Below are 57,671 nucleotides of genomic sequence, written 5' to 3' on the forward strand. Positions count from 1 at the left end.
CGTGCTCTCCCTCAACGCGGGGCGGGCGGTAACCTTCGATGCCCTGCTGCGCCAGGTGTGGAGCGCGCAGGCGGGCAACGTCGACCTGGTGCGCAACATGGTCAAGAAGCTCCGCGCCAAGCTCGGCGAGGACGCCCAGAAGCCGACCTGGATATTCAACCTGCGCGGCGTCGGTTACCGCATGGCAAGGCCCGACGACGGCTGAGGGCCGGCCGGCAATCAGGGACCGGCCGCGCGCACGGCAAGCGGCGGGAAACCGGCGAGGGCGGCGGTGAGACCCGTTCATACCGCAAGTCGGACCCCGCGATTTCGGCCTCGCTCGTCAATCGGCTTCGTTTCGCGTTCCAGGCGTTGTTATCGTCAACAAGATTCTTGATGCAACGTCGAATCTCTTCTAGCAGGAACACGGCGCTTCCAAGAACTTCCAGCGCGTGAACATTATCAAAAAGCTAGGATACGTCTATGATGAATGCCAAGCGTGCAGTGGGCTCCGAACAAGGCGCGTTCCGAAGCGGTGGAGGGGAGGCAAAACCCGGCTGCTGAATTCCGGCCTAGGGCGCGTACTTCGCGTCGATGCCCGAGATAGGTTCGGGTTCGGTTCCGGCGGGCAGGGGTACGTCCCGGTGGGGCACGTGACTAAGAGGCGTCGAGAGCGTTCGACGCGTTCAGACTGTTGACAGAAGCATATCGCTACGGGGTTGCCGGTGAACGGGAGGAACATCGTATCGGCGTACCAATTGTCACGGGCAGTTTGTCCGCTTAGCCGGTACCAGAGATGCGTGCGTGGAGAGTTACGCCTCTGGACCAGGTCTTCGAGCAACTCCAAAGGGAGCAAATGGTGCGCATCAAGATCGAGGCGGTGTCGATAGACAGCACCATCGTCAAGGTCCATCCCGACGGGACGGGGGCGTCAAAAAAAAACGCCCCCAAGCCATCGGCAAATCCCGAGTAGGCTGGACCACCAAGATTCATATGGTTGCCGCGGATGCTCGAACGGCTATCACCTTCGCTCTCTCCCCTGGACAGGCCCACGACGCCCCAGAAGGACGGAAGCGGCTGAATCGCCTTGGTCAGCAGCATGACAGTCCCTCGCTGATCATGGACCGTGCGTACGAAGGTAACGAGACGCGCCAGTTGGCTCTGGCTCTAGGGTTCACTCCCGTGGTGCCGCCGTTGTCCACGCGACTCGACCCATGGGTGTATGATCGCCACATGTACAAGCGACGCAATGAAATCGAATGGTTGTTTCGTCGTCTGAAGGGATTCCGGCGCATCTTCTCCCGCTTCGAGAAGCTCGACGTCATCTTCCTCGGCTTCATACTCTTCTCGCTCATCATCGAGGCCCTACGATAGTGTTAACAGGCCCTAGTCGGCCGCTGGCACACCCTCCCCGGTTCCGTGCCCGACCCTCCCGTTCGAATCAAACTGTTTGCCAATAGTTTGCCGGCTGCCCACCCGCCCATCTCCCGGCATGAAAAAGCCAGGTTGAACAGCTTGCACCCGATCTCCAGCGCCCGGTTCGCCTGATACGGAATGTCGCGCAGGTCCAGATACAGCTTCGAGATGTGCTGCTGCTCCACCTCCTCCACCGCAACATGACCGTAGGGGGCAGGATGAAGCGCTCCACGACGCTCTTGTACATCTTCCGGGTGTTCGGCTTGCACCGCACCTCGACGTGCTCCTCGAGATAGCGCGCGGCCAGCTCGGCCACGGTCAGCGCACCCGGAGCCGTCTGCGTCGGCTCCCCGCCGCTCTTGATGCGGGCGATGGTCTCGGCCGCCTGACGCCGCGCCCGGTCCGCGGAGATCACTCCGTGGCGCCCGATCGTCACCCGCCGCGACCGCCCCTTCATCCGCGTCTGCACGACATAGATCTTCGACCCCGACGGATAGACCCTGACGCCAAAGCCCGGAAGCTTGTCGTCCCAGAGTGCCGCCGATGTCGACGCCGACGATGTAACGACCTCGGGAATCACTCATAACTATTTGATATACCGGAGCCCGTACGGTCCCGCGACAGGTGCTCACCGTGCACAGGGCTGAAACGATCGGTACGAATGGGCAAGTCGAGACGCACCAAGCTCTGCATCCTGCCTCCCTGGCCCATCCCGGACCCGTGTCTGACACCCCCGCAAACGGAAGTTCCCTGCTTTTATCGTCTCCCAACACGGCTGTCAAAGCAGTTTGCCGCAAAATTCGCCATTTCTTGACGGGAAACGCCGCCCGGTGCTACCACCTTGGCGGAGGCGGCACTCGGCGGCAAGAGGCGGCGTGGCCGGGACGACATCGGGGCACCGTATCCCGCACGGAAACGCGTTCAGGAGGTTCAACGTGAGAACTTTGGTGACCGGGGGCTTGGGCAAGGTCGGCGAGCACGTCGTGGACGAGTTGTTGCGCGGCGGGCACGAAGTGACGGTGCTGGACCGCCTGCCCGGGCCGCGGGACGGTGGCGGCGCCAGGTACCTGGTGGGCGAGGTGCAGGACCTGGGCCAGATGATGGAAGCGGCCGCGGGGTCCGACGCCATCATCCACTTGGCCGCGATCCACAATCCCCACGTCGCCCCCACCGGCGTGGTCTTCGAGACCAACGTGACCGGCACGTTCAACGCGCACCACGCGGCGTTCCGGCTGGGCATCCCGCGGGTGGTCTCCACCAGCAGCAACGCCGCCGTGGGATGGGCCTACAGCGAAGGGGCGTTCATGCCCGACTACCTGCCCATCGACGAGGAGCACCCGTGCCGGCCCATCGACGCCTACGGCCTGTCGAAGCAGGTAGGCGAGACCATCGCCCACTCCTACGCGCGCAAGGGCGTGGAGACGGTGGTGATCCGTCCCAGCGGCGTGGTGACCCCGGAGGCGCTGGAGGAGATCCGCCGCGCCGGCGGGCGCGAGGCCGGCGAGTGGCGCGAGTACAGCTACATCGACGTGCGCGACCTGGCCGTGGCCTTCCGGCTGGCGGTGGAGCGGCCCGTGGCCGGCGGCACGGTGATGTTCGTGGTGGCCGACGACAGCACCGTGACGGAGCCCCTGTGCAACGTTCTGCCGCGCATCAACCCCGCCATCGGCGACCGCGCGAGCGCGCTCACCGGAGCGGAGAGCGTCTTCACCAACGCCAAGGCGAAAGAGATCCTCGGATGGAAGCCGCGGCATTCGTGGCGCTGACGCGGGAGTCTCTCGGGTTCAGCAGCGGCCGCGGACCCGACGATAGAGACCCCCGTCCCTGAAAGGAGACCACATGTTCCCACACCTCACCCGCTTCAATCTCAAGCAATGGATCGACGAGAACCGGGGCGACTGGGGCCGGCGCCGGGTGATCTGGGAAGACTCGGACTTCATCATCTTCGTTACCCGCGGTCCCAATGACCGAACCGACTTCCACATCAATCCGGGCGACGAGATGTTCTACCAGCTCGAGGGCGAGCTGAACCTTCACTACCTGACCGCGGACCACCAACCCGAGGTCGCGGTGCTCCAGGAAGGCGAGATGTTCCTGCTGCCGCGCTTTGTGCCTCATTCGCCGCGCCGGCGCGACGGCTCCTGGACCCTCGTGGTGGAACGGGTGCGCCAACCCGGCGAGGACGACCACTTTATCTGGGTGTGCGGCAACTGCACCCACACCCTCTACGAGACCACCGTACACTTCAACGACCCGGCGGACTCGGTGCAACGGGCTTATGCGGCCATGGCCGCCGACGAGTCCCTGCGCCGCTGCACGCGCTGCGGCGAGACCGAGGCCGCGGTACGCAGCGAAGGGCCGGCGTTCGTTTGGAAGGGGTAGCCTTGGAGTTCCCGTCGGCGTGGGAACAACGGCAAGCGTGTCCTCGCTTCACGCCGTACGGCGTCGGGACGAGCTCTTGATGCGCCGCGGGGTTTGTTTCTTGTACTGGAGGTACCAGTCGTAGATGCGGTCGGCGACGGCGTCCTTGCTCATGAGCGGGAGCGGGGTGGCGCTGCCGTCGCGGTCGAGCAGCGTGACCACGTTGGTGTCCACGTCGAAACCGCTGCCCTCCTGGGTCACGTCGTTGGCCACCAGCAGATCGAGATTCTTCTTGTCCAGCTTGGCGCGGGCGTTGTCCATCAGGGACTCGGTCTCGGCGGCAAAACCCACTACCACTTGGTGACGCTTGCGAGCGGCCAGCTCGGCCACGATATCCGGATTGGGGACGAACTCCACGCTCAGGGAGCCGTCACCGCGCTTCATCTTCCGGGCCGATGTCGCCCGCGGCCGGTAGTCGGCCACCGCCGCCGCCATAAAGACCGCGGTGGTGGTTTCGAACTCCGCCAACACGGCCTGATGCATCTCTTCGGCCGTGACCACCGGCACGGTCTTCACGCCGGTGGGCGGAGCCAGCGCCGTGGGGCCGCTTACCAGCGTCACCTGGGCGCCGCGTCGGGCCGCGGCCCGGGCCAGCGCGTAACCCATCTTCCCCGACGAGCGGTTGGAGAGGTAGCGCACCGGGTCCAGAGGCTCCCGGCTCGGGCCCGCGGTGATCAGGATGTGCTCGCCCGAAAGGTCCTTGGGCCGGAGCAGCGCACGGATCTCCTCGACGATGGCCGGGGGCTCCGGAAGCCGGCCCTTGCCCTCGTAGCCGCACGCCAGCGAGCCGGAGGCGGACTCCAAGACATGGTAGCCTGCGTCGCGCAGCTTCGCCAGATTGGCCTGAACCAAGGGGTGCGCCAGCATGTGCACGTTCATCGACGGCACCACCAGCACGGGCGCCTGGGTGGCAAGGACCACGGTGGTGAGGAGGTCGTCGGCGATGCCCGCGGCGAGCTTGCCGACGATGTTGGCGGTGGCGGGAGCGATCACCATCAGGTCGGCGCTGTCCGCCAGGTTGATGTGGCCGATCTCGGATTCCTGGGTCAGGCTGAAGAGGTCCGTGGCCACGGGGGCGCCCGAGAGGGTCTGGAAGCTCAGCGGCGTGACGAACTCGGCGGCCCCCCGAGTCATGACGACCCGGACGGTGCAGGAATCCTGCACCAGCAGACGGACCAGTTCCAGCGCCTTGTAGCAGGCGATGCCCCCGGTAACGCCCAGCACGATGTTCGGCTTCTCCACGGTCTCGTCTTCCCCTCGTCGTGTCGCACTCAAACCAGAAAACAAGGTATCCCATCAATAGGTCGTTTACAAACCGCCGGACGTTCGTACCGCGGGTTGCTTTCAAAGGCCTCAGTGGTATTCTTGGGGAACCTCGGCGACTCCATACACTCATGCGAAAACTGCATTTCCCCCTTCTCTTGCTCCTTCTTCTCCAACTGAGCCTGGCCCAACCCGCGGCTTCTCAGGGAGGATCCGCCGCCGGCCAGGAGGACGCGCCCGCTGTCAAGGAATTGAGCACGCGCGACCAGCACTACGACCGGATCGAATGGTTCAACGAGAAGATGTTCGCGTTCAACAGCGCTTTCGACCATTTCGTGTTGAAGCCCGTTGCGCTGACCTATGGCAGCATCCTGCCCACGCCCGCACAGGACGGCGTCCGCAGGGCCATCAACAACCTCGACGTGGTTCGGAAGGTCGTCAACAATACCCTTCAAGGCAGACCGGTCAGCGCCAGCCGGGAGCTGGCCCGGTTCCTCATCAACAGCACCGTGGGCATCGCCGGCATCTTCGACATGGCCACCAAACTGGGCCTGGAACCCAGCGATCAGGACATGGGCATCACGTTGGGCGTATACGGGATCAGCCACGGCGCCTATCTCGTCTTGCCGCTTCTGCCTCCCACCACGTTCCGGGACGGCGTAGGCATGGCGGCGGACTCGTTGATGAATCCTCTGGGATATTTCGCTCCCTACTATGTGCCCCTGTCCGTCCGGGGCGTTGACATCGTGAACAATCGCGCCCTCAACAACAAGGTGTTCGAGGAGCTGGAACGCAGCATCGACCCCTACAGCTCGGCGCGGAACGCATACCTGCAAATCCGGCAGGGCAAGCTCCAGGCAGCGCGCGAAGCGGGGTACTAGTGTCGTGTCCCGTAGGGTGCCGTCACGGCGGCACGACCGAGCTGACGAAAACTCTGCGATGAAGCCATGAGCAAGCCATCCCTCCTTTCGGGGCGGAAGATCGACCCCAAGCCCATCGACGCCGGCACGAGCATCGTCGATCTCATCGACGACAACTTCGTCTCCTACAACAGCGGGCGTCTGCGAGAGGCCTGTCAGCTCTTCACCGAGAAGATCCTCGCGGACGACGTGACCGTGGGACTCAGCATCACCGGGGCGCTGACGCCGGCGGGGCTCGGCATGACCGCCTTCATCCCGCTCATCGAGCACGGCTTCGTCGACTGGATCGTCAGCACCGGCGCGAACCTCTATCACGACACCCACTTCGCCATCGGCCTGTCCATGCACCGGGGCACCTTCGAGGCCGACGACGTGGACCTGCGGGAACAAGGCGTCGTGCGCATCTACGACATCTTCTTCGACTACGACGTGCTCATCTCCACCGACGACTTCTTCCGCGAGATCCTCAAGGCGCCCGAGTTCCAGAAGGAGATGGGGACCGCGGAGATGCATTACCGCGTGGGCCGCTATCTCGACGAGCGCGAGAAGATCCTGGGGCTGGAGCGGCGCTCGCTCTTGGCCGCCGCCTACCGGAGCGGCGTGCCGGTATACACCTCCTCGCCCGGGGACAGCTCCATCGGCATGAACGTCGCCGCCCTCGCACTCAAGGGCAACGGCCTGCGCTTCGACGTGTCGCGCGACGTCAACGAATCCGCCGCCCTGGTGCTCGAGGCCAAGCGGCGCGGCGGACGCAGCGCCGCGGTCATCCTCGGCGGCGGCTCGCCCAAGAACTTCCTGCTCCAGACCGAGCCGCACATCCAGGAGGTGTTGGGGCTGGAGGAAAAGGGCTTCGACTACTTCATCCAGGTCACCGACGCGCGCGTCGACACCGGCGGCCTCTCCGGGGCGACGCCGGCCGAGGCGGTGAGCTGGGGCAAGGTGGACCCGGACCAACTGCCGGACTCCGTGGTCTGCTACGTCGACAGCACCATCGCCGTCCCGCTGATGACCGCCTACGCCATCAACAAGCACGCGCCGCGCAAGCTGAAGCGCCTCTACGACACACGGGAGGAGGCGCTGGAGCACATCGCCGGCGAGATCCGCGAGAAGTTCGGCAACGTGCCGCTGGCGCAGCGCTGATTCATGGCGCGCAACTCGCCATGAGCATGCCTCAGGCCTCGGGGCCCGAGGCAGCCCCGCCGAGTTTGGAAAAATGACCACGACAAATGCTCACAAGGCATTTTTCAGGGTGGTGACGCCGGCGGAGGCGTTGGCGGCATTGTGCCAGGTCGACCCCGTCGAAGCGGAGGCTGTCCCCACCACCGAGGCGCGCGGCCGCGTGCTGGCCGAAGACCTCTACTCGCAAGTGGATCTCCCCCACTTCAACCGGGCCGGCATGGACGGCTACGCGGTCATGGCGCGGGATACCTTCGGCGCCAGTCCCGCCCTGCCCGCCTACCTCAGGCTCGCGGGAACCGTGGAGATGGGAGAGGAGGCCACGCGCCGCCTGGGCGCGCGCGCGGCCGTGCGCATCTCCACCGGCGGCATGCTTCCACCCGGGAGCGACGCCGTAGTCATGGTGGAGCACACCGAGGAGACCGGCGACGGGTCCGTGGAGATCCACAGGGCCGCCTCCCCCTGGCTCAACGTCATCCAGGTGGGCGACGACATCCGCAAGGGCGATCCCGTGTTCGCGCGCGGAAGGCGGCTGCGCGCCCATGACCTCGGGGCGCTCACCGGCATCGGCATCGCGTCGGTGCCGGTGTACCGCAAACCGCGGGTGACCCTCATCTCCACGGGCGACGAGATCGTCGGGGTGGACCGGGAGCCCCGGCCCGGACAGGTGCGCAACATCAACCAGCACTCGCTGGCCGGCCTCATCGCGGAGTGCGGCGCCACGATGAACGATCTCGGCGTGGTGCCCGACGAACCGGCGGCGTTGCGGGCCGCGCTGACCGAAGGCCTTGGCTGGGGCGACCTGGTGCTGCTCTCGGGCGGCAGTTCCATGGGCACGCGGGACATGGCGGTGGAGGTCATTCAATCGTTGCCGGATTCGCTGATCTTCTTTCACGGCATCTCCGTAAGCCCGGGCAAACCCACCATCTATGCCCACGCCGCGGGGAAGTCCGTACTGGGACTTCCCGGCTACCCGGTGTCCGCGCTGGTGATATTCGACCTGTTCGCCGCGCCGCTGATCCGCGCGCTGTCCGGCGAGAGCACGCCCGCCGCGCACACGGGACGGAACACGGTTCGGGCGGTGATGGACACCAACGTTTCGTCGCAGACCGGCCGCGAGGATTACGTACGCGTCACCCTCGCGAGCCGCGGCGAAACGGTGTACGCCCTACCGCTGCCCAGCAAGTCCGGCGCCATCTTCACCCTGGTCAAGGCCGACGGCATGGTGCGCATCGACCTCAACCGCGAGGGACTGGAGCAGGGCGAGGAGGTGGAGGTACTGCTTTTCTGATACGATAAGAAGCGTTGGCAACCGATGGCGCGAAAACGGTACCTCAAGAAGACCCCGCTGGAGGAGGCGCGCTCTCTCTTCCTGAGCCGCGTCGACCCAACCCTGCTGGAGGCCGAGACGGTGGCGGTGGCCGACGCCCTCCACCGGGTCACCGCCGAGCCGGTTTTCGCGAAGATGTCCTCGCCGCACTACCACGGCTCGGCCATGGACGGCATCTGCGTGCGCGCGGAAGACACCTTCGGAGCCACGGAGTTCACGCCGCGGGAGTTGCGGCTGCTCGCGGACGAGGGAGACCCGCAAGGCCGGTTCGCCTACCTGGACACCGGCCAGCCGTTGCCGTCCTGGGCCAACGCGGTGATCATGATCGAGAACGTGCGCGAGACCGACGTCGCCGCCGTGTCCATCGATCAGGCGGCGACCCCGTGGCAGAACGTACGCCTGGTGGGTGAGGACGTCGTGGCCACCGAGCTGCTGCTGCCGCGCAACCACCGGCTGCGGCCCTACGACCTTGGCGCCATCCTGGCGGCGGGCCATACCACGGTGCGGGTCAAGGCGCGCCCGCGGGTGGCCCTCATCCCCACGGGCGACGAGATCACGCAACCGGGAGATTCGGCGCGGCCGGGCGAGATCATCGATTTCAACTCCACGGTCCTGGGAGCCATGGTGACGGAGTCCGGCGGCACCCCGGTGACCCTTCCCCCTGTCGCGGACGACCCCGCGCTCCTGAAACACGCCCTGGACGAAGCGTTGAAGGATCATCACCTCGTAGCGCTCATCGCCGGCTCCTCCGCCGGCGCGCACGACTTCACCGCGGAGGTCATCGACGACGCGGGCGAGCTTCTGGTGCACGGCATCGAAGTCATGCCCGGAAAGCCGGCCGTGCTGGGGGTCGCCGCGGGCAAGCCCGTCATCGGCATTCCCGGTTATCCTGTATCGGCCATCGTCATCGCGCGAGAGATCCTCCAGCCCGCGCTCGCACGGCTGCTGGCCGCGGGCGCCTCATCCCCTCCGAAGGTCCGCGCCGTGGCGCCGCGCAAGATTCCGTCGCGGCTGGGCCTGGAGGAGTTCGTCCGCGTGACCCTGGGCCGGGTGGAGGAACGCCTCGTGGCCGTGCCGCTGGCGCGCGGCGCCGGGGTCATCAGCACCATGGTGCGCGCCGACGGATTCCTGCGCATACCGGGAATGGTGGAAGGGATCAACGCCGGCGAGGAAGTCGACGTGGAGTTGCTGCGCTCGCCGGACGAGGTGGAGCACACCATCCTGTGCACCGGCAGCCACGACCTCTCCATCAGCGTGCTGGAGGACCAGCTCAAGCGCCGGGACCCGCGCCTCAAGATCGCCGACGCCAACGTCGGCAGCCTGGGCGGCCTGCACGCGATTCGCCGCGGCGAGACCCACATGGCCGGCACCCACCTGCTGGACCCCGACACCGGTGCCTACAACGTCCCGGACATACGGCGGGTGTTGCCCAAGGCGCCCGTCGTGCTCGTGCACTGCGTCAAGCGGCGTCAGGGACTGCTCGTGCCGCGCGGCAATCCCAATGGACTGTCGGGCATCGCCGACCTGGGTCGACGGGACCTCCACTTCGTCAACCGCCAGCCCGGCTCGGGCACCCGAGTGCTGCTGGATTTCGAACTGGCGCGGCTCGGCGTGGACCCGGCCGCGGTCCAGGGGTACGAGCACGAAGAGTTCACACACATGGCGGTGGCGGTGGCCGTGGCCAGCGGCCTCGCGGACACCGGCCTGGGAATCCTCTCCGCGGCCGAGGCCCTCGGGCTGGACTTCATCCCGGTGGGCGACGAGCAGTACGATCTGCTGCTACTGCGGTCATTCCACGAATCCCAGGCGGGGGCCACGCTGCTGGCGGTGCTTGGATCGCAGGAGTTCAGGGAAGCGATGGAGTCCCTCGGCGGCTACGACTGCTCCGCCACGGGGGAGATCCTCTACCAGCAGCGGTAGTGCCGGGAGCCGGACTTGAACCGGCACGGGCTTGCGCCCGCGGAATTTTAAGTCCCGCGTGTCTACCCATTCCACCATCCCGGCGCAAGCCGTTTCCATAACTTAGCGCCCTTTTTTCGTCAACCAAACCCTGCCCGACCCGACGCCTACGACTCCTGCCGCCGATGAACGCCGGAAGCACCAGCGGGAGCACGGACCGGGGCGTGGCGCTGGAAAGGGGGGTACTACTGTTCGATGCCCTTCCGGACGCGGAACTTCACGTCTTCAACCACTGCGGCCACTGGGCCTTTTGGGACCAGGCGGACCGGTTCAACCGGCTCGTCGGCGACTTCCTGGGAGAATAGCCGTACGGCTGCCGCCGCGGCCCCGGCAGGTGATGCTCGCGGTAGTTGAACTCACGGACCTTGTCCGCCTCCCCTCCGCGGAGCCGCCTCAGCGCTCGCCACCGAAGCTTGCCGTGAGGTCATTGCGTTCAATCACCCCGGCCACACCCTCGTGGGAGTCGCCGAAGAAACCGGCGGTGATCCGGCCGGCGTCGCCGCCGGCGCGAACGAGGCTGTTTCCTCGTAGGACGACATCGTAAACCAGGTCGCCCTCGCCCCAGTGCGTACCGCTACCCATTGGCCCGGGCGGCTGCCCGCCGGACCAGGACTCCATCGCCGTCAGCCGGAGCGTACCGGCGCGCGTGTCGAATCGAATCGTGAGGTCGGCCACACCGGCGACAGTCGCGCCGTCCGGCGTGAACCCAAGGACGCGACCGGACCAAGCGAGACTCCCCGATCGGGATGGGGCTCTCGCCAGGTCGGCGCGCGCCGCGGGACCGCGAACCCATGGCCGGGCCAAGCCGTTCCGGAGCCCGACGCCGAATGCCACCATCGCGCCCGCCGCGTCGAACTCGCCCAGGACGTGCGTCGAGGTGTCCTCCCAGGACTCCAGGGCGCGGGCGATGTCGCCGGGCGTCGCGCCGGGCGCGAGCCTTCCGTGGACGGCGAGAAGGACCTCGCGGTCCAGCGGATCGAGTATCTCGCCCGGCCTCACCGGTCCGTACACCGGACGCATGACCGATCGGGGGAACCGATCCGGGTCGGCGTGCTGGCGCCCGAGCACGTGCAGCATCTCGTGCACCAGGACGTGAAGACGGCCTTCGCCGGTGGCGCGCGCGGGGTCCACCCACACTTGGCCCGTCCAATGGGAGCGACGCGGCTCACCCGTGGCGCGTCTCAAGACCCAGCCGTCGAACTCGCCCTGTCCCGAAACATGCGGGGTCTTCGCCGCGCGTTCGGCCCCCAACCATACTTCCGCGGGCGCGAATCGGACGAAGATCTCCCCGTTGGGTACGGCAGGCCGTTCGCACGGGACACTCTCGCACTCCAACGTGCCGAAGCCTTCGGCCGCCTCCATCGGGACGAGAACGTCGTCGAACCGCAACCGGTGTTCCCGCGGCAGTGCCGCGTTGATCCACTGCACCGCGCGTACCGTCTGATCGACCAACTCGGAGGTCGCTCCTTCGACCACCCGGACGGTCATCCTCGCTCGGCGCGGCTTGCGGATGCCGGAAGTCTCCTCGGCTTCGATCGATAGATATTCGATCAGCTTGCGCGCGCCCACGCCGTCGGCGACACGGCCGTACGCCAGCCGGACGTTTCCATGCTCGCCCACGACGGCCAGGGATCCCGGCGCGGGTACAACGCCCGGGTTCACGTGCAATGACACGCCATCATGGATGGTGGGAGGGTTCAGCGCATCCGACGGGCGTTGCAGCGGCAACGCGGGAACGCGTCTCGGCGGGACGGCGGACGGGGCCGTGGGCCCTGTCGGAGTCGGCGGCGATTCACCTCCCGCGGCGCGTGGCCCCAAGCCCTCGCCAACAGACAGGACCGCAACGAACCCGGCGACCACGGCCATGGATATGGTCCGGCGCCGCTTCATGGTTTTGCGCGGCAAACCCTTCCTTCCAACAAAACGGCGACTCAATGCGGACCCCGGCCTCATTGCCACGGACACACGCCGCGACCTCAAAGGGGTTTCCCTTATAGGGCGACGATCAAGACGTGTCAAAACGCGCCGGACGCGCTCTTGCGCGGCGTACCCCTCTTCGCTACCGTGAGCCGTGAGGCCCAGTCAGCCAATGGGTCAATGGCAAGGAGGCGAACATGAAGCGCGTGGCACACGTCGTGAACCAGTTCTTCGCCGGTATCGGCGGGGAGGAGAAGGCGGACGTCGCCGCCGGCACCCTCGACACCCTCGCGGGGCCGTCGCGCGGCCTGCAGCGGCTGCTGGAGGGTCGGGCGGAGGTGGCGCCCACCATCTACTTCGGCGACAACCACTTCCACGAACAGCCGGAGGAGGCGCGGGCGGCGCTTCTGCGGGAGATCGCGGCGGCCGAGGCGGACGTCGTGGTGCTCGGACCCGCGTTCAACGCCGGGCGCTATGGCCTCGCCTGCGTCGAGATCGGCCACATGGTCGCGGCCGAACTGGAGCGCGTGTGCGTGACGGCCATGCACGAGGACAACCCGGCGGTGGACGCATACCGCGAGTACCACGACGCGCGGCTGTTCCTGTTGCCCACCACGGAGACGGCGGCGGGCATGGGCAAGGCGCTGGAGGAACTCGCCCGTTTCGTTCTCCGGCGGCTCCAGGACGAACCCGTGGGCGCTGCCGAGGACGAGGGCTACCTGTCGCGGGGGATCCGCTTCCAGGAGCGCAGCGGGCGGACCGGCGCGGACCGGGCGCTGGACATGCTGTTGGACAAGATCGAAGGGAAGCCCTTCGCCACCGAGATCCCCATGCAGACATGGGACCGGGTGACGCCGGCCGCCGCGATCAAGCAGGTGGGCAAGGCCAAGATCGCGCTGGTCACCACCAGCGGCGTGGTGCCGTGGGGCAACCCGGACGGCTTCAAGACCTTCCGCAACACGTTCTGGCGCAAGTATCCGGTGGCGGAGCTGAAGACCATGGAGCCGGGCACGTGGGAAGCGGTGCACGGCGGCTACAACGTGGCCAACATGAACGCCAACCCGCTCTACGGCGTTCCCCTGGACGCCCTGCGGGAGCTCCAGCAGGAGGGCAAGTACGAGGACCTCTACCCCGCCTACTACGTCGTCCCCGGCAACCAGGGCTCACCCGCAGCCATGCAGCGGATGGGCGAGGAGATCGCCGCGGAGCTCAAGGCCAACAGCGTGGATGCCGCGCTGTTGGTGAGCACGTGAGGAACCTGCAGTCGCAGCGGAGCTGTGATCAGTAAAGAATTGGACCGTGCCGGAGTTCCCGTGTCGATGATCAGCGCCATGTTCCCGCTGGCGGAGCAGGTGGGCGCCAGCCGCATCGTCAAGGGCGTCAAGATCCCCCATCCGTGCGGCGACCCGACCCTGCCGCCCGAGGTCGACGAGAAGCTGCGCAAGTCCATCGTCGAGACCGCGCTCAAGGCCCTCGAGGAAGAGGTGGAGGAGAGCACCGTGTTCACGCCGGAAACCGCCTCATGAGCGGCGCCCGGCACGCCACACCGCTGGAGCTGGCGGAGTTCCCGGTTCGGGATCTCCGCTTCGGCGGGACCCTGCAATACGCCGGCGGCACGCTGGAGGTGGCGGAAGCGGAGCTGGTGGAACTGGCTTCGCGGGATCCCCGGATCCTCGAGGTCGGGCTCGACATCGTGCGTCCGGGCGAGCGGATACGGGTCACCGGCATCCGCGACGTGGTGGAACCCAGGGTCAAGGTGGGCGGCGACGCGCAGGTGTTTCCGGGCATCACCAGTCCGGTGGTGCCTGTGGGGCGCGGCCGCACCCATCGGCTCTCGGGCATGACCCTCATCACCACCGCCGCCTACGAGGGCACCATCCGCACCGGCACCACCGCGCAGCGAAGCGCCATCCTGGACATGTGGGGGCCTGGGGCCGACCTCTCGGGCTTCAGCGGTGTTCCGAGTCTGGTGCTGAACCTGCGGCTGCCGCCGGACCTGATCGAGGCCGAGGCGCACCAGGTGATCCAGGCCGCCGAGTACCGGGTGGCGCAGAGGCTCGCAGAGGCCACGGCCGCGGCCGAACCCGCCACCGTCGAAACGTTCGGCGCGGCGCACGGCCATGCAAACTTGCCCAAGGCCGTGGTGATCGTGGGCTGCATCACCGAGTCGGAGCATCTGCCGTCCGGCCTCGGGTACTACGGGCTGCCGGTGCGCGAGTCCCTGGCCACCGTGGTGCACCCCAACGAGATGATGGACGGCGCGGTCACCGGCAACACGCTGAAGACCATCGCCTACTACCCCACCACCTGGGACTGGCAGAACCAGCCGCTGGCCATGCGCCTGTCCCGGGAACACGGCAAGCGGGTCGATTTCGCCGGCGTGATCCTGCAGCGCATCCGCTTCGAGGCCTTCCGCGAGAAGGAAGTGGCGGCACACAACGCATCGCAGGTGGCGCGCGCGCTGGGAGCGGAAGCCGCCCTCATCACCTGGCTCGGTTCGGGCAACGCCTTCCTGGAAGTGATGCTGACGGTACGCGCGTGCGAGGAGCAAGGCGTCCGGACGGTGCTGGTCACGTATGAATACGGTGGCCAGGAGGGCACGGACTCACCGCTGCTCTTCTACGACACCCACGCCGACGCGGTGGTGAGCACCGGCAGCCGCGACCGCATCCTGGAGCTGCCGCCCGCCGACCGGGTGGCCGGCGCGTACCAGGAACTCCAGGTGCTCAACTATCCCGGCGCCCCCGTGGTTTCGGCCCTGGACACCATCACGCTGGACGCCACCGACGCCATCATCGGCGCCACCGACCTGTGGGGCGGCCGCGACTGGACGTGCCGGGCGCACTGAGCGGAAACGTCGGGACGTCATTTCGGCGGAACGGGCTGTATCGAGACTCGGCTCGGATGAGAGATGGCGCGACCACCCCGACTCGTCATTCCCGCGGAACAGGCTGTATCAAAACGTCGCCCAGGCAAGAACTGGCGCCAACCCCTCGGGTCGTCATTCCCGCGGAAGCTTGCCCTCGACCCCGATCGGGGGCGGGAATCCATGCGAGGGTGGTGGGGGAACGCCCCTGTAGTGCCCCGCCACCCCTGGATTCCCGCTTCCGCGGGAATGACGACTTGGGGTCGTGGTGCCGTTTCGTAGCCCAGCGGAGTCTCGACACACCCTGTGCCGCGGGTATGACGTAGGGAACGCACGAGGGAAATACCATGCCCGTTGAAGTCATCTGTATCGACCACATCTTCATCCCTGTTCGGGATCTGGCCGCGGCCGAGGCGTTCTACGACAAGGTCATGCCGGTTCTGGGCTTCCGCAAGGGCAGAGCTTCCGACAAGGTGTCGCCGCGGGCGCGCTACGACAACCGGCACCTGACGTACTGGATCGTGGCGCGGGACAGCGCTTCGGTGGAGCCGGGCGCGAGTCAGGGCGCACCGTCACACCTGTGCTTCCGCGTGGTGGACGAAGAGGCCGTGGACCGGGCTTGCCAAGAGCTCCGCGCGGTCGGCATCGACGCCACCGAGCCGCAAGCCTACACGCAGTACTCACCAGACTACTACGCAACCTTCTTCTCCGACCCCGACGGCCTTCTGTTGGAGGTAATCAACTTCAACGGGCGCCGGCAGCGGCGCATGTTCGATTGGGACACTCATCAAGCTTGAGGGGGCGCGTCGCCGAGATAGTCATCGACGAAGCGCGACGGAGAGAGAAGCGCACCATCACCTCAACGCGCCGCGAATGAACGAACAGCCAGCATCGAATTGAAGAAAAAGCTGACAGTTGTGACCGGCGAGCTCCTCGACGACGTTCTGATCGTCGAAGTCCGTGGCGTTTCGGTTCAGGAAGCAATTCTCCGATGCATGAACTCGCTTGAGGTGAGTAAGAACGGATGAGTAGACTATCGCATCCTGCGCCGACAAGCCATGCGTACGCTGATACTGCGTTGCGGCAGCCAACACGGATGTACCAAGCGGCACAACCTCGGCCACGTCAATGAGCCGAGAGCGCACGCTCTCAAGACGCTGGGATTCTTGCTGCGCAGCGCTGATCAGTAGCGTTGTGAGATCCCTGAACCCGGCGAGCTGTTCTGAGAGTGATGCAGTCCGAGAAAGCTGACGGAATTCGGCATCCAGCTCTTGCTTCATTCGTCGCCGTTGTTTGTGGCGCCGAGTAAGTGTTTCGTAGGGTTCCGCCAGAGAATAGGCCGGTATGACAAGCCGTATGCGACTCGCTTCGCAAAGCTGCAGAATTTCCTCACAACTAGCGTATTGCTCCTGTATCAGGGCGAGTTCAAGCACAAAGTTGGACTCGACGTAGACGTTCACGCCACCGCTTCATACTCGACGCGACCACCCTGTATGGCGGTGCGAAACCCCGACTCGGCGAGCCAGCCATGGTCGTCGGGATATCTGTCAGTGTTCCTTACTGGCCGAATGATATCACCTAGCCATGCCGCTACGAGCAATTCGAAGGCGTGACTGGTCACTTGCAGGGGGTCCACCTTGGCGCTCTCGAAATAGGGAGCAAGTTCTTGCCGCGTGTCCGTTTCAAGGGTCGGCAGAACCACTTGACCCGTGTCCGCCTCAGTGCCCTTCCAAAGATACAGACGGTCTGGCGTGATGAGCAAAAAGAAATCAGCGTTGTATGGGCCGCCGTGCGCGAGGATGTTTCGTCGCGTTTGGGCTGCCCATTCCCGTGAAGTTCCGAGCTTGTTCTTCAACTCCACGACCGCAGCCAACCGGCCACTATGGTCGTATAATGCGAAATCCGCGGTAGTGAACATAAGCCTGCACCGATCAATGAGTGTTGCATGAAAGTATGGTCCCGGATGCGCGGAGTTGTCAACACGCCTCGGCTGATGGTCGGCATCCGGGGTTCGCCATCGGAGCTGACGGTCTGCCGGCGCCGTCCTCCCAGGCAAACACGCTGCACTCACCCCCTCGCGTTGGCAAAGCCGAGCCCCCTGAGCTAGTGAGATCGTATGAAAGCCGTACGGATACATGAGTTTGGGGGGCTCGACAGCCTGCGGGTCGAGGCCGCACCGCGGCCGGAGCCCGGGGCCGGGGAGGTGCTCGTACGAATACACGCCGCGGGCATCAACCCGGTGGACTGGAAGACCTGCGCGGGCGAGGGCGTGGCGTCGCGGCTCGACGACCCGTTCCCGTTTATTCCGGGGTGGGACGTCTCGGGTGTGGTGGAGGCGCTGGGGGCGGACATCGCGGACTTCCGGGTCGGAGACGCGGTGTGCGGCATGGTGCGCTGGCCCTGGCGTGGCGGCGGCTACGCCGAATACGTGGCCGCGCCGAGCGCGGAACTGGTCGCCAAGCCCGACACAATGGACGATGCGCAGGCGGCGGGGTTGCCGCTGGCGGCGCTGACCGCGTGGCAGGCGCTATTCGACATAGCGGACGTCCAGGCCGGACAGAAAGTGCTGATTCACGCGGCGGCGGGTGGCGTCGGCCACATCGCGATCCAGTTGGCCATGTGGAAGGGCGCGCACGTGGTCGGCACGGCGTCGGCGCGCAACGAGGCATTCCTGCGTGAGTTGGGCGTGGATGACGTCATCGACTACAACGCGACGCGCTTCGAGGAGGCGGTGTCCGGCGTGGACGTCGTGCTGGACGGTGTCGGCGGTGAGGTCCAGGAGCGCTCTTGGCCGGTTATCCGGCGTGGCGGCGTGCTCGCTTCGATTCGCGGGCGTCCCCGCGCGGAGGAAGCCGCGGCCCGCGGCGTGCGTGCGCAGCACGTGTCGGTCCACGCCGATGCGGCACAGCTCCTGGCCATCGCCGCCTTGGCGGCGGAGGGGCGACTCCAGGTGCACGTCGATGCGGCGTTCGCGCTGGACGAGGTGCGCAAGGCGCACGAGGTAAGCAAGACCGGGCACGCGCGGGGCAAACTGGTCCTGCGGACGGGGTGACGCGATTCGGACGTGATCATTGCCGCACGAGGCCATTGGGTCCGTTTTGGGGTGGCTTCGCGGCTCTCGCCTCGCCCTTGCGTGCGCCGGGGCTTTGGTGCATGGTCGCATTTTGGTGCCTGCATCGCACAACGGCAGAACAGTAATTTCGCCAAAGGGAGGGACGTCGTCATGGCGACACGAATCAAGCATCTGGCCATCGTGAGCGAGAACTACGCCATCGAGGAGAAGTTCTACCAAGCGGTGTTCGGCATGAAGACCGCCGAGCGCGCACGCATCGAGAGCGCATCGGTGGTGAGCGACGGCTACGTGGGCATCAACATCAACCCGCGCCGGCCCGGACGCCAGGGCGGCTTCGACCACTTCGGCTTCGAGGTGGACGACGTCGAGGGGGTAGCCGCGCGCATGGGCGAGAAGTATCCGGAGGTGCACATTCTCAAGCGGCCGAGCAACCGCCCGTTCGCCGGCCTGAGCACGCATGACCCCGCGGGGAACGTGTTCGACCTTTCCCAGGAAGGGATGGAGAACCGCACCGACGTGTACGTCGACGGCCAGCACGAGGCCGACCGCTACGTCAAGCACTTCGTGCTGCGCGCGGTGGAACCGGAGCGGGTGGCGCAGTTCTACCGGGACATTTTCGACCTGGTGGAAACCGAGAAGCCCGCGGACGATCCCAACTGCTACCTGACGGACGGACGGGTCACGCTGATCATCTCGCCGTGGAAGATCTCCGACTACGCCGGCGCCGGCATCGAGCGCCCGGCGCTGGACCACATCGGCTTCAAGGTGGAGAGCGTGCAGGCGGTCAAGGACCGGCTTGAGGCACTGTCCAAGCGCAACCCCTACCTGAGCCCCGGCCCGGTGGGCGCGGGACCGGAGGCGGAAGCGCGGCTCGCGCTGTTCGCCAAGTGCAAGTTCGGCGAGTATCAGCTCGCGGATCCCGACGGCGTGATGATCGACATCAGCGAGCACTGACGCGAACCAGGTATCAGCCATCGTTCCTCATACAAGAACCTACCCATCTTCCCATTGCTGCTGAAGGACAAGAAGATCAGCAAGCTCGCCATGGCGGCGTACCAATCGCAGATGGGGCCTTCCACTATCGACAAGTGGCATTGCGCATCGAGCCTGCGCAAAATATACAAGGTGCCCGAACGCTGAATCACGGAAAGAGGCGCCAGCGCCATTTCGCGTTCAAGCGGTGGCTTCCACGTCACCCTGCCGCTCTTCACCGCGGGCTACGCCTTCGCCTACGGCGCCCGCTGGCGCGTCGCGCTTCTCCTGGGCGCGTTGGCCGAAGGCTACCTCTATCTGGTATTCGATGAGTTATTGCACGTGTTGTGGCCCGAGCCGCTGCTGATTTCGAGCTGGAGTTGAGGGACGCGGACGACCCGTTCGCAGGCCCTCGCGCTTGGTAACCGCAACGGTTGCAGGTCACGGACCCGGAAGGAACGTCCGCCGGATGGCTAAAGCGAACAGAAAACGACCGCCCACGCGCAAGCGGAAGCCCCAGGGACGGCGCGGATGGCTGCTGATCCCGGTGATCATCCTGGCGGTGATGCTGGGATGGCTCTACCGGCACGAGATCGTCAATCTCGTGAGTTTCCGGTTCGAGGGGATCGACTTCTCACGCCGGCCGGCGGAAAACGCTCGGAGCGGCCAGGGCGGAGACGGGATAACGGAGGGGGAACGGAAGGAGTTGGAGAAGATTCTCCAGAGTCAATGAACCCGGGAATCCCCTCCCCTCCCGATCCGTGCGGCGCGAGTGTCCTGTCGGATTGCTAGAGCCCCGACGGCAGGTTGTAGAAGCGTTCCGCGTTGCGCGCCAACACCGCGGCCTTGTCATCCTCGCTCAACTCATCGCTGTCCATCACCTCGCCCAGCTCTTCCTTGCAGAACTCGTTGTTGACCTCGTGGGGGAAGTCCGAGGAGTAGACCCACGGCTTGTTCCCAATCGTGCGGATGGCATGGGCCAGGTCGGGCTCGTGGCCCTCGCAGCCTACGAAGATCCGGCCCTCGTCGATGTGCCGCTTCACGTAATCGCTCACCGCCTCGCCGTCCCGAAGCTGCAGGAACTCGCTCCGGGGATCGTGCTGGATGTGGGTCTCGTAGGAACGGTCGAAGCGTTCCAGGCACATCAGCAGCCACGCCACGCCGCCTTCCAGGAAGCCGATGCGCACGTTGGGGTAGCGGTCGAAGATGCCGTTGAAGACGATGCCGCCCATGGAGATCATCTGCCCGAACGGATGGCCGAGGGCGTGCACCGGAGCGTACGGATGCAGGTCGTCCATGCCGAGGTTCTCGTGCGCGCCGCCGTGGATGCCGAGGCAGCAGCCGAGGCGGTTCGCCTCCTCGTAGATGGGCCAGTAGTACTTGTGGCCGAGGTGCAACTGGATGCCGGTCGACGGCAGCATGGCGCCGCACATGCCCAGCTCCTCCACCGCCCGGCGCAGTTCCTTCACCGCCTCCGCCGGCTCCTGCAGCGGTATCAGGGCCACCGCCTGGAAGCGCGGGCTCTTCTGTACGTAGTTCTCGGCGATCCAGTCGTTGTAGGCGCGCGCCAAGTCGATGGCCCAGTCCTGGGCCACCACCTTGCCGTAGGAAAGTCCCACCGTGGGATAGAGCACGGTCCGGTCAATGCCCACGTCCTCCAGGAACTCCACCCAGCCGTCGTAACCCACCTGCTGAAACGAGCCCTCCGGGAGCTTGTGCGCGTTGGCCGAATGCAAGTGGTCCAGCGGCGGGAACGGGTTGGACCAGCGCATCTGCTCCTGCACTTCCCGAGGAAAGCGGCTGGTGATGGCCTCCATGTCCTCCACCACGTGCCCGTCGCCGTCGATGATCTGATATTTGTTCGCCATGGGAACCTCCTGGTCGGCTCTTGTGTAAGGTTGTGCGCAAGGAACGCGGCGCCGATCTGTTGAACCGTGTCGCGCCGGATGATTCGGGTATTAACCCGCCCCATGGGAGCTTGTCAACAAACGTCATGCGGATCGCGTCTCACGTCGCGTGGTCCGAATCTTGCGCGCCCGGTCACGTCGCGCTAAACGGTTGAAGCCATGAGCTGGCTCAACCTCGGCTCCCTCGGGGGCCTGATCGCATTGGCCTTCCTGGCCTGGGCGGCGGGCGGCTTCCGGAGACCCCTCCCCTGGCGTACGGTGCTCACGGCCGGCGGCCTGATGCTGGTGCTGGGCGCGGCGGTCTTCTGGATCCCGTGGACCCACACGGCCCTCATATGGATCAACGACACCGTCATCACGATTCTGCGGGCGGGCAACGAGGGCGCGCGCTTCCTCTTCGGCCCGCTGGCGCTCAACCCGGGCGAGACCACCGCGGGCGGGTCGGCGTCCATCGGCTTCATCCTGGCGGCGCAGGTGTTCCCGGCGGTGGTGTTCTTCGCCTCGCTCATGGCGGCGCTCTATCACCTGCGCATCCTGCAACCGGTGGTGAAGCTTTTCGCAATCCTCTTTCACCGCACCATGGGGCTCTCCGGCGCGGAGTCGCTGGCGGGCTCCTCCAACATCTTCATCGGCGTCGAGTCGGCCATGACGGTGCGCCCCTATCTCGACCGCATGACCCGCTCCGAGCTGCTCACGCTCGTCACCTGCGGCATGGCCACGGTGGCGTCCACCACCCTGGCGCTCTACGTGCTGTTCCTGAAGGACAGCTTCCCGCTCATCGCCGGACACCTCGTGTCCGCCTCGCTCATGTCCATCCCGGCCGCGGCGCTGGTGTCCAAGCTGATCTTGCCCGAAACGGAGACACCGGACACGCTCGGAGGCGTGCCGCCCATGGCCGAGAGCGGGCGCAAGCAGAACACCATGGCCGCGCTGATGGACGGCTCCTGGGAAGGCCTCAAGCTGGCGGCGGGCATCGGCACCCTGCTCGTGGCCATCCTGGGCTTCGTCGCCCTCGTCGACTACGGCCTGCTCAAGGTGACCGCGCCGTTGAGCGACATCCTCGCCGGACCCGTGGACCTGCGGCGCATCCTCGGCTGGATCTTCACGCCGCTGGCGTGGCTCCTGGGCCTTGCGGAGAGCGATCTCACGGCCGCCGGCCGCCTGCTCGGCGGGCGCGCCATCCTCACCGAGGTCGTCGCCTACCAGGAACTGGGCAGGCTCGGAGCCGAGGGCGCGATCTCGCCCCGCGGCATCCTGGTCCTGTCGTATACCCTGTGCGGCTTCGCCCACGTCGCCTCGCTTGGCATTTTCATCGGCGGCATCGGCGCCCTGGCGCCGGCGCGCCGCGGCGACCTGTCCGCCGTGGGCATCCGCGCCCTGGTGGGCGCCACCCTCGCGACCCTCATGACCGGCGCGGTCGCGGGCTTCTACTACTACGGGCAGCAAGGGCTGCTGGGCGTATGAAACGGAGGCAAACGTATGAGTGCTGAAAACGGCGCATGGGCGCCCCCCGACTCCATCCCCCGTCCCGAAGTGGTCAAGCTCTCCCGCGAGACCCTCGACCTGCCCGACATCCCGGTGGGGAACCGCGAGGACATCTTTCGCATCCGCGCCCTGGACATGGACTGGGACATCGGCACCATGACCTACGCGCCGGAGGACCCCGCCCGTATCCCCAAGGCCCCGGACGGCAGGCGCGCCGGCATCTTCCTGCTGCACGGCGGCACCTCGGACTACAAGTCGCTGGAGCCGGTGGCGCGCATGCTGGCGACGAAGTTCGGCTTCAAGGTCACGCTCATGACCTTTCCCGGGCGGCTCTACCTGCTGGACCCCTCCAGGGACTGGCCCGGCGATACCATCGAACCCGACGGCACCGGCCGGACGCCGCTCTGGACCAAGGAAACGCGCATCACCCGCGACCAATACGACGTGGCGCGCGACGATGCCCGGCGCGAGAGCTACGGCACGGTCATCTCGCTGGTGGCGCGGGAAGGCACCGAGTTCTACCACCGCATGGCGGCGTGGCCCGTGGCCTTCGAGGAGGCCCTGCGCGAGAGCTGCCGGCGCGAGTTCGACCCGTCCGAGTACGCCCTCTACGTCCACGGCCACTCCACCGGCGGACCGTTCGCCATGATCGCCGCCCAACGGGTGGCCAACGTCGACGGCGTGCTCGGCTACGGCTCCTCCACCTTCGCCTACATCTACACGGCCACCACCGGCGACCGCTGGGAGTTCCCCTTCAACCACCTGCGCCTGCGCACTTGGCGCGACACGGCGCGCTACCTCTACGAAGGCCTCAAGGACAAGGGCTACAGCCTGCCCATGCTCATGGAGCTCACCATGGAGAAGTGGGAGATGGGGAAGAAACGCACCAACTTCAAGGCCGAGGACTTCGTCCACAAGAACGGCGCCGGCGCGCTGGACCAGGCCGCCCGGGTCACCGCCCGGCGCCTGAAGATGAGCGGCACGGACGAGGAGCGCCTCGTCGCCCGCTACCTCGGCTACCTGCGGGAACTGTCCGGCCCCGATGCCAAGCCGGTGCCGCCCGTGCTCTCCCTTCACGGCCTGGACGACGACACCGTCACCCTCCGGCGCTGCTGCGACGCCCTGCCGCTCTACGCCGCCATGGACCCCGCCCCCAAGGTAGCCTGCGTCTCCCTGGGCGCCGGCATCCACACCTGGGGCCTCACCTACGACGATCTCCCGCGCGGCATCATCCCCCCGGTGTGCCGGCTGTGGCACGACGCCATCGTCGGCGGGTTCTTCGCGCGCTGAAGACACAGGCAGGCTGTGTCAAGACTCCGCTCGGATGAGGATTGGCATCCACGCCCCGATTCGTCATTCCCGCGAAACAGGCTGTGTCAAAACTGGTGAGGCACCGCCCCCTGATTAGAGGCAACAACCCCCGATTCGTCATTCCCGCGGAAGCGGGAATCCATGGGCGGTGGTGGGGCACTACAAAGGCGTTTCCCCGCCTCGCCGCCCCTGGATTCCCGCTTCCGCGGGAATGACGAATCGGGGGGCGGCGCCTCACCAGTTTTGACACAGCCTGTTTCGCGGGAATGACGGTTCCCAGGTACGGTAGTCATTTCGCGGTCGGTGAGTTAGGCTGGAAGCACAATGATCGGCGCGCGTACAGAGGCAGTGCACAAGCCGCCCTGGCTCAAGGTCCGGATCCCGTCCGGCGCCGAGTACAACCGCCTCAAGGACAACTTCCGTGGGCTCAAGCTGCACACGGTGTGCGAGGAGGCGCGCTGTCCCAACCTGGCCGAGTGCTGGCGTGCGGGAACGGCGACCATCATGATCCTCGGGGACGTGTGCACGCGCGGGTGCCGGTTCTGCGCAGTCAAAACGGCCAAGAACGGCGCGCCCGTGGACCCGGACGAGCCCAGGCGGGTGGCAGAGGCATTGGCACGCATGGAGTTGCGCTACGTGGTCCTCACCTCCGTGGACCGGGACGACCTCGATGATGGGGGCGCCGGCGTGTTCGCCGACACCATCCGGGAGACCCGGCAGCGGTGCCCGGAGCTGATCATCGAGGCGTTGATCCCGGATTTTCGCGGCGACGTCCGCGCGCTCGGGAAGGTCGTCGACGCCGCCCCCCAGGTCATCGGTCAGAACATCGAGACCGTCCAGCGCCTCACGCGCTACGCCCGGGACCGGCGCTGCGGCTACGAACAGACCCTGGACGTGCTCACGAACGTCAAGGCCCTGGACCGGCGCGTCTACACCAAGAGCGCCATCCTTCTCGGCATGGGCGAGACCCGCGACGAGGTCCTCGCCACCATGCGCGACCTACGCGCCCGCGGCGTCGACATCCTCACCTTGGGCCAGTACCTCCAGCCCACCCGCAAGCACCTGCCCGTGGCGGAGTTCGTGCACCCCGACCGTTTCCGGCACTACGAAGAGCAGGGGTTGGCGTTAGGTTTCCGCTACGTCGCCGCCGGCCCGATGGTACGCAGCTCCTACAAGGCCGCGGAGTTCTTCGTCGAGAAGATGCTCACCGCTGGACATTGAGGCGCCGGTGCGCCCCTCCCACGCTAGTTTCGCGGACGGATGGCCGGGCTCGGCGGAGCGCGACGACGGGGATCTCGCGCCGCGTGCCGGCGCGGTAGGTGCCGAAGCGAGGATTCGCCGCGACCACCCTGTCGTACAGCGTGTCGCGCTCATGTCCCCGGATCACATGGGCCTCGGCGGCGAAGCGCTCGCCGCCGGTCTCGACGACGACCCTCGGGTCGGCGGCGAGGTTCAGGTACCACGTGGGATGCCGGTCCTGGCCGTAGTTCGAAGCGACGACGACGAGGTCGCCGGTCTCATCGAAGCGGAAGTACAGTAGGGGCGACAAGCGCCGCTTGCCGCTCTTGCGCCCCATCGTGACGAGAATGAGGACTCCCGTGCCTTCCAGGCGACCCAGCACGCGGCCGCCCGAGAGGCGGAACAGGAAGGCGTGAACCGGGACGAACAACCACGCGATGAGGAGACGCTTCCAAGCTGGCATCGCCGGCTCTCCCGAAATGGGTTGGCTCATTGTATACGCCGAGCATGTAAACCACCCGCCAGTCTCACGTGACGGCCACCATGTGAGCCTTGAGCAGGGAGTGGCACGACGGGCAGTATAGCTTCTCGAACAGGTAACGGCCGTGAAGGTCGCTCATTAGCGGACCCGCTTCAGTGGGCGGACACGTGCATCTCTCGACAGCGCGGTCCGCTTTGTATGCGATCGGGACGCCGGCGGAGCCGCAACGCGAACATGGGCCGACACGGTTTCCGTCGGTACTGCCCGACTCCGGACCTGGCGCACTGGATGCGCTGTCCGGTGTTTGGTCTTGTTCGCGCGACGCGCCGTTCCCACCGCCCAAACGTCGGCGTAGCGCCTCGGTTGCCGCGTCATCCACTTCCCGTGTCTCGGGCTTGAACGCCACCCCGTAGATGTCCCGCGCCGCGTCTTCGGAGACCGCCCCGTCCACCACGTCCGCGCGTACCCGGTCCGGCTCGCGCGTCAGCGGATCGCCGTAGCCGCCGCCGCTGGCCACGCGCATGTAGAGCACGTCGCCGTCGTTAAAGTCGAAGTTGCAGTACGGGAGGACGCGTTCGGTTCCGCCCACCTCGTCCAGTTCCACGGCGTTCCGGTCGCGGTTCATGACCTCGCGCACGCGCGTGTTCTCCCGCAGGACGATGACGCTGGGCGCGCCGGGGTAGCCGCCGTACATGCCGTGGCCGGAGTTCCTGAGTCCGGCCACGCCGTAGGCCACGCCGCCGAGCCGCCCCTCGGGGGCGTCGTGCGGCGTGTGCGCGGTCTCCACCGCCAGGCCGCCGCGGAAGCGGCCCGGGCCGGCCGAATCGGTCGCGTGGCGGCGGAACAGGTACAGCACCGGGAAGTTCAGCTCGAACCATTCCGCGTTGGGGCAGTTCATGTAGTTGCCGCCGGAGTCGATGCCGTCGGCGTGGGCGCGGGCGCCGTTGCCGTCCATGGCGCCGTGGGCAAGATTGAAGACGCAGTAGCGGCCGGACTGGTTCAACCCCGAGTGCTTGCCGTTTCGGTGGCTGGCGTTGGGAGTGACGATCTCATCGCGCCAGTGTTCGTGGGTGCCGAGCATCTGCATCAGCACCGAACTGGCCAGGAACCCGACGCTGAAGCCACAGGAGGTGGTGTTGAGGGACACCGGACCCGGATAGGTGACGTTCACCAGCGTCCCTTCGGGAGCGATGACTTCCAGCGGCCGAATCACCCCGTGGTTCTTGGGAAGGTCGTGTACCAGCGTGGTCAGCACCGCGGCAAAGCAGAACCCGGCGGTGCCGTGGAACGGCAGGTTGACGCCGGTCACGGCCTGCGGGTCGGTGCCGGTGAAATCGAAGATGAGCCGGTCTTCGCGTTTGCGTAGCGCCACCTTCATGCGCCAAGTGTCCTGGGCCTCCAGCGCCAGCTCCTCCGTCCACTCGCCGTCCTCGAACGACGCGATGCGCTCCCGGAAGATCGCCTCGGTGTAGCGGATCATCTCGCCGGCCACCGCGTCGAGCAACGCGGCGCCGTAATGCGCGTACATCTCCCGCAGCCGCGCCTTTGCCACGTTGTTGGCGGCGATCTCGCACTTGAGGTCCAGCCCCACCATGCCCGGCTGGCGCGTCATGTTGGTGAGGGTGTCGAAGACATCCTGGCGCAGCACGCCGCGCTCCACCAGCTTGATGCCGGGCACGCGCAGCCCCTCGTGAAAGATCTCGGTGGCGTCGGGCGAGTCCCCGCCGGGAGACAGCGCGCCCACGTCGTTCACGTGCACGAAGGTGGCGCTCCAGGCCACCAGCCGCCCGCCATGGTGGATCGGCGAGACCACGTAGATGTCCGACTGGTGGATGGCGGCGAGATAGGGATCGTTCAGCAGGAAGACGTCGTCCTCGAAGATCTCGTCCGGCGGAAAGCGCTCGATGATGCGTCTCACCGCGTAGCTGGCGCACACCACGTGCTGTCCCAGGGTGGCCCCCGCCGAGAGGATGTCGCCGTCCGGACGGTAGAGGGATGCCATGTAGTCCCGTTGCTGGGTGGTGTTGACGGTACCGCCGGTGCGTTCCAGTGTAATGCCCATCTCGCGCGTGACCTGGTGAAGGCGGTGCGAGAGGATCTCGAAGGTGACGGGGTCGACGCCGTGTATGCGCGTGTCCATGGGAGTCCCTTCCTTCCTCATCCGCCGACAAGGAGCCGGATGTTGCGGTAGGCGTCCATCACCGCCCGGTCCGCCGGATTCACCACGATGGTGGTCACCGGGGTCTCGATAATGGCGGGGCCGGCCATCTCGTTTCCCGGCAGCAACGCGTCGAAGTCGTACACCGGGGTGTCCCGGGGTGCGTCGAACTCCTCGAAACAGACCTTGCGGCGGCCCTTGAGCGCACCGTCCGCGGCGGCCGACGACAGAGGGTACGACTGGACCCGCGGCTTGTCCAGCACGCCGGTTGCGGTGAGGCGGAAGTTCATGATCTCCTTCCCCGCCTCGCGGTAGCCGGAACCGGGGCCGTAGGTTCGTTCGTACAGGTCGTCGAAACGTTCGTACACCCCGTTCAACTCCTCCTCCGAAAGGGGCAGCGTGCCCTCGGGCATGACCACGTTCAATTCGTGCACCTGGTAGCGATAGCGCATGTCGAAGCTGCGCTCGATGCGCACGCCACCGCCCTCGAAACCGGCGCCGGCCAGATCGGCGCGGGCGCGTTGCACCAGTTCGTCGAAGGTTCGGTTGACGCGCTCGGGCTCCGCCGGCACCTGCATCCGGTCCGACTTGCCGTACTGGTAAACGACGTCCGAGCCGACCAACCCCGTGGCGCTGTGCACCGACGCCGTGAGCGGCACCACCACCTGCCTGATGCCCAGCTCCGCGGCGTAACGCGCCGCGTGCACCGGCCCGGCGCCGCCGAAGGCGAACAGCGTGAAGTCGCGCGGGTCGTAGCCCCGCTCCACCGTGGCACGGCGGATCAAGTCGCTCATGTGCGCGTTGATGATGCGGTAGATGCCGCCGGCCGCCGCCTCCACCGAGAGGCCCAGGGGTTGGGCGACCTTTTCCTCCACGGCGCGGCGCGCGCGTCCGGCGTCCAGCGACAGGCGCCCGCCCAGGAAGTAGTCGGGATTGAGGTAGCCCAGCACCAGGTCGGCGTCGGACACCGTGGGCTCGGCGCCGCCCAGGCCGTAACACGCGGGTCCCGGTTGGGCGCCGGCGCTCTCCGGCCCGACCTTGAGTAGTCCCGTCTTGGGATCGGTCCACGCGATGCTGCCGCCGCCCGCGCCGATGGACTCGACCCAGATCTTGGTGGCGTAGATCTGGTGGCGCAGCAGCACCGGCTTGTAGTCCTTCTCGATGACCCCGTCCCGGATGACGCTCACCTTGAACGTGGTGCCGCCCATGTCCGTGGCCAGGATGTCGGGCAGGTCCATGAGCCGGCCGAGCCAGGCGCTCCCCGTGACCCCGGCCGAGGGACCCGACTCGATGGTGCCGATGGCGTTCCGGGCGGTGGCTTCCACCCCCAGCACGCCGCCGTAGGACTGCATGATCAGAGGTTCGCCCGCCAGCCCGTGCTCCCGCAGCCGTCCGCCCAGGCGGTTGATGTAGGTGGAGATGCGCGGCCCTATGGAGGCGTTGAAGACTGTGGTGGCGGTGCGTTCGTACTCCCCCAGATAAGGCGCCACCTCGCTGGAGAGGCTGAGAAATATATCGGGGTGGCTCGCCCCGACGATGCCGGCGATGCCACGCTCGTGGAGGTCGTTGGCGACCGACCAGATGAGGCTCACCGCCACCGCCTCCACCCCGCTCGAAACCAGCTCGGCCACCACCTTCTCCACCTGCCTCGGATCCAGCCGCACCAACACCGCGCCCTTGTAGTCCACCCGCTCGTCCACCTCCTTGACCAGCGGCCCCGGCACCATGGGCGCGGGCTTGTCGAGCCTGGACAGATGAAAGATCTCCGACTCCGGGACCCCGTCCGTGAAACGCCCGCGCATGATGCGAAGAGTGTCGCCAAACCCCTTGGTGGTGATCAGGCCGGTACGCGCCCCGGATCCAGTGAGAAGCGCATTATCGCCGATGGTGCAGGCGTGGAAGAAAAGGCGGGCGGAGGCGAGCAGTTCGTCTTCGTCCTTGAACCCGAGGTTCCCGGCCGCATCGCGCACCGCGGCCAGCGCCCCCACCGAGTAGTCGTCCGGCGTGGAAAGCGCTTTCCCCACCGTCATGGTGCCGCCGGCATCCATGGCGACGCAGTCGGTGAAGGTGCCGCCGATGTCCACGCCGACCATGTAGCGACCTTGGGAATCACTCATAACTATAGGATATTATTGTTGTTTACACGGCCACAAACTGTGGATCGCTGAGGAGTCCCGATCCTCGTCGTAAGCATACTGTAAGCGGATTCATTCCAGTCTGCGCGCGTTCCAGCGCGGCTCTGTCGCCCAAGGCATCCAACACCGAACTACCCGCACGCCTTTGTGCCATCCCCCTTCCGTTCGACTACAACGCCCGAAGACCACACGCAAGCCCTTACGAACTGACACCTATAGAGTTTGCAGCCTGCTCCGGAGCGGATATACGGAAATATCGCTAACTTGTGAGTGAGAACGAATTGGGGGGCAGGTCAGGGGTAGCGACCCCGAGCGCCGACGGGCGCAGTTTGCTAAGTTCAGATTGGCGAGGGGGCCGTCAACTTCTTAAAGATACCGGCCCCCAAGAACAATCCCGCAGAGGGTGGTGACGTCGACCAACAGTCCCAGACAGCCACCGTGACGTCAAGGCCCTCTCCTTCCGTGGAGGTCTGATGAACTATGGCTGCTCGAAAGCATCTGTTGCTGGAATCGATAGAACTGACCCACATCAATAACCGACCACTACCTCAACCGGCCCTAGGCAAGGCCGTAGTTCGTTTACATCCGAGGCTGGGGTTCTCCCTTGATTTCGGTGCCTTGCCGACTCACGCTTTACCCTGGGGGAAGCTGTGCCGTATTAGGACAGCCGCGGGAGTCGAGGCGGAAGGATACTTCCAGTATAGTCTGAACGCTCCCTTCTATGCCCCGGCATCATTCGTTCTCAGAAAGGCTCCGCATATCGTGATGCCATCCGACGCGGAGATCAAAAAGCTGGAGTTCCGAATTGTCAATTTTCCCAGCTTCTTTGGCAGGGGAGCCAAGCATTCAACTCGTAAGGGGACAACGCATTTCTTCGGTGCGGCAACTGGAAGGTTCCGGGGTTTCCGATTCGACATCACGGAACGTTTTGGGTCCACTGGTGTCCGGTATCGACCTGCCCATGGTCATGCGCTGACTCACAACGGAGTGCTCCGACGGGATGACCGGAAGCCATTTTCTATTGAGGAGGCCAAGGAGAACATGCGGAGGCTACGAGCTTTCCTGTCATTCGCACGTGGAATGGCTTGCGACTTGATTCCGGTTCACGCGGTTACGGGAGAGGGCACGGCAGCATTCTCGTGGGGAACGAATTTCGTGGAGCCGGCAAAGCCTGCGGCAACGAGATGGTTCCCGATGAACAACGGCGGAGACGTGATTGCCGATTTGCTTGGCCCGTTCGACAACCTTTGGCAGCAATGGGGGGAGACGCTGCCCACCGTTGTCGACTGGTACACCAACGCCGCCACCAGCCCGGCACACGTGGGGGTGGTACTAACGCAAGCGGCTTGGGAAGCCATGGGGTATCAGATACTGGGAAAGAAAACCAAGGGATCCTCGGTGCTTCCCCTCACCCTCAAGAAACTCGGCATTGACGCGAGCATCCCGGCCACATGCGGGACTCTCCAACAGGCATTTCCCGGGAAGGACGGACCGACGGCCATTACTCAGCTCAGAAATGAACTGGTACACGCCAAAGCGAATCTCCCCAACATTCCCACATGGGCACACTTTGACGCGAGGAACCTCAGCCTTTGGTACGTCGAAATGATTCTGTTGAAGCATCTCCGGTTTTCCGGCCGATACTTCGACAGAATGCAGAACAATTACTTGGTATTGCCTTAGCCCACCTGAAAGCAGTACCGGTTTGACGACGACACACCGGTCCCGACGCGAGCGGAGAAAACAGCGGCGAAACCACTGCCTCGAGCCCCGTCGGCTTTCGCGGATGGCCGTGAAGCGGCGCGGACATCGAGCCGTGGGTGATAACCCTCCACCACGCATCGGGACTGGTGAGCCGTCATGGCCTACCGGTCGTTGTCTACATCCCGGGCGCTAAACATCTTCGAAAACGTACTTCCGGTTACCGTATAGCGCTCACCGTTCGACGATACCAGCACAATGACATCGCCCTGCGCATTGAACACAGCCTCTGGTGACGGAGTGGAAACGTCATCCTCGTCAGTCTCCCTCGCGTCTGCGTAGTTGCCGTCGACAGCCTCGCCGTTCCCGGTAATGAGCACAAAGCTCCGGGTATCCTGAAGCTGCTTGATGACAATCCGCCTCGGGAGTCGGTGTTTGTCGGTGAACTCAGAGGAAATGATCGAGACCTCGGGACGCAGTCTGCTGGGCCAATTCCGTACCGGTACTCGTGTCTGAACCGTGGTGGCTGACTTTCAGGACATCGATATCGTTGCCGCGTGGGATGGCACCCGAGGCTACGACAGCTTCTTCCGCAGTCGGTTTCTTCCGCTTCTTCTTTCATCTGCCAGAAGTTTGGTCGCCGGTAGTGTAGAACACGAACTCGCCCAGCCGGATGAGCAGCGCGATGCTGCCCGGATTCTCATCGAAGGACTCCGTCTTGCCTGCCGGGTCGAGGTCAAGGTCGTGCGCGGTCCCATCCGTGTCGCCGCGTACTGTGAGGTGGTCCCGGAAATCGAACGTGTTGCTAAGATTCAACACCGCCGGTTCTACGGGCCCGGCTTCGGGTCGCAACACATACTCAACGTCACTCATACGCTGGTCTCCCTAAAGCGTTTGTTCCTCGGATGATGCAGACTTCCCAGATGTAGATCCGGGACCCCTAATGTGGGTGGGGAACCCCCCAAGTAGCGCCCGAACGCGGTCTCCGTGCGCCCTGCCGCGAAAAGCCTCGTAAGGACGAGCGCCCCCATACGCCCGGTCCAAGTCCGCTGACGAATCCTACGGTGGCTATGAGCGGAGATGTGTCGCCGGATCGCCAGAAATAGAAGCAGGTAATACTTCCATGCACGCCTCGACGCCGAGCTTTGCGCAAGGTTGTGAGCATTCCGTCATCAAGAGAGGCACGGTCTGCGAGCCTTGCCGCGAGTAGCGTCCAGCCGTTCAGCGGTCCGCCTGTACCAAACCAACGGTCAGCCGCGTACCCGTCGCCTCCGCGTAGCGGCGCAAGGTAGTAAAGGACGGTGACACGCCGCCACCCTCCAGCCGCGCGATGGCGGACTGGGTCGTTCCGAGGCGCCGGGCGAGTTCTGCCTGCGTCAGCTTCGCCGCTATGCGCGCGCGAATCAATGCCTCGATCAGCTTGAACTCGTCATCGGCCCGCGCGTACTCTTCCCGGAATTCCGGATCTTCCATGAAGCGCTTCTTCAGGTCCTTCAATCTCGTCATGGCGTCACCTGCTTCATCCGTTCCCCGGCCGTCGCGAGCGCTTGCCGCGGTGTCCTCTGCGACTTCTTTGCGAAGACATGCAGGACCACTACCCGCCGCCGCACCGCCGTCACGTAGATCCCCCTAGCGATCCCTCCTTGAGCCTTGACCCGTAGTTCCCAAAGCTTGCCGTCTAGACGGCTTGACATGCGGCTCACCAAGTGTCTCCAGGCCGACGTTCTCTATCGTCTCCAGCAGCCGCACTAGCCGGGCACGCAACTTCACAGGCAGGGCTTCGATTTCGGCATCAACACCGGAGACGGTTTCGACCCTCCACGCCACCCCACCAATATAGCGCATTCGCTATGTTCTTTCAAGGGAGGATCGCCTCTCGGAAAACGTGTCAGACCTCATGGGTAGGCATCGTTCAGGAGCATCGCGGGCGGCCGCCAAGGCGGTCCCGCATCCTATTCAAACATGAGCCGTCCGGCCATAGCGGCTGCCGCTATCGCGCCCGCGCTACCTCGCAGAACGCCTCGTTGCAGCACGCGCCGTCCTCGATGTCGGTGCGGATATCGGCGTCGAGAAGCGCGTTGACGGTCTGGTCGGTCGGGCTGCCCGACAACCAGACGCCCTTCGGGGAGTAAAGGACACCCGGCAACACAGCATCGGTGATCTTCGCGACGAGACGGGTCTCGCCCCGTTCGTTGTAGACCCGCAGCATGTCGCCGTCCGCGATACCGCGGGGCTCGGCGTCCGAGGGGTTGATCTCGACTTCCTCCGGTCCGTCCGACTGCGCGCAGTGGCCGAACGTCGCGTTGGTCCGCTTTGCCGACGAGGGCGAGATGAGGGCGAGCGGCCAGTGGCGCGGGGGCGGCTGGTAGCGCGGCAGGCCGCAGCCGAACCGGTCATCGAGGTCGCGGCTGAACAGCTCGATTCGGCCCGAAGGGGTCGCTGGCCGCACGGTGGCGCACATGATCGGCTCGGAGCCTTCGGGGGTGGTCATGGCGAGCGCCGAATCCACCGGCAGCCGGCTCGGCCGGTATCCGCCGAGCCTCGGGTCGCCGTCCACGAACGCCGCATCCATCAACTCCTCGTCGGACTCGCGGAACATCGGGTCGTCGAAGCCGAACCGGGCGGCGAGGCGACGGAAGATCTCCGTGTTCGGTACGGATTCCCCCACCGGGGGAATGACCGCTTCCGCCCGCTGAAGATGCCGATGTCCGTAGGAGCCGTAGACGTCGGCGAACTCGAAGTGGCTCGAAGCCGGCAGGACCACGTCGCAGTATCGCATCGAGTCCGTCATCACCACGTCGGCGCCCGCGACGAACACGTCTTCGCGGGCAAGCGCCCGGCGCATGCGGTTCTGATCCGGATGGGTGGCGACCGGGTTGTGGTTGTAGACAAACAGCGCCCGGATCGGCGGGTCCAGGGCGTCGTCGAGCAGCAGGCGCGACACGTCCACGATGTTGATGGTCCGCGTGCCCTCGGGCACCAGGTCGGGGCGCTGCAAGCGGTCGGCGGCCCTCGGGTAGATGTGACCCGGCTTGGCGAACACGCCGGCGCCGAGCCGGCCGTGATTGCCGGTCAGCGCCTGTAGCGCCATGGCGGCGCGCAGACCGGAGCCGCCGCTCCGGCCGCGCTCGATGCCGTTGCCGACGGAGACCCCGACCGTCTTCGCTTCGCCGTACCAGTCCGCGAACACGTCGAAGACGTCGCGATCGACACCACAGATTTCAGCCACCATCTCCGGCGTATGCGCCCGGGCGTTGGCCATGTACGCGTCGTACCCGTCGACCCACCGGTCGATGAACGCGCGGTCGTGGGCACCCCGCCGTGCGAGCTCCGCCGCCAGCGCGAGGGCCAGCACCACGTCGGTGCCGGGGCGAACCTGGATGAACAGATCGGCCTGCTCGGCTATGCGCGTACGCTTCGGGTCGACGACGATCAGGCGGGCGCCGCCTCGCCTGCGAGCCGCCTGGATCTCCCTCGCGAGGTGCAGGTTGGACACCGTGACGTTGTTGCCCCACACCACGACGAGATCGGCGTGGCGGATCTGCTCGGGCGGCATCCCCGGCGCGCTACCGTAAAGGCTCGCGTAAGCGGAGCTGCGCACGATGCCGCAGAGCGGCCCGCGCGCGAGCAGGGACGCCCCGAGCCGGTGGAAGAACCGGCGGTCCATCGAACCGCCGGCAATCTCGCCATGAGGACCCGCATAGCTGAACGGCAACACCGTTTGCGGGCCGTGCCGTGCGATGGCCCGTGAGATCCCCGCGTGAATCAGGTCGAGAGCTTCCTGCCACGAGACGCGCGCGAATGCCCCTCCGCCACGTGGACCCTGGCGCTTCAGCGGGTGCGTGAGCCGCCCCGGGCCATGCACGAACTCGGGGTAGGAGCGCGCGACCTTGTTGCAGATCACCCCGGCCGTGTACGGATTGGCGTCCGAGCCGCGCACATCGAGGATGCGGATGCCGTCAGTGGTGACCGAGAGGCTGCAGGTGTCCGGGCAGTCGAGCGGACAGACGCTGGGCCGCTGGTGGCTGGCCTCAGTGGTGCTCACCTCGTGCCACCAAAGCCCGCGCCGAGGTCTTCCCGTACCAGTACGCCGCCCATTCCTTCGTGACCCGCGCCCAAGAACGCGCCGGTCACGGTGCCGTCATCACCGCCCGTGTCGATGAACGTGTTGCCGCGTACCTGGATGGCGTAACTCAGGTCGCCATCGTGCCACGTGCTGCCGGAACCCACTGCTCCGGGTGGCTGTCCGGCCGCCCAATGCTCAAGGGCCGTGAAGTCCGCCGTCCCGGACAGCGTGGCCAGATCGACGGTCAAATGGGCGGCGCCCGCCACGGCCTCAGCCGCCGGGGTGAGCCCCAGCAAACGCCCGCTCCAGGCAACACTGCCGGACAGCGCACGGTTGTCCGCCAGGTTCGAAGACGGAAGCGGGCCCATTGCCCACGGCTGCGACAAGCCGTTCCTCAAGGCGGCGCCGAAGGTGATCTCGTCGCCGGAAAGGTCGATGGCGCCGTGCACGTGGAGCGAGGTATCCAACCACGGCCCCAATGCATCCGCGAGGCGGTCCGGCGTGACGCCCGATTCCAGCCGGCCGTAGACCGCGAGCAGCGCCTCGCGATCGAGCGGATGGAGGATGTGCTCGGACAACTCCGCGCTGCCTCCCGCCACCATGAGCGTCATCGGAAACCGTTCGGGGTCCACGTGGCCGCGACCGAGGAGGTGGATAATCTCGTGAGCCAGCACACCCAGCCGCTCCAGGCCCGTGGTCCGCGCGGGGTCCACCCAGACCTGGCCGTCGACGATCTCAATCTTGAACGGCGCCATAGGGTCGCCGGTGGGTACTGTGGTGTAACTGGCCACGGCCAACCCGATGTCCTCGCCCCCGGGAGGGGCCACATCCGGTGGCCAGTCGCTCTCGGCCGCGAACGTGACGCGAATCTCGCCTTCCGGGGGATCGACGATGTCACCGAGCGCCGGCTCCGTATCGAATCCCAACTGCCAGTCCCGCGGCAGGGCGGCGTTGATGGCCTGCACCACGCGCACCGTCTCGTCCACCAGTTCCGGCGGGGTGTCCTCCGCCACGCGGACGGTGGGAGGCGTCGTCCCGAAACGGAAGACGAGACCATCGGGGAAGAGCGAATCCTCCATGCCATCGCCGTCAGCGCCGTCGTAGGAAGCCGCGTCGGCTTGAAGATAGGCAATCACTTCGGCGGCGCCGACCCCGTCGTGCACCGTCCCATGGGAAACCCGGGCTTCCCCGTGCGCGCCGGCCGCCCGTAGCGCGCCGGCCGGCGGGCCGACATCCGCGCCGACATGCAGCCGGCCATGCAGTTCGACGGTGGGGGCCTGGGATGCGTGACCGGGCGTTTGCAGCGGAAGCGTGGGAGGTTCCGGAACCTGCGGGGTTCCTCCTTCACCTCCGCATCCGACGAGTATCAAAACCGCAACGATGCCGAAGCAGATGCGCAGTGGCTTCCTAAAGCCTCTCCCATCGGAACCCATCCTCACCGCCTTCACCACGCTTTTTCCAAGACCGCCAGCACCTCCTCCGGATCCGTGACCGGTTTCGGATTGTAGATTATGTTCGGCGACACGATGACCTTCCGGGCAATCTCGGGGAGGTCCTCGCGCGGGATGCCCACGTCGCGCAGCCGGGACGGCAACTCCAGATCCCGCACCAGCCCGGCCACGGCGGCCTGGGCGTTCTCCGCCGCCTCTTCGTCCGTGGCGCCTTCTCCCCCCAGGGCCCGCCCGAGAGCCGCCTGGGCGGAGAGGCTGATGGAACGGTTGAACTCCATCACGTGGGGCAGGATGACGCAGGAGGTGTGGCCGTGGGAGACGCCGTAGGCGCCGAGCTGCCAGCCGATGACCTGCGACAGCCCCTTGTGCACGCCGCGTCCGTGGAAACCCACACCCACCAGCGCCACCTGGCACTGGGTGAAGGCCTCCAGGTCCTCGGGGTTGTCCTTGCAGCGCGGCAGGTAGCGGTGCAGCAGTTCGCCGGCCTTGAGGCACATGTTGTCCACCACGGGGTTGCGGTCCACGGTGTAGAGCTTCTCCACCACGTGCTCCATGGCCTTGATTCCGGTGGCGCACCACACGCCGGCCGGGGTGGACGAGGCGATGGCGGCGTCCAGGATCACCGCCTTGGGCACCAGGTCGGGATGGCGCACGTGGTCCTTGAACTTGCGCTCGGGCCGGTTGATGGTCACCGACCACGTGGCCTCCGAGGCCGACAGGGTGGTGGCGATGGCCACCTGGGGGATCGGCGCCCGCGGCAGCGCGGCCAGCCGCTGGTTGTCCGGCGAGGCGACGTAGTCGTCCAGTTCCTCGACCGTTTCCAGGCCCTGAGCGAGGATGAAGGCCACGGCCTTGCCCCAGTCCGCCACGCTGCCGCCGCCCGCGGTGATGATGACGTCGGGCTGAACTTCCCGGGCCTGCCGCGCCGTGTCGAAGCACAGCCAGTCGGGGGTGAACTCGCGGCTGTCGCTCCGGACCGCCACCAGGAGATTCCCCAACGCCTCCACGATCCGGTCCACCCAGGGGGTGCGCCTCTTGAGCGAACCGCTGGTCAGTAGCAGCGCCCTGCCGCAGCCCATCTCCTCCAGCAGACTTCGCAGGCGCTCATAAGACCCGGGACCCCAGATCACGTGGTCCGGTACCGCGGCGCGGTCGCGCCACTCTCCCTGGAGATCGTGTGCGGCGGTCGTCATGGATGTTTCTCCTCTCGGGGTTGGGATGGTGGCACGCCGAATTAACGGCGTCAAATCGGGGCAATCGTTCACGCGCTCGCTCCCCTTAACGCCTGGATTCCCGCCCCCGATCAGGGTCGCGGGCTTGCCATGTCCGGAACACATGTGAGAGAACGAGGGCCGGAGGAAACGATCATGAGCGACCGCATCATCTCGGCCGACGGCCATATGGACCTCTTCTACCTCGACGAGGACACGTTCCGGTCGCGCGCGCCGGCCAACATGAAGGACCGGGTGCCCAACGTGCGCATGGTGGAGGACAAGCCCACCTGGGTCGGCGACGGCGCCCACATGGGCGGGCACCGGGCGTGGATGGGACGGCAACCCATGACCAACCATCGGGGACGGAGGATGCGCGAGGCCGGCTGGGAACCCACGCACCCGTCGGACCCGAAGCTGCGGGCCAAAGACCTGGACATCGACCAGATCGCGGCCGAGGTCATCTACGGCATCCGCTTCGTCGAGGACAGCATCAAGGACCCGGACGTCATCACCGCCACCTACCGGGCCTACAACGACTTCATCGCCGAGTTCTGCGAGTACGACCCGAACCGCTTCATCGGCATCGCCGACATTCCCGCCCATTCCGCCGACGCCGCGGCCGCGGAGATCCGCCGCATCGGCAAGAATGGGCTCGGGCTCAAGGGCGCTCTGTTCGACTTTTTCAACGGCCCCGCGCCCATCTGGCACGAGATGTGGGAGCCCATGTGGGCCGCCGCCGAGGAGGAGGAAGTGGCGCTGTCCTTCCATATCGGCGCGGGCCACGGCACGACCACGGTGGGGCCCCAAAGCGCGGAGGAGAAGCTCAGGGGGGACATCCCGAAGGTTTCCCGGGAGGCGCATGTCGCGGTGGTGGCGATGCAGGCCGACGAATGTCTCGTGTCGATCCTCCTGTGCGGCACCCTCGAGCGCCATCCCGCCCTCAAGGTGGTGATGGCCGAGAGCCACATCGGCTGGATCCCCTACGTGCTGGAGCGGCTGGACACCAAGTTCCGCGAAGGCGAATACGAAGGGATGATCAACACACCGCCCAGCGCGCTGTTCCGACGCCAGATGTGGGCGACCTTCCAGGACGACAAGGTCGGCGCGCAACTGGCGGAGGAATACGCCCCGGAAAACTTCTGCTGGGCTTCGGACTACCCCCACCGGGACGGGATCTGGCCCGACTCCCAGGAGTTCATCCAGCAAACCATGGGCGGGTTGAGCGACAAGATGCGCCAGCGCCTTACCGCCGACAACGTGACGCGGCTGTACAACATCCAGTAGGCGACGGGTTGCGTCAGTCCCGCGGAACAGACTGGGTCAACACGTTGCCGGGACAAGAAGAGCCACCAACGCCCCGAATCGTCATTCCCGCGGAAGCGGGAAGGTGGATTCCCGCTTCCGCGGGAATGACGATTCGGGGCGTTGGTGGCTCTTCCATGGTCGGGCGGGGTTTTGACACAGCCTGGGAAGGCGGAATCCAGGGGTGGTGGAGTGGCGGCTACAGGATCCTGATTTTGCCGCGGTTGTAGACCGCCACGGACGCGCTTGACGCGTGGCTGTCGGGGTACTCCTCGGCGTCGAGACTCCACACCATGGTGTCCCGCAGGCGCCCCTCGGCGTCTGTCTTGTTGCCGTAGAGCGTGGCGCGGTGGACGTAGCCGAGCTTGTCGGCCACTCGCGCGCTGGGCCTGTTGCGCGGGTCGCAGCGGATCTCGAGCCGCTCGACACGGTTGACCTCGAAGGCCACCCGCGTGAGCGCGGCGGCGGACTCGGTGGCCAGCCCCTTGTTGGCGTGGGCGCGGCCGATCCAGTAGCCGATCTCGCGCGCGTCCTTGCTCTCGCGGGTGTGCAGGCCGGTGCCGCCGATGATGCGCAGGCCGTCCGGGGCGAAGATGCCGTAGACGAATTCCCGCCGCGAGAGGAAGTCGTCCCGGAAGTGCCGCAGCCGTTCCGTCTTCATCTCCAGCGACTCCGGTTCCTGCTGCGCCCAGTCCATCCACGGGCGCAGGTATTCCAGGTTTTCGTTGATCTCCCGCTGCAACAGGTTGGCGTCCGTCGGATGCCAGCAGCGGAGGATCAGACGCGGCGTGTGGATGCTGTATGCCAGTCCCGGAGAATGAGCCATGGGCCGAGTCGCCGCCGGGTGGAGGCGCCCCGACCCGAAGCTCTTCCCCTCGTTCCCGGAGCGCGGAGTCCCGCTACTTCTTGGGCGCAAAGGTCTTCTTGATGGTAGCCAGCAGCTCGGGCTGCAGACCGGCGACGCCGGCCACGAGCTTGTCCACGTCCTCCCCGGAGACCGGAGTGATGGGGAACCTGGACTTCTTGGCTTCCGCCAGAAGCTCGGGATCCTTCATGGCCGCGTCGAACGCGCGCCGCAGCACCATCAGCCGGTCCTTGGGAGTTCCCGGAGGCAGCGAGTACGGCCGGTTGAGAGCGCCGCCGATGTCGCGGATCACGATGTTCATCACCTGCCGTCCCACGTCGGACTTGATCACGTCGTTGGTGACGGGAATGCCGGCGAGCTCCGAGTGGGGCTCGTCCACGAACTGTGCCAGCACGCGCACGTCACCGCTGGCGAGCTGCGAGGCCCAAGGGTTCTTGAGCCCTTCCCAGCTCGCGCACACGCCCGCGACCTCGCCCTTCTCCGCGGCCACCCGCACCGGCGCCGTGCCGCCGTAGCCCTCGATGAGCCTCATGGGCAGGTCCGTGTGGGCGATGAGGATGCGCGGGATGTCCCACAAGGTAGAGCCCGGCTGGCTGCCGCCGAACTTGACCGGCTGTTTGGCGGCGCGCCACGTGGCCATGTCGGTCACGCCGCTCGTCTTGTGCGTCATGCATACGTTGGTGATCCGTACGGGCGCGCCGACCCAGCCCATCTTGGCCGCGTCGAATCGAACCTTCTTGTTGCCCAGGTACTGCTGCAGGATCAGCCCGCCGACCCAATGACCGATGGTAAGACCGTCGGGCTTGGCCTTGGCGTACATGAAGTTGGCGGTGATGAGGCCGCCGGCCCCCGGCCGGTTCTGCACGACGACCGTGGGATTGCCCGGAATGTGCCGCGGCAAGTGGCGCGCCAGAAGGCGCGAGTACGCGTCGAAGCCGCCGCCGGGCGAATAGCCGACCATGATGCGCACGGTCTTGCCCGCGTAGAAATTGTCCGCGGCATGGGCCGCGATCCCGGACAGGGCCAGAGCCAAGAGCACGGCGAACGTTGAGAGCACGATCTTCCTGGTCATGAGGGCCTCCCGTGTCGTCTGGTGGTTGAACGGATGGGGCTACGCTTTTTCCCTTATAACACTTCAAACCCGCGCCGCCACCCAGTCGTGCATGAACGGGAAGATCTCGGCGTGGTTGTCGTAGGAGCAGTGGACGGCGCCGGGCTCGCCCGTGCGGAGGAAGCGCAGCTCCTTCTCGCACCGGGCCTCCTCGTAGGTCTGATGGGCGCAGCGGGGGTCGGTGATGATGTCGTCCTCGCCGTGGAGGATGAGCAGCGGGCATTCGACCTTCTCGATGCTGCCGGCGAGGGTGAACCGGCTCAGGCGGCGGCGCACCTCGTCTTCGCTGTCCGATCCGGTGATCCAGCGGAACTGTCCCCGCAGCGGCTCGTAGTACTCGTAGATGTCGCGGTAGCAGTCGTAGGGGCCGAAGTGGGAAACGCAGCACCGGACGCGCTTCTCGTAGGCGGCGGCGCGGGTGACGTAGTAGCCGCCCATGCTCATGCCCATGAGGGCGACGCGGTTCATGTCGACGTCGCCGCGGACTTCGAGGTAGTCCACCATGGCCGTGATCGGCCGCTCGAAGTCGGGGATGGCCAGGCTGTTGCGCAGCCGGAGCATGCCGCCGCGTCCGGGACCGTCGACGATGAGCAGGGCGAGGCCGCGCTTGGCCGCCTCTGGGCCGCCGACGAAGTAGACCTCCTCGGCGGTGGAGTCGGCGCCGCCGGTGAAGATCAGCACGGGGGGCTTCTCACCGGCCGAGGCCGGGGCGTGGAAGAAGTAGCCGGGCATGGCGGTGTCCTCGTAGGGCACCTCCACGCGCTCGATGCCGGGCGACAGCGCCGCGGCCGCCTGGAAGCTGTCGGCGGACTTGCGGTAGGTGGGGACCTTTCGGTCGTCGGTGAAGGGCAGCAGGAATTCGGCCACCCGGTAGTAGTTGGAGGCCCGGAGGAAGGCCTTGATGGCGCTCTCGGGATGGCCGGCGGCTTGTTGTTCGCGGCCGTGGGCGGCGACCCGTTCAGCGGTCTCGAGCCACTCGGCGTGCCAGCTCTCGACGTCGCCCGGCTTGATGCGCTGCGTGGTGCGGTGGATATCGTTGAACTCGCCGCCGCCGTAGTAGCTCTCGGCCAGCAGCCGGATGCACGCGAAGGACCAGCTTCGGTTCCCCGGGAAGAATTCGAACATGGCCCCTCGCGTCGTTCCGGCGCCGCGGTTTCAGACTAGCGGCAAACGCCTATTGATAAAGCTTCTGAATGCGCGCCTTCCACTGCGCACCGTTCTTGCTCACCTCGCGCGCGATGATCTGCGGCGCCGGGTCGAAGAACTTGACGCCCGTCAATTCCTTCTTGAGGGCGTCCAGCGGCTCCACGGTCTTGTCGGCGACGAGCAGGCCTTCATCCCTGAAGATGTTCTGGCCCTCGGTGCTCACCAGGAAATCGACGAACAGCTTGGCCGCGTTGGGATGGGGCGCGTTCTTGTGGATCGCCGCCATGTTGGGCCACCAGATGGCCGGCTCCCGGAAGGTGGAGTAACCGAGGTCGGGATAACTCCGCCCGAACGTGTAAGGCGTGTAGGGCAACGTGAAGATACCCAGCGAGAACTCCTTGAGTCCTACCGCCGCGTGGAGCTGGCCCCACTTGGGCTCGTACCGTGCGACGTTGGCCTTGAACTTGGTCCAGTAGTCGGCCCACTTTTCCTCGTTCTCGCCGAACCAAGCGTAGAAGGAAGCGATGTGCACGAGATAGTTGGAGCCCAGCCATGGCGTTCGGGAGATGATCTTCCCCTTGTACTCGGGCTTGATCAGATCCTGGATGCTCCGTGGCGCCTTGTCCGGCGGCACCAGGCTCTTGTTGTAGGAGGCTCCCACCACGTGGTTGAAGAGCGGGATCTGGTTCCACTCCTTCGGGAGCGGCTCCATGACGTGGGCCACTCTCTCGTACCCCGCGGGCTTGTAGGGCTGGGTCCAGTGGTTGAGCCCGCTCAGCGGACCGGGCGAGGTGGCGAAGACGTCGATGGCGAATATGCCCGCTTGCGATTCCTGGCTCACCTTGCGGAGAATGTCCGGCGCGCCGACGTAGGTCCCCTCCACCGTGATGCCGTACTTCTTCTCGAAGGTTTGGGCGGCCTTCTTGTAGCTGGAGAAGATGATGACCCGCAGCTTGCCTTCCTTCTTGGCCGCGGCCACCAGTTCGGCGCTTGAAGCCAGCGCCATGCCGGAAAAGCACAGGGCCGCGCCTAATGAGAATGCCAACGCCTTTGCAATCAAGCTTCGCATGGAAACCTCCCTTTGCTCGGTCGGGGACCGTGTTGTGCGGCTCACCCTATAGAGCTATGGATTGAGCGTCAAGACCTTGACACTCACGACACAAACGCCGTCGACAGGTCCACCCTCCCCTCCAGGCGCCCGGTCTCGACGAGCATCTCCATGGTGGCTTCGGCCTCCTTGCGCTCGGTGTCGGTGAAGGTGAACTCGATCTTGGGGTAGCCGGCGGAGGCGAGAATGTCCTGCTTGTCGCCGCCGTATTTGGCGATGAACTTGTCGGCGACCTCTTCGAGGTGGGCGTCGCTGTAGGCGATGGACTTGCGGCAGGCGTCGAGGATCTGGCCGGCGAACTCGGGGTGCTCCCGCAGCAGGTCCTCGCGGGTGGCGAGCATGTGCTTGATGATCTCCGGCAGGCCGTGGAGACCGCGCCAAGCGTCGCCGTCGGTGTAGAGGCAGCGCACGTCGGGGTCCTTCTCGCCGTGCCAGAAGACCTGGTCGATGAGAGTCACGGCGTCGGCCTTGCGCTCCTTGAGGATGTCCAGGAGCTCCTCCTGGGGATGGGACTCCCAGCGGATGGTGGAGTCGTCCACCTTGTAGTGCTTGCGCAGGAGGAAGCAGTGCATGGCGTGGGGGTCGGAGTGGTGGCTGGCGATAAGCCGGCCTTCCAGGTCCTTGGGTGTCTGCACGGGGCCGTCCTTGAGCACGAAGACGCCGTTGCCCTTGGCGGTGGACTTCCACTCGGTGGACAGCCCGACGATGGGGGCGCCGCCGAGCTTGCGCTTCAAGAAGTTGGGAAGATAGACGTTGGCGAACGCCACCTCGCCCCGGATCAGCACCTCTTCCAGCTCGTGGCTCGGCGGGTCGGCCACCTCGATGACCTTCAGGTCGAAGCCCTCGGGCCTCACGATGCCCTCCGCCAGGGCATAGTAGGTGCGGAACATGCAAAAGCGGTTGCGGTAGTGTGCGAGTGTCAACTCCATGGGAACTCCCCCGCCGGGGCGCGCTCACGCGCATCCGGCTTCAACGGAAGCGGGCGGCCCGCGCATGACGCGCGGCCGCCCGCCCCTGCCTTGTGCGCCGCGGATCAGTCCAGGCCGAGCTCCGCGCGAGTCTTGCTGCAGATGTCCAGCGCCGCCAGCGCGTAAACGCTGCTGCAACGCTCCATGTTCCTGATGCCGACGCCGCGCCGGGTGCCGGATGGCCGGTCCCATTCGGCGCCGGTCTCCTGCTCGTCCGGGTCCACCAGGTGGGTGCCGAAGCCGGCGCCGTAGGTGATCACCGACACGCCGTACTGGTTGATGCGCGAGCCGTCGCTGGTGATGCCGTAGCGCACCGGCTCCGAGAACTCCATGGCGCTGCCGTTGACCTCCTGGTGGGCGCCGCCCATGGCCTGGACCACGTAGTCGGTCTCGGGAATCTCGTAGCCGCCGGTGGTGAGGTAGAGCTTCACCCGGGTGTCGATGTCCCCCTCTTTCGCCGCGACGGCGCCGGCGACCTTCTCCAGCTCCCGCTGGATCTTCATGGTGCCCACGTCGGGCAGTGTCTTGACGATGACGTAGATCTTGCACACCGGGTTGGTGCCGGGCTTGAACGGGTTGCCGCCATCGATGGCGCCGATCTGCACGGTGGGCAGCATGAACGGGTGTGGGAACATCTTCTGGTAGTCCTTCTCCCACTCCTGGATCGCCTTGCACACCTCGAACGCCTTCATGACGAAGGTCTTGGCCGGCCCCTCCACGGTCACCTCGGCCCACACCAAGCCTGCGTTGCCGATCTGCATGCGCAGGCCGGTGGGCTCGCCGATGATGCACATGTCGGCGGTGACGCCGTGGTCCATGAGATAGCGCGCGCCCACGCCCGCGCCGCGGTAGCTCTTGCCGTAGTAGCGGTTGACCTGCGCCTTCTCGATCTCGCCCACCACGCCCGAGATGACGACGTCGCCCTTGAGCTCCACACCGGCCTTGACGAGCATGTCCACCGCGGTGATGTAGCAGGGGAACGCGCACTTCATGTTGACAAGGCCGCGGCCGTAGACCCGGTCCTCGGTCACCCGGGTGGGCTCGGGGTTGTCGAAGTGGTCCATGTGGCCGTTGAACATCAGCGTCGGCCCGCCACCCGACCCGCGCAGCGTGCCGATGACGTTTTTCCGTCCCTCCTCCACCTCCTGGTACTCCACCTCCATGCCCAAGCGCTCGAACTCGCGTCCCAGGTATTCCGCCACCGGCGTTTCCTCGCCGGTGATGGTGACGATGTCGGCGAGATCCCGTGTCATCTCCACCAAGTGTGCGCGGTCGAGCTGTGCTAGAACTTGCTTGCTATCCATGTAATCGAACCTCCTCAGTCTTTCTCGTGTTTTAAGGACGCCGAATTGATGCAATACCTTAGGTACGTCGGCGCCGGACCATCATCGAAAACATGCCCCAGATGGGCATCACAAACGCCACACAAGACCTCCACCCGGCGCATGCCGAAGGAACGGTCTTCGTTCGTGGCGACGTTCTCCTCGTTCACCGGCGCCCAGAAGCTCGGCCACCCGGTGCCCGAGTCGAACTTGGCAGCGGCATCGAACAGGTCCGTGCCGCAGCACACGCAACGGTACATGCCGGGCTCCTTGGAGCCGTTATACTTGCCGGTGAACGGCCTCTCGGTGGCCTGCTTGCGCGTCACCAGGAACTCCTCATCGCTGAGCTGCTGGCGCCACTCCTCGTCGGTCTTGACGACTTTGTCTTTCATGGAACGGGGTCCTCCGGGGATATCCTTACCGCGGTCTAAGCTTCCTGTGGTCTAAACATATAGGGAAACTCTGATCAACTGGAACCGCCCTTCGACCTCGTTTCGCCACGCCTGTTCCGAGCCGGTCGAACGGCTCAGAGCGAACGGACCGCTCGCGGCCCGGTACTCATCCGCCATGGGCGCAACGAGGTGAAGTCGAAGAGCGCCATCGCTCCGGGCAATGATCCCAGGTTCCCGATCAGCGCACGAAGAACAGCGCCGTGCCTACCACGATGCCCAATGCGCCGACGGTCACCTTCCAGTTGACCGACTCATGGGCCTGGAGGAAGAGCCAGGAAATCAGCAGCACGAACAGCGGCCGCGACTGCGCGACCGGCTGCACCACCACCACGGGCGCATACTTGAGCGCGAAATAGCCGCAGGTGGTGCCGATGGCGGACACCAGCCCCACGAGCCAGATGTAGCGCCAGTGCCGCGGCGTCCAGTCCGCCACGCTGCGCAGCGGCCGGTTGGAGATGGCGGGCAGGAAGCTCGGCAACGCGATCAGGCTGGCGTAGAAGTTGGCCCCCAGGGGCGACGAGAACTCGTGCACCACCAGCCGGGTGAGGGCCGCGGACAGCGCCATGGCGAGCGCGCTGCCCAGGGCGAAGGCCATGCCGCCGATGTAACGGGTCCAAGCTTGGGAGACGCCGCCCTGGGCGCGGCTCATGGCCACCACCACGCACCCGGCCACCACCAGCAGCGCGCCGGCCGTCAAGAAATACGTCAGATTCTCCCCCAGGAAGACCACGCCCAGGAACATGGCGAAGAACACGTTGGTGGCGCTGAAGCTGCTGGAACGCGCGGCGCCGATGTACTTGATGGCGGTGAACAGCGTGGTGCGCCCGATGGTGATGCGCAGGATCCCGGCCAAGCCGATGACGAACAGCGGCCAGCCCCACCCCGGGAACCCCGCGTGCAGGTCGCCGTTCAGGAGCGCGGCGCCGGTCAACACAACCAGACCGGTAAACGCGGTGGCCGCCGTCCCCAGCACGGGATCGATGCCGTGGGTAGCCATGCGGCCGAAGACGTCCCGCAACGCCAGGAAGAACGCGGTACCCAACGCATAGACGAGGGCGATGTCCATGGACGTTAGATGTAGCACGCCGGATGAGATTCGTAACCAACCCTTCCGTCATGCCCGTCTCCCCCCTCTCCGTCATTCCCGTCTCCCCTTTCCGTCGTTCCGGCTTCTCCCTTTCCGTCATTCCCGCGAAAGCGGGAATCCAGGCGGGGCGAGGAGGGGAGCACGCCTGTTCGCCCCGCCCCACCCCTGGATTCCCGCTTTCGCGGGAATGACGGAGAGGGGGGAAGCGGGCATGACGGACAGGGGAAGCGGGAATGACGGAGAGGAGAGGGGGACCCGGGAACGACGGAAAGGGGGAAGCGGGAACGACGATAGTGTGTTATACCGCACCCAACTTCAACGGGGCGACGGGACGGGAGCGCACATGAACTTCGAGGGCACCATTACGGTAGAACATCCCAGGGACGCGGTGTGGGACTTCGTGCTGGACATCGATAAATTCTCGGGCTGCATGCCGGGCCTGGACTCCATCGACAAGGTCAACGACACCACCTTCGACGGCGTCATCAGCGCCAAGGTAGGGCCCATGTCGGGCAAGTTCAGCTTCCGCTCCACCATTACCGACAGCAACCCCAAGGAATCCCTCACCGTGCGCATCGACGGCAACGACTCCGTGACCAAGAGCACGGTGGTGGCCGGGGTGGACGCGAGCATGGAGGAGCCGCGGGAGAACTGCACCGAGCTCCGGTACAAGGCACGGGTGGACATCAATGGACGCTTGGCCATCGTCGGCGACATGATTTTGCGCGCCACCACCTCGCTCATCCTGGAAGAGTTCCGCAAGCGTCTGACCAAGGCGCTGGACGATGAGGCCGCCAAGGCCTGACACACACACACGCCGCGCAAGGAAAGGGTTGATCTCATGGCCGAACACTACGACGTCATCATCATCGGCGGCGGCTCCGCGGGCTGTGCGGCGGCCAGCCGCCTGTCCGAGGACTCCGGGCGCAAGGTGCTGCTGCTGGAGGCGGGGCCGGACCCGCGTCCCATCCCGGAGATGGTGGCCGAGTCCAAGAACCAGGTACGGCTCCTGATGGAGACCGACTACCTCGCCATGTACCCGAGCCCGCGGGACCTGGACGGCAGCATCTGCTACAAGCTCGCCGGCCGGATCATGGGCGGCGGCTCGTCGGTTAACGTCATGGCCGCGCCCCGGCCCATGAAGGCCGACATGGACAACTGGGCGGCCGCCGGCAACCCGGACTGGTCGTGGGACAAGGTGCTGCCGGTGCTGAAGCGCCTGGAGTCCGACCAGGACTTCCCGGACAGCCCGATCCACGGCAACTCCGGCCCCCTGTACGTGAAGCGCCCCTTCACCTTCGACACCACGGACGCCGCCGATCCGGTGCAGGCGTTCATTGAGGCCGGCCAGCAAAAGGGGCTGGCGCGCCTGGAGGACACCAACATCCCCGACCCCGAGGGCATCGGCCACCCGCCGTTCAGCATCAAGGACGGCAAGCGGCAGTCCACGGTGGTGGCCTACCTCGACCCGGCCCGCGGCCGCGCCAACCTCATCATCGAAGCCGAGGCCGAAGTGATGGGTCTGGACATTTCCGGCAACCGGGTCACGGGCGTGCGCTACGAAAAGGACGGCCGCCAGGAGACCGCCACCGGCAACCACGTGGTGGTGAGCGCGGGGGTCTACCACTCGGCCCCGCTGCTGATGCTGTCGGGAGTCGGACGCGCCGCGGACCTGCAAAAGCTCGGCATCCAGGTGGTCAAGGACCTGCCCGGCGTGGGCCAAAATTACCAGGACCACGCGGTGGTCTACATGACCTTCGCGTGCAAGGAGAATTTCGACGCGGACTGGATCATCCCGCGCATCCGCTACATCTACAAGAGCCACGCCGACCGCGACTGCGCCAACTTTCACATCGCGCTGCGGCCGCCCACGCAGGTGGAAGGCATCCAGACCACCATCCCGCTTTCAGCGGCGTTGCTGGAGCAGATGAACCGCGGCCAGATGTACCTCCAGAGCGCCAACCCCAAGGACCTGCCCGTCATCGAGTCCAAGATGCTCGAAGACCAGCGCGACATCGACGCCATGACCACGGCCATGGGATTCATCAAGGAGATCGCCGAGACCCCGGCCATGCGGGAGATCTACGGCGAGCTGGTAACCCCCACCCCCAGCGAGGACTGGGCGCAATTCGCCCGCGCCACCTACGACAGCTACCACCACGGCGTCGGCACCTGCCTCATGGGCCCGGCGTCCAACAGCGAGACGGTGGTGGGTGAGAACCTCCAGGTGCACGGCATGGACAACCTGTGGGTGGCCGACGCCTCCATCATGCCCACGGTGGTGCACGCCAACACCAACGTCACCTCCATCATGATCGGCGAGCGGCTGTCGGATTTCGTGAAGGCCGCCGGAGGGTGACAGAGGGCGACCGCCGGTCGCCCCTACGGGAAACTGCGGCGGGACCGCAGCGGATTCCGGTGCTGCGGCGAAACAGCGGCGGGATGGCAGACCGCAACGGATTCCGGTGTAGGGGCGACCCGCCGTCACCCCGCGCGAAACTGCGGCGGAACGGCAGACCGCAACGGATTCCGGTGTAGGGGCGACCCGCGGTCGCCCCTGCCGGGAACCCCGCGCCGCACGGCTTCTGTCAGTCCCGCGTAAGCCTGCGGTAGCGCACCCGGTGGGGCTGGTCGGCTTCCTTGCCGAGACGTCTGCGCCGGTCCTCCTCGTAGTCGCTGTAGTTGCCCTCGAACCAGACCACCTGACTGTCACCCTCGAAGGCGAGGATGTGGGTGGCGATGCGGTCCAGGAACCAGCGGTCGTGGCTCACCACGACGCAGGAGCCGGCGAACTCCACGAGTCCGTCCTCCAGGGCGCGCATGGTGTTGACGTCGAGGTCGTTGGTGGGCTCGTCCAGCAGGAGCAGGTTGGCCTCTTCCTTGAGCATCCGCGCCAGGTGAACACGGTTGCGCTCACCGCCCGACAGGTCCCGGACCTTCTTCTGCTGGTCCTGGCCCGAGAAGTTGAACCGCCCCACGTAGGCGCGGGAATTGACCTCGCGTTTTCCCAGCAGGATCTGGTCCTGCCCGTCCGAGATCGCCTCCCACACCGTGTGCTCGTCGTTCAGGGTGCGGCTCTGGTCCACGTAGCCCACCCGGACGGTCTCGCCCATGCGGAACGAGCCCGACTGGCACTCGACGCCGCCGGTGACGATGCGCAGCAGCGTGGTCTTGCCCGAGCCGTTGGGGCCGATGACGCCGACGATGGCGCCCGGCGGCATGATGAGACTCAGGTCCTCGAACAGGAGCCGGTCCCCGAACCCGTGGGTGAGCCCCTCCGCCTGAAGCACCATGTCCCCCAGGCGCGGCCCCGGCGGGATGTAGATCTCCAGGTCTTCCTGCGCGCTCTCCTGCTCCTGCCCGAGAAGCTGCTCGTAGCGCGTGAGCCGGGCCCTGCCCTTGGCCTGCCGCGCGCGGGGCGACATGCGGATCCACTCCAGCTCCCGCTCCAGGGTCTTGCGGTGCCGCGACAGCGACCTCTCCGCCTGCGCGAGCCGGGCCTGTTTCTGCTCCAGCCACGAAGAGTAGTTGCCCTCGAAGGGAATGCCGTGGCCCCGGTCGAGTTCCAGAATCCAGCCGGCGACGTTGTCCAGGAAGTAGCGGTCGTGGGTCACGGCGATGACCGTGCCCTTGTAGCGCGCCAGATGCTGCTCCAGCCACTGCACCGATTCCGCGTCCAGGTGGTTGGTGGGCTCGTCCAGCAACAGGATGTCCGGCTCCTGAATCAGCAGGCGGCACAGGGCGACACGCCGGCGCTCGCCGCCGGAGAGCACGTCGACCTTCGCCTCGGGCGGCGGGCAGCGGAGCGCGTCCATGGCCACTTCCAACTGGCTCTCCAGCTCCCAGCCGTTGCCCGCCTCGATCTCGTCCTGTAGCTTGGCCTGCTGCTCGAGCAGGGCATCCATCTCGTCCGCGCCCAGGTCCTCCCCGAACCGTGCGCTGACGGTCTCGTATTCCGCCATAAGCTCCAGCATCCGGGAGCAGCCCTCTTCCACCACCTCCTTGACCGTCTTGTCCGCATCCATCCGCGGCTCCTGCTCCAGAAGACCGACGGAGTATCCCTTGGAAAACGTGATCTCCCCAAGATACTCCTGTTCGACCCCCGCGATGATCCGCAGCAGCGTACTCTTGCCCGCGCCGTTGAGGCCGAGGACCCCGATCTTGGCGCCGTAGAAGAACGACAGGTAGATGTCCTTGAGCACCTGCCGCTTGGGCGGATGGACCTTGCCCACCCCGATCAGCGAGAAAATCACCTGACGATCATCGTTGCTCATGAGCCCTCCGTTGCCGGTTTGTAAACCACGCCCGTCAACCCTACTATACAAATCGTCCCCGCGGGTCGGAACCCTCTGTGCTCCGTCATTCCCCGCGGACTCCCCGAATCGTCATCCCCGGGGAAGCGGCCGTGTCAAAACCACGCTGAAACGGGGAATGGCGCTGACGCTCCGAAGAGTCATTCCCGCGAAGGCGAGTGTGTCAAAACACCAGTTGGATGAGAACGGGCACCCAACGCCCCGAAGAGTCATTCCCGCGGAAGCGGGAATCCAGGCGGGGTGAGGCGGGGAATACGCCCGGATTGCTCCTCCCCACCCATGGATTCCCGCTTCCGCGGGAATGACGGGAAGGGGCGTCGGCACCATTTCGTATCCACGCGAAGTCTTGACACAGACTGGGAAGCGGCAATAACGTTCGGTGCCGAGCCGCAACATGATCACCCACCCGCTACCGCCGCAAGCGTTCGCGCGCATGGACGAGTCACCGGACGAGGAGTTCTACGAAGAACCCCGGCTGGTGACCCACATCGACGACCGCGCCATCGCCGCGGTCACCCGGCTCTACCGGGAAACGCTGCCCGCAGGCGGCGCGGTCCTCGACCTCATGAGCAGTTGGATCAGCCACCTGCCCCCGGAGATGACCTTTGGTAGAGTCGTGGGGCTGGGGATGAACGAGCGGGAGCTTCAGGCCAATCCCCGCCTCACCGCCTACACCCTGCACAACCTCAACGACCGCCCCACCCTGCCCTACGCCGACGGCGAGTTCGACGCCGCGTGCATCTGCGTGTCCGTGGACTATCTGGTCAAACCGGTCGCGGTAATCCGCGACATCGGACGCGTGGTGACCCCCGGCGGGCCGCTCGTCATCACCTTCTCCAACCGCTGCTTCCCCACCAAGGCCGTCGCCATATGGCACCATCTCAGCGGACAGGGACAACAGCAGCTCGTGGAGTCCTACCTCACCGAGGCCGGCAACTGGGAGCACGTGCGGTCGGCCACGCCCATCGCAGAGGGCGCCGGCGCAGACCCGCTGTACGCCGTCCTGGGAAACCGCGCATGAACCCGCCGGTTGAGCGGAAGCAGGACCGAACCCACGGGAAGCCCGCCCTTCGACTTCGCTTGTCCTGAGCCTTGTCGAAGGACTGAGGACGAACGGTTGGGGCTATTTCGCTGCCATTCGTTCGTAGCGTCTTTTCACCGTTCGTCCTGAGCGTAGCGGAACGCCAGCGGAGCGAAATCGAAGGGCGCTCAAGTCACGCCGCGTCCAGATGGAAGAAGCGCACGGCGTTGCCGGCGAGCATCAACTCCCGCTCGTCGTCGGGCACGCCGGCGAGCTGTTGCTCCATGATCTCCAGGGAACGGGGCCAGTGGGTGACGATGTGGGGGAAGTCCGTGGACCACATGATCTTGTCCACGCCCACGTGGTGGCGCAGGTCCACGCCGATGGGGTCGTCGAAGAAGCCCCACAGGGCGTGCTCCTTGAGGTACTCGCTGGGGAGCCGGTCCAGGCGTTTGAGCCCCAGCAGCCGTTCGGCCCATGGGGCGCTGACCTTATAGGCCTGGTCCATCTGCTGGTAGAAGTACGGGATCCAGCCGATGTTGTTCTCCGCCCAGTAGATGCGCAGCTTGGGGAAGCGGTCGAAGACGCCGGCGAGCACGAGCTGCGCGGCCTCCACGGCGCCGCAGTGATAGATGCCGTGACGGGCAATACGCTGGAGGAAGTCGGGCGGACGTTCCTCCCCTTGCGGCTCTCTCGGGTACTTCAGGTGATAGACGTCGCGCCCGCGCGTCCGTTGCGGGAACGAGGTGTGGATGGTGAGGGGCATGTCCAGGTCCAGCGCCGCCGCCCAGAAGCGGTCATCCTCGGGCGTGGGATGGCCCTTGCCGCTGGGATAGGTATGCAGCCGCACCGTTTTGAAGCCCTTCTCGGCGCAGCGTGTCATCTCGGCGATGTCCTCGTCGACCCCGATGTTGGGCAGCACGGCCACGCCGAGAAGCCGGTCCGGCGCCGCCGCGCAGAAATCCTCGATGAAGTAGTCGTTGAAGGCGCGCACGATGGCCAGAAACGCGTCCTTGTCCCGGATGGCGGTGTTGCGCGCCTCGGTGGCGTAGAGCACCTCGGCATCGATGCCGTCGGCGTCCTGCTCCTTGAGCCGCTCCTCGCCCGTGCCCGCGCCACGGGCGCCGTCGAAGTCGAGGCCCACGGGACTGAACTCTTCGGGCGACTTGCCCGCGAACTGGTTGGTGCCGCTGTACTCGATGGGCTTGCCTTCCTCGACGATGGCGTCCATGCCGTTGGACAGCTTGATGCGCCGAGGAGCCCGGTCACGGTATTTCGCCGGAACCCGGGGGGTCCACATGTCCGGGGGCGATTCGAAGTGGCTGTCCGCCGAAATGTAACGATACTGCCGCGCCATGAACGATCCTCCGCGTCGATTGAAGCCGTCAGCGCGGCGTCTGCAACCACCGCTCCGGTTCCAGCCCCGGCCGGTCGGGATACTTGGCGGCGATCTCCCGCACCTTCGGATGGCTGGCGGCGGCCGGGCGCCCGTCCTTGTAGATGTAGTTGTCCCCTACCCTGAGAGTGCCGCCGCGCATCTCGCCGGAGATGTGCATGAGGTACGGGAAGGTCTTGGTGGTGCGGCTGTTGCCCATGTGGAAGTGGAAGCTGCTCCAGTGGTGGTGCTCGACGAAGTGCCGGTAGGGCGTGTTCGGACACTGGTGCGGCTCCAGGATGGCGGACGGATGCACGCCGCCGTGGAAGCCGCGCACCTCGTACGCCTTCTCCCCCAGGTACTTGGACATGAACTTGTAGAAGCGGGTGAGGGTATCGGCTTCTTCCCCGCCCTCGAACTTGCGCATGTAGCCGCCTTCGATGTGCACCCGCACCGGCTCCTTGAAGGGACAGGGCACACCGATGTGCCGGCCCCAGATGACGCCGATCTCGTCGATGATGCCGAGGCCCTCGGCCGCGCTCGACCGGATGGAGGGGAAGACCCCTTCGGGGAACGGGCGGTACAGGCCCACGGTGCGGTAGTCGGCGTAGTGCTCCGCGCCCAAGGGCTTCTCGACAATGCCCTCGATGTAGGAGCCGTTGGGATGCTCCATCACCCACTTGGCGCCGGGGGTCACCAGGGCCGCGGTCTGGATGCGGATCTCGGAGACCAGCTCGTACGGGGTGAGCCCCCAGTTGCTGGCCAGCAGCGGCGCCGTGGTGGCCATGTTGCGCGCCAGCGGGATGTCGCGCTCCTCCAGGATCTCCGGGATCTCCCGCAGCTCTTCCTCGTAGGTGAAGTCGACGCCGTAGCTGATGAGCACGTCGGCTCCCTGGATGGCGTTGCGCACCACCTTGGGCACGCGCCACGCCTTGCCCGGGTCGGCGCCGTCGCCCCAGAGCACGGTGGGCCGCACGGGCGTGTCGGTCCACAGCACGTAGGGGTCGGCACCGCGCTGCTGCACCGCGGCCTGCACCCACGCCACCGCGTCCTCGTCCACGAGGTTGAGGCCGCCGTAGTTGCCGTCGTGCACGGCGAGGATCAGCACCTGCATGCCGGGCTGCACGTTGGCGCAGTTGTCCACGAGATCGTTGACCGCGATGGCGGCCTGTCTGGGAATCAATGAAGCCATGAGAAGGACCTCCCGGCGAGAGTGAGTTGCGTGAACATCCGAAGCTTCAGCACGTATACATCCGGCCGCGAAACCCTGTCAACGCGGCCTCGTGGCACCCCCTCCCTCGGCCCGCGGGCTCGTATTGACACCCCCAGGGCGAGTTGATAGCGTGGCGGCCGAGCGAGACGGTTTTCGCCCCGGCCTTCGCCGGTGACCCGCTCGCATCCCCCGCCCGCCCCAAGAAGGGAGAAACCATGATCCAAGCAAGCGACATCCACGGCGTGATGGCCATGATGCCGTCCTTCACAACCGACGACGCCGACTCGCCGCGCGCGAAGGACACGATCAACGTGCCGGAGCTGGAGCGCAGCGTCGACCAGGCGGTGCGCGACGGCATCAACGTGCTCACCACCACCGGCACCTTCGGCGAGTGCCACACTCTCCTGTGGGACGAGTTCGCGACCCTCACCGAGGCCACCGTCGCCACCGTGAACAGGCGCATTCCCGTGGTCATCGGCTGCACGAGCCTGAACACGCGCGAAGTGCTGATCAAGATGGACCATGCCGCCAAGGCCGGGGCTGACGCGGTGCTCGTGGGCGTGCCCTTCTACTTCAAGTCGAGCGTGCCCAACGCCGTGCAGTTCTACTTCGACCTGGCGGACGAGCATCCCGAGCTGGGCATCTTCATCTACCACAACCCGCGCAACCACCACATCCACATTCCGGTGCCGGCGTTCAAGGAGCTGGTCAGCCGGCCCAACATCGTCGGCATGAAGGACAGCCACCGCACCCCCATGCAGTTCATGCAGCTCATGGACATCGTGCGCGGCAAGATCAGCGTCATGACCAACCAGAACCAGATGTTCCCCTACATGACCATGGGGGCCGCCGGATGCTGGTCCATCAACGCGTGGATGGGCCCTTCGCCGGTGATCCGGGCCTACCAGGCAGGCCGCGAGGGCCGCTGGGACGAGGTCAAGGAGATCTGCATGGCCATGGCGCGGGTGGGCGGAAAGGATCCGAGCCTGACCGATCCAGTGGAAGGCAAGATCTCCATCAACGAAGCCGGTTACTGCTACGCCGGGCCGGGCAGACCGCCCTTCCGGGTCACCACGGACGAGACCCGGGCGGAGGCCAAGGCCATCGCCCAGCGCTGGCGCAAGCTGTGCGAGACCTACCCGCTGCAAGCCGAGGCCGCGGCCTGAGGCGCGCGGGACGAGTTCGTCGGGATCACGCGCACGGGGGCCGGCAAATCGGACCGAAAAGGATACTGGAATGGCCAAGGTCGCATCCGACAACCAGAAGAGACGTGACGAGTTGCACGCAAGGTTCGCCGATCTCGGCTTGGTGGGCTACTGGCAGCGCCAGCGCGAGCACCACAATGTCGAGCCCAGGCTCTGGCGCTGGGACGACGTCCATCCCGCGCTGATGCAAGCCGCCGACGTGATCACCCTCGGCTCGGAGGCTTTCCGGCGCAACGTCGGCCTGGAGACCGCAAGCCGCACCATCATCATGGGCTACCAGATCGTCATGCCCGGCGAAGCCGCACCCGCCCACCGCCACACCAACACCGCGCTCCGGTTCGTGGTGCAGGGTGGCGGCGCCTACACCACATCCAACGGCGAGCCCATGACCATGCAGCCGGGGGACCTGCTGATCCAGCCCAACTGGGTGTGGCACGACCATGTGAACGACTCCAAGGAACCCATCATCTGGATCGACGCCCTCGACGTCGGCGTGGTCAACTTCCTCGGCGCCTCCCGGTTTCGGGAAGAGTGGTCGGAAGGGGTCCAGCAGCCTCTGACCCGCAAGGAAGGCGCGTCGCGCCGCCTCTTCGGCCCCATCCGGCAACCCGAAGTGCATTACGAGGGCGCCGCCGGCGTGCCCTACCACTACAAGTGGGACGAAACCCTGGAGGCCTTGAACACGGTGGCGGACGCTGGCGGCGGCGACCCCCACGACGGCGTCCTCCTCGAATACAAGAACC

At 66.1% G+C, this 57,671-nt stretch carries 50 protein-coding genes, 1 tRNA gene and 2 pseudogenes (1 of these 53 running past the window's edge); 26 read left to right on the forward strand and 27 right to left on the reverse strand.

The features are described 5' to 3' along the window. The coding region (locus tag OXF11_06385) for a helix-turn-helix domain-containing protein (protein ID MCY4486732.1) at positions 1–205 on the forward strand (205 nt) is incomplete at its 5' end. A gap of 594 nt (positions 206–799) precedes the next feature. Next, positions 800–1,353: pseudogene (locus OXF11_06390) on the forward strand (IS5 family transposase). A gap of 67 nt (positions 1,354–1,420) precedes the next feature. Here the strand turns inward: OXF11_06390 and OXF11_06395 are convergent. Next, entirely contained in the window at positions 1,421–1,975 is a 555-nt protein-coding gene (locus OXF11_06395) for an Arm DNA-binding domain-containing protein (protein MCY4486733.1), read from the reverse strand. A gap of 355 nt (positions 1,976–2,330) precedes the next feature. Between OXF11_06395 and OXF11_06400 the strand changes: the two genes are divergently transcribed. Next, entirely contained in the window at positions 2,331–3,161 is an 831-nt protein-coding gene (locus OXF11_06400) for an NAD(P)-dependent oxidoreductase (GenBank protein MCY4486734.1), read from the forward strand. 73 nt (positions 3,162–3,234) lie between these two features. Then, entirely contained in the window at positions 3,235–3,777 is a 543-nt protein-coding gene (nbaC, locus tag OXF11_06405) for a 3-hydroxyanthranilate 3,4-dioxygenase (protein ID MCY4486735.1), read from the forward strand. A 48-nt stretch (positions 3,778–3,825) separates the two neighbouring features. Here the strand turns inward: nbaC and coaBC are convergent, their stop codons facing one another. Then, positions 3,826–5,058, reverse strand: a complete 1,233-nt coding sequence (gene coaBC, locus OXF11_06410) for a bifunctional phosphopantothenoylcysteine decarboxylase/phosphopantothenate--cysteine ligase CoaBC (protein MCY4486736.1) — start codon at positions 5,056–5,058, stop codon at positions 3,826–3,828. Between the two features lie 152 nt (positions 5,059–5,210). Here coaBC and OXF11_06415 point away from each other — a divergent pair, with 152 nt between their 5' ends. From OXF11_06415 to OXF11_06430, 4 genes are all read left to right on the forward strand, one after another. Continuing rightward, complete coding sequence (locus tag OXF11_06415; protein MCY4486737.1) at positions 5,211–5,960, forward strand: VacJ family lipoprotein; 750 nt, start codon at positions 5,211–5,213, stop codon at positions 5,958–5,960. A gap of 66 nt (positions 5,961–6,026) precedes the next feature. Then, entirely contained in the window at positions 6,027–7,139 is a 1,113-nt protein-coding gene (gene speY, locus OXF11_06420; protein ID MCY4486738.1) for a deoxyhypusine synthase, read from the forward strand. Between the two features lie 73 nt (positions 7,140–7,212). After that, on the forward strand, positions 7,213–8,466 hold the full coding sequence (locus tag OXF11_06425) for a molybdopterin-binding protein (GenBank protein ID MCY4486739.1): 1,254 nt from the start codon (positions 7,213–7,215) through the stop codon (positions 8,464–8,466). A gap of 24 nt (positions 8,467–8,490) precedes the next feature. Continuing rightward, on the forward strand, positions 8,491–10,425 hold the full coding sequence (locus OXF11_06430) for a molybdopterin biosynthesis protein (GenBank protein ID MCY4486740.1): 1,935 nt from the start codon (positions 8,491–8,493) through the stop codon (positions 10,423–10,425). On the opposite strand, the gene OXF11_06435 is transcribed toward OXF11_06430, so the two are convergent. Continuing rightward, a tRNA-Leu gene (locus OXF11_06435) sits at positions 10,426–10,509 on the reverse strand. An 80-nt stretch (positions 10,510–10,589) separates the two neighbouring features. Here OXF11_06435 and OXF11_06440 point away from each other — a divergent pair. After that, positions 10,590–10,769, forward strand: coding sequence for a hypothetical protein (locus tag OXF11_06440; GenBank protein ID MCY4486741.1), 180 nt, complete (start codon positions 10,590–10,592; stop codon positions 10,767–10,769). Between the two features lie 88 nt (positions 10,770–10,857). Here OXF11_06440 and OXF11_06445 read toward each other — a convergent pair whose 3' ends face one another. After that, positions 10,858–12,084, reverse strand: coding sequence for a hypothetical protein (locus tag OXF11_06445; GenBank protein ID MCY4486742.1), 1,227 nt, complete (start codon positions 12,082–12,084; stop codon positions 10,858–10,860). A 494-nt stretch (positions 12,085–12,578) separates the two neighbouring features. On the opposite strand from OXF11_06445, the gene OXF11_06450 reads away from it, so the two are divergent. From OXF11_06450 to OXF11_06460, 3 genes are all read left to right on the forward strand, one after another. Then, positions 12,579–13,907, forward strand: coding sequence for a glycine/betaine/sarcosine/D-proline family reductase selenoprotein B (locus tag OXF11_06450; protein ID MCY4486743.1), 1,329 nt, complete (start codon positions 12,579–12,581; stop codon positions 13,905–13,907). Beyond that, entirely contained in the window at positions 13,904–15,229 is a 1,326-nt protein-coding gene (locus OXF11_06455; protein ID MCY4486744.1) for a hypothetical protein, read from the forward strand. Before OXF11_06450 ends, OXF11_06455 begins: the two co-directional genes overlap by 4 nt. A gap of 365 nt (positions 15,230–15,594) precedes the next feature. Further along, entirely contained in the window at positions 15,595–16,044 is a 450-nt protein-coding gene (locus OXF11_06460) for a VOC family protein (GenBank protein ID MCY4486745.1), read from the forward strand. A gap of 57 nt (positions 16,045–16,101) precedes the next feature. On the opposite strand, the gene OXF11_06465 is transcribed toward OXF11_06460, so the two are convergent. Next, the gene (locus tag OXF11_06465; GenBank protein MCY4486746.1) at positions 16,102–16,707 is read right to left on the reverse strand and encodes a PIN domain-containing protein; all 606 of its coding nucleotides are present in this window, start codon (positions 16,705–16,707) and stop codon (positions 16,102–16,104) included. Then, complete coding sequence (locus OXF11_06470; GenBank protein ID MCY4486747.1) at positions 16,704–17,108, reverse strand: hypothetical protein; 405 nt, start codon at positions 17,106–17,108, stop codon at positions 16,704–16,706. The genes OXF11_06465 and OXF11_06470 overlap by 4 nt, the downstream gene beginning before the upstream one ends. Positions 17,109–17,363: 255 nt before the next feature. On the opposite strand from OXF11_06470, the gene OXF11_06475 reads away from it, so the two are divergent. The 4 genes from OXF11_06475 to OXF11_06490 all read left to right on the forward strand — a co-directional run bounded on the left by OXF11_06475 (position 17,364) and on the right by OXF11_06490 (position 20,025). Further along, complete coding sequence (locus tag OXF11_06475; GenBank protein ID MCY4486748.1) at positions 17,364–18,299, forward strand: NADP-dependent oxidoreductase; 936 nt, start codon at positions 17,364–17,366, stop codon at positions 18,297–18,299. 171 nt (positions 18,300–18,470) lie between these two features. Next, positions 18,471–19,274 (forward strand): VOC family protein, encoded by an 804-nt coding sequence (locus OXF11_06480; protein MCY4486749.1) that lies wholly within the window; start codon positions 18,471–18,473, stop codon positions 19,272–19,274. Positions 19,275–19,328: 54 nt separating this feature from the next. Then, complete coding sequence (locus OXF11_06485; GenBank protein ID MCY4486750.1) at positions 19,329–19,460, forward strand: hypothetical protein; 132 nt, start codon at positions 19,329–19,331, stop codon at positions 19,458–19,460. 301 nt (positions 19,461–19,761) lie between these two features. Continuing rightward, positions 19,762–20,025, forward strand: a complete 264-nt coding sequence (locus OXF11_06490) for a hypothetical protein (GenBank protein MCY4486751.1) — start codon at positions 19,762–19,764, stop codon at positions 20,023–20,025. A gap of 55 nt (positions 20,026–20,080) precedes the next feature. Here the strand turns inward: OXF11_06490 and OXF11_06495 are convergent, their stop codons facing one another. Beyond that, complete coding sequence (locus tag OXF11_06495) at positions 20,081–21,160, reverse strand: amidohydrolase family protein (GenBank protein ID MCY4486752.1); 1,080 nt, start codon at positions 21,158–21,160, stop codon at positions 20,081–20,083. Between the two features lie 198 nt (positions 21,161–21,358). Here OXF11_06495 and OXF11_06500 point away from each other — a divergent pair, with 198 nt between their 5' ends. From OXF11_06500 to lipA, 3 genes are all read left to right on the forward strand, one after another. Continuing rightward, complete coding sequence (locus tag OXF11_06500) at positions 21,359–22,663, forward strand: nucleoside permease nupX (GenBank protein ID MCY4486753.1); 1,305 nt, start codon at positions 21,359–21,361, stop codon at positions 22,661–22,663. 15 nt (positions 22,664–22,678) lie between these two features. Continuing rightward, positions 22,679–23,974 (forward strand): hypothetical protein, encoded by a 1,296-nt coding sequence (locus OXF11_06505; GenBank protein ID MCY4486754.1) that lies wholly within the window; start codon positions 22,679–22,681, stop codon positions 23,972–23,974. Between the two features lie 345 nt (positions 23,975–24,319). After that, a complete protein-coding gene (gene lipA / locus OXF11_06510; protein MCY4486755.1) occupies positions 24,320–25,216 on the forward strand; it encodes a lipoyl synthase in 897 nt (298 codons plus the stop codon). Here the strand turns inward: lipA and OXF11_06515 are convergent. From OXF11_06515 to OXF11_06525, 3 genes are all read right to left on the reverse strand, one after another. Beyond that, positions 25,200–25,697: a nitroreductase/quinone reductase family protein gene (locus OXF11_06515; GenBank protein ID MCY4486756.1), complete on the reverse strand. Its 498-nt coding sequence runs from the start codon at positions 25,695–25,697 to the stop codon at positions 25,200–25,202. The genes lipA and OXF11_06515 overlap by 17 nt on opposite strands. Before the next feature lie 64 nt (positions 25,698–25,761). After that, the gene (locus OXF11_06520; GenBank protein MCY4486757.1) at positions 25,762–27,855 is read right to left on the reverse strand and encodes a hydantoinase B/oxoprolinase family protein; all 2,094 of its coding nucleotides are present in this window, start codon (positions 27,853–27,855) and stop codon (positions 25,762–25,764) included. 17 nt (positions 27,856–27,872) lie between these two features. Then, the gene (locus OXF11_06525; protein MCY4486758.1) at positions 27,873–29,990 is read right to left on the reverse strand and encodes a hydantoinase/oxoprolinase family protein; all 2,118 of its coding nucleotides are present in this window, start codon (positions 29,988–29,990) and stop codon (positions 27,873–27,875) included. 498 nt (positions 29,991–30,488) lie between these two features. Between OXF11_06525 and OXF11_06530 the strand changes: the two genes are divergently transcribed. Further along, on the forward strand, positions 30,489–31,691 hold the full coding sequence (locus OXF11_06530; protein MCY4486759.1) for a hypothetical protein: 1,203 nt from the start codon (positions 30,489–30,491) through the stop codon (positions 31,689–31,691). A gap of 636 nt (positions 31,692–32,327) precedes the next feature. On the opposite strand, the gene OXF11_06535 is transcribed toward OXF11_06530, so the two are convergent. The 6 genes and pseudogenes from OXF11_06535 to OXF11_06560 all read right to left on the reverse strand — a co-directional run bounded on the left by OXF11_06535 (position 32,328) and on the right by OXF11_06560 (position 38,419). Beyond that, the gene (locus OXF11_06535; GenBank protein MCY4486760.1) at positions 32,328–32,582 is read right to left on the reverse strand and encodes a hypothetical protein; all 255 of its coding nucleotides are present in this window, start codon (positions 32,580–32,582) and stop codon (positions 32,328–32,330) included. Between the two features lie 348 nt (positions 32,583–32,930). Continuing rightward, on the reverse strand, positions 32,931–33,215 hold the full coding sequence (locus OXF11_06540) for a helix-turn-helix transcriptional regulator (GenBank protein MCY4486761.1): 285 nt from the start codon (positions 33,213–33,215) through the stop codon (positions 32,931–32,933). Then, positions 33,212–33,554, reverse strand: a pseudogene (locus tag OXF11_06545) (type II toxin-antitoxin system RelE/ParE family toxin). The gene OXF11_06540 and the pseudogene OXF11_06545 overlap by 4 nt, the downstream one beginning before the upstream one ends. A gap of 145 nt (positions 33,555–33,699) precedes the next feature. Continuing rightward, positions 33,700–35,754, reverse strand: a complete 2,055-nt coding sequence (locus OXF11_06550) for a molybdopterin-dependent oxidoreductase (GenBank protein MCY4486762.1) — start codon at positions 35,752–35,754, stop codon at positions 33,700–33,702. After that, complete coding sequence (locus OXF11_06555; protein MCY4486763.1) at positions 35,751–37,226, reverse strand: hypothetical protein; 1,476 nt, start codon at positions 37,224–37,226, stop codon at positions 35,751–35,753. The genes OXF11_06550 and OXF11_06555 overlap by 4 nt, the downstream gene beginning before the upstream one ends. Continuing rightward, a complete protein-coding gene (locus OXF11_06560; protein ID MCY4486764.1) occupies positions 37,220–38,419 on the reverse strand; it encodes an iron-containing alcohol dehydrogenase in 1,200 nt (399 codons plus the stop codon). The genes OXF11_06555 and OXF11_06560 overlap by 7 nt, the downstream gene beginning before the upstream one ends. 174 nt (positions 38,420–38,593) lie before the next feature. On the opposite strand from OXF11_06560, the gene OXF11_06565 reads away from it, so the two are divergent. Continuing rightward, the gene (locus tag OXF11_06565) at positions 38,594–39,724 is read left to right on the forward strand and encodes an amidohydrolase family protein (GenBank protein ID MCY4486765.1); all 1,131 of its coding nucleotides are present in this window, start codon (positions 38,594–38,596) and stop codon (positions 39,722–39,724) included. 217 nt (positions 39,725–39,941) lie between these two features. Here the strand turns inward: OXF11_06565 and OXF11_06570 are convergent, their stop codons facing one another. The 8 genes from OXF11_06570 to OXF11_06605 form a co-directional block, all read right to left on the reverse strand. Then, complete coding sequence (locus OXF11_06570; GenBank protein MCY4486766.1) at positions 39,942–40,568, reverse strand: GNAT family protein; 627 nt, start codon at positions 40,566–40,568, stop codon at positions 39,942–39,944. Positions 40,569–40,641: 73 nt separating this feature from the next. Then, positions 40,642–41,679, reverse strand: coding sequence for a tripartite tricarboxylate transporter substrate-binding protein (locus OXF11_06575; protein ID MCY4486767.1), 1,038 nt, complete (start codon positions 41,677–41,679; stop codon positions 40,642–40,644). 63 nt (positions 41,680–41,742) lie between these two features. Further along, entirely contained in the window at positions 41,743–42,843 is a 1,101-nt protein-coding gene (locus tag OXF11_06580) for a prolyl oligopeptidase family serine peptidase (protein ID MCY4486768.1), read from the reverse strand. 49 nt (positions 42,844–42,892) lie between these two features. Then, complete coding sequence (locus OXF11_06585) at positions 42,893–43,933, reverse strand: extracellular solute-binding protein (protein ID MCY4486769.1); 1,041 nt, start codon at positions 43,931–43,933, stop codon at positions 42,893–42,895. Positions 43,934–44,016: 83 nt separating this feature from the next. Continuing rightward, positions 44,017–44,901: an ABC transporter substrate-binding protein gene (locus tag OXF11_06590; protein MCY4486770.1), complete on the reverse strand. Its 885-nt coding sequence runs from the start codon at positions 44,899–44,901 to the stop codon at positions 44,017–44,019. A gap of 104 nt (positions 44,902–45,005) precedes the next feature. Beyond that, the gene (locus tag OXF11_06595) at positions 45,006–46,244 is read right to left on the reverse strand and encodes a M20/M25/M40 family metallo-hydrolase (protein MCY4486771.1); all 1,239 of its coding nucleotides are present in this window, start codon (positions 46,242–46,244) and stop codon (positions 45,006–45,008) included. A gap of 14 nt (positions 46,245–46,258) precedes the next feature. Next, complete coding sequence (msrB, locus tag OXF11_06600; protein ID MCY4486772.1) at positions 46,259–46,654, reverse strand: peptide-methionine (R)-S-oxide reductase MsrB; 396 nt, start codon at positions 46,652–46,654, stop codon at positions 46,259–46,261. Between the two features lie 238 nt (positions 46,655–46,892). Further along, positions 46,893–47,798, reverse strand: a complete 906-nt coding sequence (locus tag OXF11_06605) for an EamA family transporter (protein ID MCY4486773.1) — start codon at positions 47,796–47,798, stop codon at positions 46,893–46,895. Positions 47,799–48,144: 346 nt separating this feature from the next. Between OXF11_06605 and OXF11_06610 the strand changes: the two genes are divergently transcribed. Both OXF11_06610 and OXF11_06615 read left to right on the forward strand, forming a co-directional pair. Beyond that, positions 48,145–48,606: an SRPBCC domain-containing protein gene (locus tag OXF11_06610; protein ID MCY4486774.1), complete on the forward strand. Its 462-nt coding sequence runs from the start codon at positions 48,145–48,147 to the stop codon at positions 48,604–48,606. A 36-nt stretch (positions 48,607–48,642) separates the two neighbouring features. Continuing rightward, positions 48,643–50,160, forward strand: coding sequence for an FAD-dependent oxidoreductase (locus tag OXF11_06615; GenBank protein MCY4486775.1), 1,518 nt, complete (start codon positions 48,643–48,645; stop codon positions 50,158–50,160). Positions 50,161–50,389: 229 nt separating this feature from the next. Here the strand turns inward: OXF11_06615 and ettA are convergent, their stop codons facing one another. Next, on the reverse strand, positions 50,390–52,075 hold the full coding sequence (ettA, locus tag OXF11_06620) for an energy-dependent translational throttle protein EttA (protein MCY4486776.1): 1,686 nt from the start codon (positions 52,073–52,075) through the stop codon (positions 50,390–50,392). Between the two features lie 433 nt (positions 52,076–52,508). Between ettA and OXF11_06625 the strand changes: the two genes are divergently transcribed. Then, positions 52,509–53,135 carry a methyltransferase domain-containing protein gene (locus OXF11_06625; GenBank protein MCY4486777.1) on the forward strand — a complete coding sequence of 209 codons (627 nt, stop codon included), beginning with the start codon at positions 52,509–52,511 and terminating at the stop codon, positions 53,133–53,135. Between the two features lie 193 nt (positions 53,136–53,328). Here the strand turns inward: OXF11_06625 and OXF11_06630 are convergent, their stop codons facing one another. Together OXF11_06630 and OXF11_06635 are read right to left on the reverse strand one after the other, a co-directional pair. After that, entirely contained in the window at positions 53,329–54,492 is a 1,164-nt protein-coding gene (locus tag OXF11_06630) for an amidohydrolase family protein (GenBank protein ID MCY4486778.1), read from the reverse strand. A gap of 28 nt (positions 54,493–54,520) precedes the next feature. Beyond that, entirely contained in the window at positions 54,521–55,702 is a 1,182-nt protein-coding gene (locus OXF11_06635) for a hypothetical protein (protein ID MCY4486779.1), read from the reverse strand. A gap of 236 nt (positions 55,703–55,938) precedes the next feature. On the opposite strand from OXF11_06635, the gene OXF11_06640 reads away from it, so the two are divergent. Together OXF11_06640 and OXF11_06645 are read left to right on the forward strand one after the other, a co-directional pair. Continuing rightward, positions 55,939–56,889, forward strand: coding sequence for a dihydrodipicolinate synthase family protein (locus OXF11_06640; GenBank protein ID MCY4486780.1), 951 nt, complete (start codon positions 55,939–55,941; stop codon positions 56,887–56,889). Positions 56,890–56,959: 70 nt separating this feature from the next. After that, positions 56,960–57,671, forward strand: partial view of a cupin domain-containing protein gene (locus OXF11_06645; protein ID MCY4486781.1) — the 5' portion only. The gene runs 311 nt beyond the window's last position; the window shows 712 of its 1,023 coding nt (coding positions 1–712); its start codon is at positions 56,960–56,962; the stop codon falls past the right edge of the window.

Source organism: Deltaproteobacteria bacterium (assembly GCA_026712905.1).
Classification (GTDB): domain Bacteria; phylum Desulfobacterota; class Binatia; order UBA9968; family JAJDTQ01; genus JAJDTQ01.

What these genes read in the sequence shown, in the direction of transcription:
- lipA (MCY4486755.1), top strand. Translation starts at nt 24,320, where the DNA reads ATGATCGGCGCGCGTACAGAGGCAGTGCACAAGCCGCCCTGGCTCAAG.
- OXF11_06530 (MCY4486759.1), top strand. Translation starts at nt 30,489, where the DNA reads ATGGCTGCTCGAAAGCATCTGTTGCTGGAATCGATAGAACTGACCCAC.
- ettA (MCY4486776.1), bottom strand. Translation starts at nt 52,075, where the DNA reads ATGAGCAACGATGATCGTCAGGTGATTTTCTCGCTGATCGGGGTGGGC.
- OXF11_06575 (MCY4486767.1), bottom strand. Translation starts at nt 41,679, where the DNA reads ATGACCAGGAAGATCGTGCTCTCAACGTTCGCCGTGCTCTTGGCTCTG.
- OXF11_06585 (MCY4486769.1), bottom strand. Translation starts at nt 43,933, where the DNA reads ATGCGAAGCTTGATTGCAAAGGCGTTGGCATTCTCATTAGGCGCGGCC.
- OXF11_06475 (MCY4486748.1), top strand. Translation starts at nt 17,364, where the DNA reads ATGAAAGCCGTACGGATACATGAGTTTGGGGGGCTCGACAGCCTGCGG.
- OXF11_06460 (MCY4486745.1), top strand. Translation starts at nt 15,595, where the DNA reads ATGCCCGTTGAAGTCATCTGTATCGACCACATCTTCATCCCTGTTCGG.
- OXF11_06455 (MCY4486744.1), top strand. Translation starts at nt 13,904, where the DNA reads ATGAGCGGCGCCCGGCACGCCACACCGCTGGAGCTGGCGGAGTTCCCG.
- OXF11_06595 (MCY4486771.1), bottom strand. Translation starts at nt 46,244, where the DNA reads ATGGATAGCAAGCAAGTTCTAGCACAGCTCGACCGCGCACACTTGGTG.
- OXF11_06560 (MCY4486764.1), bottom strand. Translation starts at nt 38,419, where the DNA reads ATGACGACCGCCGCACACGATCTCCAGGGAGAGTGGCGCGACCGCGCC.
- OXF11_06500 (MCY4486753.1), top strand. Translation starts at nt 21,359, where the DNA reads ATGAGCTGGCTCAACCTCGGCTCCCTCGGGGGCCTGATCGCATTGGCC.
- OXF11_06625 (MCY4486777.1), top strand. Translation starts at nt 52,509, where the DNA reads ATGATCACCCACCCGCTACCGCCGCAAGCGTTCGCGCGCATGGACGAG.
- OXF11_06640 (MCY4486780.1), top strand. Translation starts at nt 55,939, where the DNA reads ATGATCCAAGCAAGCGACATCCACGGCGTGATGGCCATGATGCCGTCC.
- OXF11_06440 (MCY4486741.1), top strand. Translation starts at nt 10,590, where the DNA reads ATGAACGCCGGAAGCACCAGCGGGAGCACGGACCGGGGCGTGGCGCTG.
- OXF11_06425 (MCY4486739.1), top strand. Translation starts at nt 7,213, where the DNA reads ATGACCACGACAAATGCTCACAAGGCATTTTTCAGGGTGGTGACGCCG.
- OXF11_06540 (MCY4486761.1), bottom strand. Translation starts at nt 33,215, where the DNA reads ATGACGAGATTGAAGGACCTGAAGAAGCGCTTCATGGAAGATCCGGAA.
- speY (MCY4486738.1), top strand. Translation starts at nt 6,027, where the DNA reads ATGAGCAAGCCATCCCTCCTTTCGGGGCGGAAGATCGACCCCAAGCCC.
- OXF11_06480 (MCY4486749.1), top strand. Translation starts at nt 18,471, where the DNA reads ATGGCGACACGAATCAAGCATCTGGCCATCGTGAGCGAGAACTACGCC.
- OXF11_06490 (MCY4486751.1), top strand. Translation starts at nt 19,762, where the DNA reads ATGGCTAAAGCGAACAGAAAACGACCGCCCACGCGCAAGCGGAAGCCC.
- OXF11_06415 (MCY4486737.1), top strand. Translation starts at nt 5,211, where the DNA reads ATGCGAAAACTGCATTTCCCCCTTCTCTTGCTCCTTCTTCTCCAACTG.
- OXF11_06630 (MCY4486778.1), bottom strand. Translation starts at nt 54,492, where the DNA reads ATGGCGCGGCAGTATCGTTACATTTCGGCGGACAGCCACTTCGAATCG.
- OXF11_06610 (MCY4486774.1), top strand. Translation starts at nt 48,145, where the DNA reads ATGAACTTCGAGGGCACCATTACGGTAGAACATCCCAGGGACGCGGTG.
- OXF11_06495 (MCY4486752.1), bottom strand. Translation starts at nt 21,160, where the DNA reads ATGGCGAACAAATATCAGATCATCGACGGCGACGGGCACGTGGTGGAG.
- OXF11_06580 (MCY4486768.1), bottom strand. Translation starts at nt 42,843, where the DNA reads ATGTTCGAATTCTTCCCGGGGAACCGAAGCTGGTCCTTCGCGTGCATC.
- nbaC (MCY4486735.1), top strand. Translation starts at nt 3,235, where the DNA reads ATGTTCCCACACCTCACCCGCTTCAATCTCAAGCAATGGATCGACGAG.
- OXF11_06515 (MCY4486756.1), bottom strand. Translation starts at nt 25,697, where the DNA reads ATGCCAGCTTGGAAGCGTCTCCTCATCGCGTGGTTGTTCGTCCCGGTT.
- OXF11_06535 (MCY4486760.1), bottom strand. Translation starts at nt 32,582, where the DNA reads ATGAGTGACGTTGAGTATGTGTTGCGACCCGAAGCCGGGCCCGTAGAA.
- msrB (MCY4486772.1), bottom strand. Translation starts at nt 46,654, where the DNA reads ATGAAAGACAAAGTCGTCAAGACCGACGAGGAGTGGCGCCAGCAGCTC.
- OXF11_06525 (MCY4486758.1), bottom strand. Translation starts at nt 29,990, where the DNA reads ATGAGTGATTCCCAAGGTCGCTACATGGTCGGCGTGGACATCGGCGGC.
- OXF11_06635 (MCY4486779.1), bottom strand. Translation starts at nt 55,702, where the DNA reads ATGGCTTCATTGATTCCCAGACAGGCCGCCATCGCGGTCAACGATCTC.
- OXF11_06570 (MCY4486766.1), bottom strand. Translation starts at nt 40,568, where the DNA reads ATGGCTCATTCTCCGGGACTGGCATACAGCATCCACACGCCGCGTCTG.
- OXF11_06520 (MCY4486757.1), bottom strand. Translation starts at nt 27,855, where the DNA reads ATGGACACGCGCATACACGGCGTCGACCCCGTCACCTTCGAGATCCTC.
- OXF11_06590 (MCY4486770.1), bottom strand. Translation starts at nt 44,901, where the DNA reads ATGGAGTTGACACTCGCACACTACCGCAACCGCTTTTGCATGTTCCGC.
- OXF11_06505 (MCY4486754.1), top strand. Translation starts at nt 22,679, where the DNA reads ATGAGTGCTGAAAACGGCGCATGGGCGCCCCCCGACTCCATCCCCCGT.
- OXF11_06565 (MCY4486765.1), top strand. Translation starts at nt 38,594, where the DNA reads ATGAGCGACCGCATCATCTCGGCCGACGGCCATATGGACCTCTTCTAC.
- OXF11_06615 (MCY4486775.1), top strand. Translation starts at nt 48,643, where the DNA reads ATGGCCGAACACTACGACGTCATCATCATCGGCGGCGGCTCCGCGGGC.
- OXF11_06430 (MCY4486740.1), top strand. Translation starts at nt 8,491, where the DNA reads ATGGCGCGAAAACGGTACCTCAAGAAGACCCCGCTGGAGGAGGCGCGC.